This is a genomic window from Halomonas sp. AOP27-A1-41 (assembly GCF_052378605.1).
GTDB classification, from domain to species: domain Bacteria; phylum Pseudomonadota; class Gammaproteobacteria; order Pseudomonadales; family Halomonadaceae; genus Vreelandella; species Vreelandella citrativorans.
Genome location: NZ_JBQSXT010000013.1, coordinates 57064 through 114734, shown reverse-complemented (window position 1 = coordinate 114734; position 57671 = coordinate 57064). Strand labels below are relative to the sequence as shown.

The window sequence follows — 57671 nt, the reverse complement described above, 5'->3', positions numbered from 1 at the left end:
ATCCGAAATGAGCGAGCAGTCTGTGCGGCGCAAAGGACCTGCGACCGTCGGGTTGCGGTCTGAAACGGTGGCGCAGAAATCGACGCCGATATCTTTGCGCATTTGGGCATAGGGGTTAAACACGCCGTTGGCGTGGTTTTTGGCCGCGATCATGGCGAGTTCGTAGGAGCGATCCCCGTAGGTTTGGAAGTAACGTTCCGCAATTTCACCGAACACTCCCGCAAAGCCCCCCGCAATATGGGCTTCTTCATGGTGATAGCTGGCGCTTAGCAGAATGTTGCCCACTTCAGCGGTAGGCGTTGCCGTCATTTTTTCAGCGCCGATGACCAGGGCGATGCGTCCACGGCCAGACTCTATAAAGTCGAGCGCGCCATGCAGCGCTGCGCTGCCTGTCGCGCAGGCATTTTCGTAACGCGTGGCGGGCGTGTGCGCAAAGCGCTCGTCGCCCATCGCCACCAGGGCTGCCTGGAAGTCCTGAGCCGAGAAACCATTGTTATAGACACCGACAAAAATGCCGTCGATAGCCTCATGGTCGACGCCTGCATGAACGAGCGCATCCTGAACCACGCTTTGCATCAGCGCTTGGGTATCGGGTTCGGGCAATTTTCCAAAAGGGGAGTGGGCCCAACCGACGATCTGTGCTTTTGTCATTATTTGCTCCTGGCGAGGGGAGTGGGAGATGTTTGATGTCTTGTAAATTCAGCGGCTAACAGATGCTCAATCGCTAACGCTTCTTCTTTTAATCTCGGCACAAGCGTTTGGGAGCGGCGTGGTTCCTGCATGCGGCTCTCTATCGCTGCCAACGAAAGTGAGCCGGCCAGTACGCCATCAGGCCAACGTAGGGCAATGCCGATTCCCCATGAATCCGCAAACACCAGCCCAGGGTTAACGGCATAGCCCTGCAACCGCGTTTCGTTCACCAGGTTTACCATATGCTCTGGAGCCAGTTGGGGGTATTGCTGTTCAAGGAGCGAGCGTTGAGCATCTAATACGTGGGTAATTTCAGCGTCAGGCAGCGCTGCCAACATGGCGAGTGAGCCTGCGCCTACTCCCAGAGGATGATAGGCGCCTTGCACAAGGGCATGGGTCCGAATGGGGTAAACGCCGTCTTCACGATACAGACACAGCGAGAAGTGGCCTCGGCGGATAGAAAGGCAAGCGGCATCTTCCGTTCGCTGCGCTAAACGAGCGACATTGCACGTAGCCAGGCGCGTCAGGTTATGTTGCTCGGAAGCTCTGTGGCCCAGCAAATAGGCTTCTGGGCCTAATTGATAATGATGATTAGCGGGCGATTGCTCTACCATTCCTGCATTAATAAGTGCCAGCAGCAATCGTCTTACCGTGGGCTTGTTTAAACCACTGTGCCTGGTTAAATCGGCCAGTGAGCTGCCTTCGGCTTGTCGAGCAATCAGGCTTAATAACCCCAGTGCACGGTCGACGCTTTGTGCACCAGCGGTTGTGCTCTCCGTTATTAAGGCTTTATGTTCCATATTATGGACCGATTGTTGTTTTAATGGCGCGTGTATTGAGCTTGTTTTGCTGATACTTTGACTTTCTGGAATGCTTTTGGCAAATTTTTATTGTCGTATATATAACGAATGGTCCATATTGTGGATTATAACAATCAAGTGCGTTAGCACGGATACGCCACGAGGAATAGAACATAATGAAACGCCATGCTTTTTTAAAAACTGTCTGGGCCACCTCTGCTGCAAGCTTGCTTTTTGCCAGTGCGGCATCCGCTGAAACATTAAGGCTTTCTCATAACACCGGTGACACCACCACGTGGCATGAAGCCGCTGAACTCTTTAACGACTTGTTAAATGAAGCCTCAGAAGGCGAACTGTCGGTTCGTACGTTTCCTAACTCGCAGTTAGCGGGTGGCGACCAGATGCGCCAGTTTGAAATGGTGGGTAGGGGCGCTATTGATTTAGTGATGACCTCCGCCATTAATGTCACGCCGTTAATACCTGAAATGGCTGTTTTTTCACTGCCTTATCTCTACGACGGTTATGATCAGGTAGACGCCACCATGAACGGCGAGCCGGTTACGTTGCTTGAAGAGATCATGGATGAAAAGGGCGTTAAGGTGCTGGCCTGGGGTGAAAGCGGTTTTCGTGAACTGACCAATAGTAAACGGCCGATTCGTAGCCCTGACGATATGCGCGGGTTAAATATGCGTGTGGCAGGTCCTATGTATGTTGATGTTATGGATGCACTGGGCGCCAACCCGCAGCAAATGCAGTGGGTCGAGACGATCTCGGCATTGCAGCAAGGCGTTGTTGACGGCCAGGAGAACGGAATTGGTGCCGTTATCATTCCCCAGCGTATTTATGAAGTGCAAGACTATATAACGCTCTGGCACTACTCGTATGACCCTGTCTTTTTAGGCGTTTCCAAGCAGCGTTGGGAAAGCTTCGATGCTGAAACGCAGGAGATGGTTCAGCAAGCGGCTGACCAGGCCATGGCGCATCAGCTCGCCATCACTCGCGAAAATACGGCCAAGGGCGTCGACTTTCTTCGTGAGCAAGGCATGGATATTACCGAATTGACCCCGGAAGAGATTGAGGTATTTAGGCAAGCAACGGCACCTGCCTTTGATATCTGGGCTGAAAGAGTCGGTCCTGACATTGTTTCCAGCTTTGTCGAAACGATAGAAAGTTCCAAGCAGCAATAACGAATAGCATTTACTGACAATAACTCTGACTAACCTTAGTCAGAGTTATTGGTGTCAGTATAGGGTCAATGCCTTATGAAATTTATAATTAACGAATTTGAAAAAATAGTATGCACTGGCCTCTTCTTGAGTATGGCGCTACTTGGCTTCGCTAATGTCGTTGTTCGATACGGTACTAACTACTCGCTTGCCGCGACAGAAGAACTTCTTACCAATGGGTTTTTGATATTAACCATTTTTGGCGCGGCGATTGCGGCAAGGCGGGGTGAACACTTGGCGGTAACTGTTCTCTATAACGTATTGCCAAGGCACGCTAAAACAGTCGTCTTTATGTTGTCTGTGCTGCTGTCTGTAACGTTACTATGCATGTCAGCCTATTTCTCCTGGGAAGTATTAAGCAATCAGTTTAATAGTGGAACCCGCTCTTACGGACTAGGGTTACCCGCCTGGTACTATCATGTTGCTGTACCCTTTGGCTTTATTCTCATTGCTATCCGCTTTTTGCAGCGTGCATGGCAAGAAATGAACGGCAACGTGGAAGCCACGATCGGAGGCGCAGATGTTTGATATCTTCGGCACGCTTTCGACAGGTTCACAGATGATTACCGCCTTTTTCCTGCTGCTTTTGTTGAGAGTGCCCGTCGCATTCTCACTCGGCCTGTCCGCTATTTATGCCATGTGGCACATGGGGTTTGGATTAGATCTCGCCGGTGATTTGATTGCGACAGGTATTACCAAATTTTCATTATTAGCGATTCCCTTCTTTATTCTTGCTGGAACGTTGATGGGAAGGCTTGGAATTGCTGACCGGATGATCCGTTTTTTCAGAGTACTGGTGGGTGGTCTGCCCGGAGGAATGGGTATCGTCGGTACGGTCGTTTGTTTGTTTTGGGGGGCTGTTAGCGGTTCTGGCCCGGCATCGGTTGCCGCCATTGGGCCCATGATCATAAAAGGCATGGAAGAAGACGGCTACCGCAAGGCCTATGCTGCAGGTTTGGTGTGTACGGGCGCGGCCTTGTCGATCGTTATCCCGCCTTCTATCGGGTTAGTGATTTACGGCGTTATTGCTGAAACCTCAATATCGAAGCTGTTTATGGCTGCCATTTTACCTGGCCTGATGATGGGCGGTTTAATGATAGTGACCCTGCCGTGGGGGCGCGTGAAAAACGCAGGAGCTGCGGGATCATCTGGCCTGTCATCTGAACCTTCCGTTATGTCGATGGGCGATAACCCTTACCCGCAACTGGGCTATGCAGGTCGATTATGGGCTTCCTTTAAAGACTCTTTTTGGGGCCTGCTCACGCCGGTCGTTATTTTGGGAGGGATATACGCCGGTGTGTTTACCCCTACGGAAGCCGCATTAGTGGCCACTATCTATGCGTTACTGGTGGGCGCGGTCATCTATAAAACATTAAGCATCAAAAAATTGTATGAAGCCGTTAGTGATGCAGCGGCATCGTCTGCCGTCGTCATGCTGGTGGTTGCGTACGCAAGCCTGTTTGGTTGGGTGGTGACGGTTGATGACCTGGTAGGCACTTACTCTTCCATGCTGTTAGGCATGAGCAACAACGAGTGGGTTGTTTTATTGGTTATCATGCTGATCTTGCTGATTATTGGCATGTTTATGGATGCGGTGACGGTGATGTTTATTTCGTTACCGGTGTTTCTTCCTATTGTGCACCAGCTTGGCTGGGACCCTGTCTGGTTTGGTGTTTTGGTGATGATTAACCTCTCCATTGGCCTGATAACACCACCTGTGGGTATTAATCTTTATGTCGCTGCGAATGTGACAGGTCTTTCCATTGAAAAAATAGCGCGAGGCACCTTTATTTGTGTTGGCGCGTGTTTGGTAGGGCTCGCATTAGTGGCTTTTTTCCCGCAGATATCCATGCTTTTGGTCAGTCAATAATAACGAGAGAAGAGGTGCTTGATGGTCACTAAAAAAGTTGCCGTTGTAACCGGTGGTGCGCGGGGAATCGGGCTTGCTGCCGTAGAGATTTTTCTTGCAAAGGGTTATGACGTAGCCGTGGTGGATATGAGCTACACGGTTGCCAACGAATTGGCCGAGACGTACAGCGGCGTGCTGCCAATCGAATGTGATGTTTCTAATCCTGATGACGTTATCGCCATGGCTGCGGTCATCGAGCGCCAATATGGTCGTGTCGACGCGCTAGTCAATAACGCAGGAATAGCCGCTCTTCATCCGATAGAGGAGACTGGCTTTGATAGTTGGAAAAAAATCATGTCGGTGAACCTGGACGGCACCTTTCTTGTTACGCAGGCCCTTACGCCGCTGATGAAAAAGGTATCCGGAGCGATTGTTAACGTAGCTTCTATCGCGGGTTTGCGCGCCAGTACGTTAAGAACGGCTTATGGTACGTCCAAGGCGGCGGTTATTCATTTAACCAAGCAGCAGGCAATGGAGTTGGGCGAGTACGGTATAAGAGCCAACTGCGTGGCGCCTGGGCCCGTAGAGACGGAGCTATTGGCAAAGCTGGTGGAAGCCGCGCCGGAAATGAAAGCAAGCTACCTTGAGACGATTCCTCTTAACCGGTTTGGTCAGGAGAAAGAAATAGCCGAGGTGATTGCCTTTTTATGCTCCCCAGAGGGCGGGTATGTCACGGGGCAGACGATTGCGGTTGATGGTGGTTTTCAGTCAGCGGGAGTGGGGCTCACCGCCTTACGAAGTGCTAATAACCCGTAAGTAGCTGGCGCAAGCTCCACTACTTGGCAGCATGCGCCACTGCGTTTATCGGCCGTTATTAAATACTTTTATCCCCTCTTAAACGGATTCAACCCATTGGCCTGTTGCATCATCATGCGCTTGGCGAGTGGGAAGCGTTCGGCCAAATGCAGGCTTAGATCACCCAGCTGGCGCAGTGGTTTGGCGCCGGTGAACAAGTGGTGGAAGCTGTCGGTCGCGGCGATCATGGCCTGATTTGCCACGCGGCGCTGGCACTCGAAACGGTGCAGGTTAATGTGGTCGCCCGGGTCGCGGCCTTTAATAACCATCTCGGCCAATGTATCGGCATCGTGCAGGCCAATATTTAACCCTTGGCCTGCCAGCGGATGAACCACATGGGCAGCATCGCCAATTAACGCCAAGCGCTTGCCGATATAGCGGCGGGCGTGCTGGCGTTTAATCGGGAAGCTGGCGCGGGCGACAATGCGGGTCAGTTTACCCAGCCGTTTGGGGTACGCGTTTTCAATCGCCGCTTTAAGCGCATCGTCATCCAGCGCTTCGCGGGCTTTGGTCGTCTCATCATGGTCGTACCACACTAACGATGCCCGATGGCCGGGTAGCGGCAGCATGGCGATGGGCCCGGTCGGCGTAAAGTATTGCCAGCTCACATCCTGCTGAGGAAGCGCTGTTTCCACGTTCACAATCAGCGCCCGCTGATGGTAGTTATGGCTAGTGACCTCGATGCCCGCTAGCTGGCGTAGCGTTGAACGCGCGCCGTCGGCACCGACCACCAGGCGTGCGCTCAGCATCTTGCCGTTATCCAGTTCGACCACCCGCTTGTCGCCAGCAATCAGCGTATTGATAGGCGCGCAGTGGGTATAATAGGTAACGCTGGGCAGCTCTTTAAGGCGCTGCCAAAGGGCGTACTGAAGCGTTCGGTTTTCAATAAACAGGCCAAAATCGTCCATGCCGCTATCATTGGCAGAGAACACGCTATGCCCAGTGCCGTCCAGGTTGGAGACATCGATGTGGCGGAAGGGGCAGCAGCGTTCCTGGGGCAGTTCTGTACCGCTAAGCTTAACAAACGCCAGCGAGCGGGCGTTTAACGATGAAATACGCAGGTCATAATCGCCGCTCATGGGGGTAGGCGTGGCACCTCGCTCGATCAGTCCGATAGCGTAGCCCGCGTTACCCAACCGGGCCGCCAGCGCGGCTCCCACCATACCGCCGCCAACAATAATAATATCGTGATCGCTCTGCATGAGGCGCTCCTTCAATGCATGGTCAGGCATCGCTGCTCAGTACGTTAAGACCAGGTACGTTGCATGTGCCCATAATGTCCTACAGTATCGTCGAGATAGGGGAAACTTGCCTAGGGCATCAATTGACGCAGGCCGTGGAAATGGAAAAAAGTGTGGCCCAAGCGGGGTTTGAGCTTGCTCGCTTTATCGAGCAGCACCCCAGGTTGTGGGTAATTACCGGCGCAGGTGTGAGTACCGATAGCGGTATTCCCGACTACCGCGACGCTAACGGTCAGTGGAAGCGGCCACCTCCTGTTCAGCATGGTGACTTTATGGCATCGCTCAGCGTGCGTCAGCGCTATTGGGCGCGTGCGCTGGTCGGATTTAAAGCACTCCGCGAAGCCCAAATAAGTGGCGCTCACCAGGCGTTGGCCGCGCTAGAGGCGATGGGGTTTGTAGAGCTTTTGGTAACGCAGAATGTTGATCGCCTTCATCAGCGGGCAGGTTCAAAGCGTGTCATCGACCTGCACGGCCGAGCGGATCTGGTGAAGTGCATGACCTGCCATTACCAGATGATGCGCCACGCCATGCATAGCGAAATGGCGCGCATGAACCCTGCCTTTGCGGTACTTAATGCCACGCACGCGCCGGATGGCGACGCTGACCTGGAAACCGATTTCAGTACGTTTCGCGTGCTTGATTGCCCGCGTTGCGGCGGCATTTTAAAGCCGGACGTGGTTTATTATGGCGATGTGGTGCCTGCTGAGCGTCGCCAAGCGGCGCAGGCAGGCTTGAACAAGGCGGATGCGGTGCTGGCCGTAGGCACGTCGTTAATGGTGTTTTCGGGCTACCGCTTCTGTCGTGATGCTCATGCCATGGGCTTGCCCATTGCCTCGCTGTCGCTGGGTGTTACCCGGGCAGATACGCTACTCAGCCATCAATGGCGTGCCCCATTAACGCCGGTATTAACCCATGCCGTTAAGCGGTTGACGCTGGGTCAGCGCGCTTTGGATACCCACGGGTTGCCTTCCAGCCAAAACCGCCAGGGCGCATCACGATCATGAGGCTCGGCGTAGTCGATGCCGACACGCGGGCCGCTGGCAATGGGCGTCGAGTGGCTGCCTGCACATACCCACAACTGCTCGGCGCGCGTCATATCGTGGCCGTAAAGTGCTTTATCCACGCCAAGTGCCCGGGTGAGTTTGCCGGGCCCGTTACATAATTGCCTGCCCGGTATACTGCGCCGCTCGCGCATGGCTTGTTCGTTAAGCACGGGTTCAACAGCGCGGATCAGCACTGCACAAGGCGAGCCTTCAGGCTCGGTGACGATATTAAGCAGCCAGTGCATGCCATACACCAGGTACACGTAGGCGTGACCGGGCTGGCCGAACATCGCCGCCGTGCGAGGCGTTAATCCTCGGTGGGCATGGCAGGCTGAGTCGTGGGCGCCGCAATAAGCTTCTGTTTCGACAATACGCGCCGCCATCTGAACGCCGTCTATGACACGCACTAACCAGCAACCTAACAGGTCGTTGGCGACGGCGACGGTATCGCGTTGATAGAAGTCGCGTGACACCGGAGGCAAAGGTAGCCCATGAAGAGATGACATTATCTCACCGCCTGCTTGAGTGAACTGCTAGGGTATTAGGAGATAACGCCCAATGATAGAGGAGGTGACTGTGCTGACGTTTGAGCATTTTTACAAAACACTACCTGAACCGCTGTGGATGGCGTGCCAGCCCACGCCGGTAAAAGCGCCCAGCTTAATTGCCTTTAATCACTCCCTTGCCCAAACCCTGGGGGCGAGTGAGGTGCCTGATAACGCCACGCTGGCGCAGTGGTTTAGCGGCAATACGCTGCCCCCGGGCGCGGACCCTATTGCGCTTGGCTATGCGGGCCACCAGTTTGGTAATTTTGTCTCTCAGTTGGGGGATGGCCGGGCACTTTTGCTGGGCGAAGTGGTAGACGAGCAGGGCCAGCGGCGGGATATACAGCTGAAGGGCAGCGGGCGAACCCCTTTTTCACGCGGCGGTGATGGCCGCTCGCCCTTGGGGCCTGTGCTGCGTGAGTACCTGGTCAGTGAATTTATGGCGGCGATTGGCGTACCCACTACGCGGGCGCTGGCCGCGGTAGCCAGCGGAGAGGTGGTTAGACGCCAACTACCTGAGCCAGGGGCTGTTTTTACCCGGATGGCTCGCAGCCACGTGCGCGTTGGCACCTTTCAGTTTGCTGCGGTGCTGCGTAATGAACAGACCCTAAAAGCCCTGGCGGATTACGCGATTGAGCGCCACTACCCAGACGCGGCCCAAGCCGATGATCCTTACCTGGCACTGCTGGAGGCGGTTGTTGCCCGCCAAGCCGCGCTGGTGGCGCACTGGATGAGCGTAGGCTTTATCCACGGTGTGATGAATACTGATAACACCAGCATCACCGGGGAGACCATTGATTACGGCCCCTGTGCCTTTATGGAGCAGTTTGATCCGCAAAAGGTGTTTAGCTCTATCGACGAGGCCGGCCGCTACGCCTTTGGCAATCAGCCCGCGATTGCCCAATGGAACCTGGCCCGCCTGGCGGAAACGTTACTGCCGCTAATGCAGGCGCAGGGCGATGGGGCGGTGGAGCAGGCAACGCAAGCCATTCATCGTTTTACCGATATACATGCCGATGAGCAGCGCAAGCGTCAGGCGGATAAGCTAGGGCTTTCGTCTGATAGCGAGCAAGCCAATACGCTGATGGCGTCGCTTGAAATCCAAATGGCCCAAGGCAAGATGGATATGACGGCAACCTTTGACGCGTTGACCCAGTACGCCGCCTCACCAGGTGCCCAAACCCATGATGCCGTGCTTGCGTTAACCACTCAGCCTGACGCCTTGGGCGCGTGGATAGAAGCATGGCAGGCCGAATGTGTTGCCCATCAGGATGCAGCGCGTTGGGAGGCGATGCGGCACGCCAATCCGGTCGTTATTCCGCGTAATCACCGCGTTCAGGAAGTGATTAATGCCGCTTACGAGGGTGACTACGCACCTTTTCATACCTTGCTTGCAGCGGTGACCAAGCCCTTCGAGGATTCACCGGAAGCACGCCGCTTGGCCGTTCCTGCCACCAGCAGCGAACAAGTATTGAGAACATTTTGCGGAACCTGAACAGGAAAAACCTGTGATAAACTGTGTTTTTTTACAGGTGAGAAGGGTGGCCAGTGCGCAAAATTATCCACTGCGACTGTGACTGCTTTTACGCGGCGGTAGAAATGCGCGACAACCCGGCGCTCAAGGATATTCCCATTGCCATTGGGGGTAGCGTTGAGCAGCGCGGAGTAGTCGCGACCTGCAATTACCCCGCCCGCGAATACGGCATTCATTCCGCCATGCCGATGGCTCAGGCACTGAAACGCTGCCCACATTTAACGCTTATCCGTGGCGATATGGCCAAGTACAAGGAAGTGGCGCGCCAGGTCTTTGCGATTTATCGCGAGGTGACCGATTTAATCGAACCGCTGTCGTTGGACGAGGCGTTTTTGGATGTCTCCGAAGTGACGCTGCACCAGGGCAGTGCCACGCGCATGGCGCAGGCGATCCGCGAGCGGGTTCGGCGGGAGGTAGGCATCACCGTGTCGGCGGGAGTGGCGCCCAACAAGTTCCTCGCCAAAATCGCCAGCGACTGGAATAAACCGGACGGCCTGTGTGTAATTACGCCTGATGAAGTGGAGCACTTTGTGCAGGCGCTGCCGGTGAAAAAAATTCATGGGGTGGGCCCACGCACCGCTGAAAAGATGGCGCGGCTGGATATCCATACCTGCGCTGACCTGCGTGCTCGCCCACTTACTGAGCTGGTGGAACAGTTTGGCCGCTTTGGTAAACGCTTGCACGAGTTAAGCCTCGGCCATGACGAGCGGCCGGTTAAAACCCATCGTGAGCGTAAATCGGTAAGTACCGAGCAGACCTATGCCAAGGACCTGCCCACGCTTGCGGAGTGCCGCCAACAACTCCCCGTGCTGTTAGAAGATTTAGAGCGCCGCTATGCCCGCTTGGACCCACCGCCTGGCGTAAGAGGGTTAATGGTCAAGGTGAAGTTTAACGATTTTACCCAAACCACGGTGGAGCATGCCGACCCCGCGCCCAACCTTGAGCAGTTCGAGACGCTGTTGAACGTTGGTTGGGCACGCGGCGAGCGCCCGGTGCGTCTGCTGGGGGTGGGGTATCGCCTGGCAGAAGCCGCACCCGCTGAGCAGCTCTCTCTGTTTTAGAAATCAGCGCCTACCGATATTTTGTTAGCCTGTTAAACCTTATGTCGATTGACGCTCTTTAGTCCGCACGTTAAAACGCTTGTATGAGAACGATTGTATGAAAACGGTATTGCCACGTGTACTGGCGACCATAACGGCGGCGTTAAAGGCCCAAGAGTTTTTTTATGACAACAACCCCCGCACGGCCTCATTTGATGTTTGCCCATGCCAATGGGTTTCCTGGGCTGAGCTATAAAAGCCTGCTCGAACCCTTGGCCGATACCTTTGAGATCCACCCCGTGGATCGGCTAGGGCATCATCCGGACTACCCAGTGAACCACAACTGGACCAACCTGGTGGATGAGCTATTAAGCTATCTGCCGGATACCCAAGCGCCCTTGCTAGGCGTGGGGCATTCGCTGGGCGGCACGTTAATGGCGATGGCGGCCGACAAGCAGCCCGAGCGTTTTTGCGGGGTGATCCTGCTCGACCCGCCGTTGATGTTGGGAGCCGATGCCTGGGCCATGAAAGTGGCCAAGCGTTTTGGTTTTATAGATCGCATCACACCGGCAGGTAAGACCCAGGGCCGGCGCAGCGTATGGCCAAGCCGCGAGGTGATGGCTAAATCCTTAAGTCAGCGCGGCCTCTTTAGCCGCTTTACCCCGGCAGCGCTTAACGACTACATTGAAGCAGGTACCCGGCTTTTAGAGGATGGCAGCGCAGAATTGACGTTTGATCCGCGTGTCGAGGTGGAGATTTTTCGCCACTTGCCGGACCACCTTTCGCGCTTGCCGAGCCGGGTAGGCGTGCCGCTGGCGATTATTGCCGGTCAGGAGTCGGATTTGCTTACCGCAGCGCGTATCAAACGTTTGAAGCGGAAAGGCTTAACCGTGAGCGACACGCCAGGAACCCATATGTTTCCGATGGAGCACCCCGACGAAACACGGTTAGCCATTCTGGCCGCTTGGCAGCGCTTTTCGAGCGCAACTGGCAGGCCGTCACACACAACGTAAGGAGGCGTTATGTATCTTTCTGTACAGCTTAGCTACTACCCGCTGGGCAATGATGTTAAACCGCTAGTAAAAGACGTGGTCAAGCGCCTTGAGGCAACGGGGCTAGAGGTGTATCCCAACCGCATGAGCACTCAGATATTTGGTGAGTTCGATGCGGTGATGGCAGCCTTGAGCGAGGTGATGAAGTGGTCGTTTGAGACGTACGGCAAAGCGGTGTTTACGGCCAATTTCCTGGAGGGCGATCGACGACCCCGTGATTAAGTTACGGCCTATCTTCCCAGATCTGTTATCACTCAGTGTCGCTATCTGACGCTTTTATGTCGCTATAGGAAACAGTTGGCTGGCCAATGAATGTAGTTTAAGAAATACCTTCAATAATAAATAGTAGGATCATTGAATGATTTCTAAAGCTGCTGCGAAAAAAAATGGGCTTAAGCCGGTAATAAACACATCTCTTCTATTAGGTTCGTTACTGGTGAGCGGCTACGCTTTTGCTCAGTCAGCTAATATGGACTTTTCCAATGAATATAATGCGAACTCCATACACGCCCAAGGCGATGCCTATTTTATTGATAAAGTAGGCGAACTTACGGGTGGCGATATCAATATTACGCTACATACGGGTGGTGCTTTAGGCTTTAATTCAGGAGACCACTTTTATGCCGTTGCCGATGGCGCCGTTGATATAGCCGATACGCTTTCGGGCACCATGAGTGGAATTGACTCTATCTTCCTGCTCTCTTCCTTGCCCTTTATTGTTGAAAACGTCGCAGATGCGCGACGTTTATATGAAATAGCGAAACCTCATTACGAAGAAGTCTTTGAAGATAATGGCCAGATACTGCTTTATGCATCACCTTGGCCGCCGAGCGGCGTCTGGTCCAAGACGGCAATAGAGAGTCCGGATGACCTGGAAAACTTAAAAATCCGTACCTTTGATCGCAGTGGAACGGAAACTTTCCGAAATGTAGGCGCTTCACCCGTCAGCCTGTCCTGGGGAGATGTAGTGCCTCAGCTGGCTACCGGTGGAATCAGTGCTGTATTAACCTCGGCAGAGGCGGGCGCGAATGGCAGTTTCTGGGAGCATCAGAACCATTTTGCGGGAGTTCAATATGCTATCCCGCTCAATATGGTACATATGAATAAAGGTGTATTTGAGGCATTGAGCGCTGAGCAGCAAGATGCACTTCTTGAAGCCGCCAGCCTCACTGACCAGCACAATTGGGCGGCTGTTGAGACCCGCACCGAAGAAAACTATCAAACGCTTGGTGAGCATGATGTAACCATCAATGATCCGGTATCAGCTGAGTTGCTTAGTGCGCTTTCGGACGCATCAGCCAGCGTTATTGAGAATTGGCTACAAAACACTGGTGATGTGGGGCAATCAATCCTGGTTGAGTTTAGAGGCGAGCAATGATGTTTCTAAAGAGCATGGAGCGAGTCTCCATGCTGCTTAATAGAATCGGCGCTGTGATTGCCATCGTACTGATTATTTATATGCTGGCCCATATTCTTCTGGAGATAGCGCTGAGGTTTTTTGGCCAATCCACCTATATCCTCGATGAGTATATTGGCTATGCCGTTGCCACCATGTCGTTTCTAGGCCTTCCTTACGTACTTGAGAAAGGTGGGCTGATCAGAGTTTCCCTTCTGCTTGAACGTATCCCTGTGAATAAGCGATGGCCGCTTGAGCTCTTCAGTAGCCTGGTAGCCGCTGGCTGCTTTCTATGGATATCTACGTTCTGGCTGCAGAACGTTCAGCGGAGTTTTAGCCGAGGGGTGGTCAGTGAAACGCTCGCTGAAACGCCTATCTGGATACCCGAGGGCGCGATACTGATTGGTATGTGGCTGATCTCTTTTTCGCTTCTTGTCAGAGCCCTGAAAATACTGATGTTGCGCTCTCAGTATTTGCCTGTAGCTGAATAAGATTTAACTGATGGGAAGTCATGCATGGATATTTTTTGGACGGCTATAGGCGTTGCGGTTCTACTGCTTTTCTTTCTGACCATGGGCATGTGGATTTTTGCTGCCATGATGGCAGTGTCTATCGGCTCTCTTTGGCTGTTTGGAGATTTTAGTGCAGATCGCATTGGCCTGATTTTTTCTCGGATTTTATATCGGGCTAGCAACAGCTGGGAATTATCTGCCATTCCGCTGTTTATCCTGATGGGAGAGTTGATATTTCGCTCGAATATCTCGGAGCGTTTGTTCAAGGGACTTGTACCAATTACCAGCCATTTGCCCGGCGGAATACTCCATACCAACGTTTTGGGCTGCACATTATTTGCAGCCGTGAGTGGCTCCAGCGCGGCTACAACGGCCACCATCGGTAAAATTACTACTCAGGAGCTGAAAGAGAGAGGCTATGATAGAAACCTTTCGATTGGCTCTCTGGCAGGCGCCGGTAGTCTCGGCCTGTTAATTCCTCCATCAATCGTGATGATTGTCTATGGAGTGCAAGCGGAGGTATCGATCAGTCAGCTGTTTATGGCAGGCGTGGTGCCTGGGCTTTTGATCGCTTTTCTCTACAGCTGCTATATCTGTTTCAGGTCCTGGATGTCGCCATCCTTAACGCCTAAAGCCGTGGTGTCTGAACAGACTATCTGGCAATCCTTTGTGTTGCTGTTGCCCATATTATTGCTGATCTCCATTGTGATTGGATCAATCTATAGCGGCATTGCAACACCATCAGAAGCAGCAGCAGTGGGCGTGGCAGCTACTCTGATGCTATTGGGATTTGAAAGACAGCTAAACCTCAGGCTATTTGTTGAAGCATTTCGCGGGACGTTAATCACCACCATCATGGTGTGTAGTCTGCTAATCACAGCAACGCTTCTATCTACGGCGATGGGATATCTACATCTACCGCGCGAGTTGGCAGGTTGGATTGCTGAGCAGAACTTCAGTCCCATGGTATTGCTGTTTGCGCTAGCCATTTTCTATATCGTGCTGGGGCTCTTCCTGGACGGTATTTCGATTACCGTAATGAGTTTGCCGATTACGCTCCCCATCGTTTTGCTGGCAGGATTTGATCCAATCTGGTTTGGTATTTTTCTGATTATCATGATTGAGCTTGGTCAGATTACCCCGCCTGTTGGCTTCAATCTCTTTGTACTGCAAAGCCTGACAGGTGAAAGCATCAGCCGTGTTGCATGGGCATCACTGCCGTTTTTCCTGCTCATGTGTGTTGCTGCCATGCTGGTGAGCATCTGGCCACAAATTGCCCTTTGGCTGCCAAGATTTATGGCAGGGTGACGGCAGATAAACACCCAACGCGCCGCTCAATTTGAGCGGCGCGTTTGTTTTCGACACGTGGTCGTTCTAAACCAGCGATTCCAGGCATGACTCGATAATATCCAGCCCTTCGTTCAAAACGTCGTCTTCGATGGTAATGGGCATTAAAAAGCGGATGGTATTGCCGTACATCCCGCAGGAAAGCAGAATCAAACCCTCTTCGCGGGCTTTTTTGCATAATGCGCTGGCAAGCTCTGCATTGGGTGCTCGGGTAGTTTTATCGGCGACGAGTTCAAAGGCGGCCATAGCGCCCATGTGGCGAACATTAGCGACACTTTCGTAACGTGCCTGCCACTGATTAAAATGCTTGGCCAGCTTATCGCCGAGGGCTTGGCTTTTCTCCAGGATGTTCTCTTTCTCAAACACTTCCATAACGGCAAGTGCGGCAGCGCAGGCGGTTGGGCTGCCCGTGTAAGTGCCACCCAATGAGTTGGGGCCTGAGGCGTCCATTATTGTATCGGTGCCTACCACGGCTGAAATCGGCATGCCGTCGGCCATGCTTTTGGCCATGGTCATAATGTCGGGCTCAACACCGCTGTGCTCAATGGCAAACATCTTACCTGTGCGCCCGAAGCCAGACTGCACCTCGTCAATAATCATCAGAATGCCGTGCTCATCACAGATGTCGCGGATCTTTTTGAGGAACGAGGCCGGTGCCGGGTAAAAGCCGCCTTCGCCAAGCACGGGCTCCAGGATGATGGCGGCGGTATTGGACGGGCCCGCGTCGGTTTTAAGCGCCATCATCAGGCCGCGAAGGGCTTCATCTTCACTAACACCGTGATAATCGACCGGGTAGGGCGCCCGAAATACGGTGCCTGGCATGGGGCCAAAGTCGGTTTGGTAGGGCGCTACTTTGCCATTCATTGCCATGGTGAAGAAGGTGCGGCCGTGGTAGCCGCCATCAAAGCAGATGACGTTAGCGCGTCCGGTCGCTGCGCGGGCAATCTTGACGGCATTTTCCAGCGCTTCGGCGCCGGAGTTGGCCAGCATTACCTTGGCATGGCCACGAACCGGTACCAGGTGGCTAAGTTTTTCGGCTACACGAACGTAGCCTTCATAGGGCATGACCGTTTGGCAGGTATGCATTACCTTGTCGAGCTGTGCCTTCACCGCGGCAACCACTTTAGGGTGGCGGTGGCCGATGTTCAGGACGCCGATTCCGCCAGCAAAATCGATAAATCGGTTGCCATCAGCATCCCACACTTCAGCGTTTTCGGCATGGTCGGCAAACGCTGTGGCAGGGCTCGCTGCGCCGTTGGCAACGTATTTCCGCTTTAGTTCGTTTAGCTCAGCATTGCTCATGGCTCAACTCCTATCTAATAAGGGATAGGCTTTCAGCATAGTGCGTAATTAATAGGCGTAAACACCGTATACGCCGAGCAATCAAATAATACCTGCCTCACGCAGTGCCTGTTGTTGGGCCGGGCTAATGCCGATGTCGTTTAACACACGTTCAGTATGCTCACCCAAGCCTGGCGGTGCTGTGCTGGCGCTCATGGAGTGACCATTGACGCGAATAGGGTTAGCCACCAGATCCACCTGGCCCGACTGTGAGTGGGGCAGGGTCTGTTTTAAGCCGCGCGCTTTTACATGCGGGTCATCAAATACGCGGTCCAGCGTATTGATGGGGCCGCTGGGCACGCCTGCTGCTTCAAAAGCGGTCAGCCATGTATCCATGGTTCGCTGAGCAAGGGCCGCTTCGAGTAGGGGCACGAGCGTTTCACGGTGGTTAACGCGGGCGCCGTTGGTGGCGAAGCGCTCATCGAGTGGCAGATCGCTTAGCGAGAGCACCTCACAAAAGCGCGCAAACTGTGCGTCATTGCCTACGGCCACAATGATGTGTCCATCCGCGGTCGCAAACGTTTGATAGGGCACGATGTTAGGGTGCGCATTGCCCAAGCGTTGAGGCACGTTGCCGGAGGTTAAGTAGTTAAGCGCTTGGTTGGCCAACACGCCTACCTGGACATCCATCAGCGCCATATCAATATGGCAGCCGACGCCGCTGTCACGGCGTTGATAAAGCGCTGCCAGCACAGCGTTGGCGGCATACAGGCCAGTAAAAATATCGGTAAATGCCACGCCGCTCTTCATCGGGCCGCCACCGAGTTCACTGTCGGGTTTGCCGGTCAAACTCATGATGCCGCCCATGGCTTGAATCATAAAGTCGTAGCCTGCGCGGTGGGCGTAGGGACTTTGCTGGCCAAAACCGGTAATCGAGCAGTAGATCAGCGCCGGGTTAAGTTTTTTTAGGCTGGCGTAATCCAGGCCGTATTTCTTTAGGCCGCCGACTTTAAAGTTCTCAAGCAGCACGTCTGACTGGGCAACGAGCTGCTTGATCAGCGCCTGACCCTCTGGCCTGGCCATATCAATCGTCACCGAGCGTTTTCCCCGGTTGGCGCACAGGTAATAGGCTGACTCTGCGGTGTCTTCAAGCCAGGGAGGCCCCCAGTGGCGCGTGTCGTCACCGCTGCCTGGACGCTCGACCTTCACTACATCGGCCCCCATGTCCGCGAGCATTTGGCCACACCAGGGCCCGGCCAGTACGCGAGAAATATCGAGTACCTTAATGCCCGCCAGCGGTTTGGTTACGTTGCTCATGATGATTCCTGTGGCCTGTTGTGGTTTGTGCGCGGCAGCTTAGAAAAATGCCTGAATGCCGGTTTGAGAGCGGCCAAGAATCAACGCGTGAACATCGTGGGTACCTTCGTAGGTATTCACCGACTCCAGGTTCACCATATGGCGAATTACCCCATACTCGTCAGAAACGCCGTTACCGCCGTGCATATCCCGCGACATGCGCGCAATATCCAGCGCCTTGCCGCAGTTGTTGCGTTTGATCAGCGAAATCATTTCCGGCGCCCAGTTGCCGCTATCCATCAGGCGGCCCACCTGAAGCGCGGCCTGAAGGCCCAGGGTGATTTCCGTTTGCATATCGGCCAGCTTTTTCTGGATCAACTGGTTCGCCGCCAGCGGGCGGTTAAACTGCTTGCGGTCCAGGGTGTACTGGCGGGCGGCATGCCAGCAGAATTCAGCGGTGCCCATTACACCCCATGCAATGCCATAACGCGCTTTGTTCAAGCAGCCAAAAGGCCCTTTAAGGCCGCTGACGTTAGGCAGCAGGTTCTCTTCAGGGACAAAGGCGCCATCCAGTACGATTTCACCGGTAATCGAGGCGCGAAGCGACACCTTGCCTTCTATTTTCGGGGTAGAGAAACCTTCCGTGCCACGTTCGACGATAAAGCCCTTGATCTGGTTGTCGTGGGCAGCCGACTTGGCCCATACCACGGCGATATCGGCAATCGGGCTGTTGGTAATCCACATTTTGGCGCCGGTTAACCGGTAGCCGCCGTCGACTTTTTCCGCACGGGTAATCATCCCGCCTGGATCAGAGCCGTGGTCGGGTTCGGTAAGGCCAAAACAGCCGACCATTTCACCGCTGGCAAGCCTGGGCAGGTACTTTTGTTTTTGCTCTTTTGAGCCATACGCTTCAATGGGATACATCACCAGCGACGACTGTACGCTCATGGCCGAACGGTAGCCGGAATCGACACGCTCCACTTCTCGGGCTATCAAGCCGTACGCAACGTGGTTAACGCCTGCGCCGCCGTACTCCGGGGAAACGGTCGCGCCCAGCAGGCCCAGTTCTCCCATCTCCGTCATGATCTCGCGGTCAAAACGCTCTTCACGAAATGCACTTAATACACGGGGCTGCAGGTTGTTTTGGCAGTAGTCATGGGCGGCATCGCGAATCTGGCGCTCTTCCTCGGTGAGCTGGTGCTCCAGCAATAGCGGGTCGTCCCAATTGAAGTGTGTCATTACGTAGTCTCCTGAGGATTCTTGAGGGAAACAGGTTCGCGTCGACACATCCAGGCGCCCACGCCGATCCAGCGATCTACTTTGAAAGCTATTCCAATTTATCGCCGTTATTTAAAAATATCTACATTTTTTTAAAATGAAAAATTTATTGAATGCCGCGAGCCTTAAGCACTTGCGTAATGATGGGGACTGGTGTCATCAAGTGATCGCGCATTAACGTGTCAGCCTGCTCGGCATTGCGGGCCAAAATAACCTCAACAAGGGCGGCGTGCTCTTGGCGCTTTTGCGCTAGAGCAGTGGGCGACATAACGGTTTCCTGTAGCCACAAGTGGCGGTAACGTTCTACCTGATCAAACAGAGTGTGGCGCATTTGCAGCAGGTGAGGGGAGTTGCAGCCACTGGCAATCGCGGTATGGAACGCCTTGTGACGTGCATCCCAGCCATCAAGTAGTTCATCGGGCGAGCTGATATCGGTTACCCTGGAAAGCCGGTGTGCCGTGGCTACTACCGAAGCTTCCCACTCATCGTCGCCCCGCTCGATGGCCAAGCGCAAAATAAGCCCTTCCAGCTGGGCACGTGCGTCATAAATATCATTAAGCTCAGCAAGTGACATGGGCGCTACGCGGTATCCCCGCTGGCTAATAGCCACGACCAGGCGGTCGGCTACCAGTTGCGAAAGCGCCTCCCGCAGTGGCCCGGTACTAACGCCGTAATGCTCCTTTAAGCGGCTCATAAGGAGCTTCTCTTCAGGCGCATAGCGGCCTCGGATAATGTCGTGCTTGAGCGTTCGGTAAGCGTTAATCGCTAAATTTTGACGCGGCGCATCTGGCTCCATGGCAATCTCCATTGCTATAACGTCGGCTCGCTGGTGAAAGGGTGGCAAACCGGCGAAGATATAAGAATAGCGGCTATTATTACTAAAAATTAACACTTTGGCATAAGAGGCGTGATTGATGTGGGATTTCATCATTATTGGCGGCGGAATCCTTGGGATGTCTACCGCAATGCAACTGCAGCAGACCTACCCTGATAAGCGTCTGCTGGTGCTTGAAAAAGAGCACGGCCCCGCTCAGCACCAATCCGGCCATAACAGCGGTGTTATTCATGCCGGGGTGTACTACACACCGGGTAGTTTGAAGGCGCGATTTTGTCTTGAGGGCAACCGAGCAACGCGGGCGTTTTGTGATCAGCATGGGGTCGATTACGCCATTTGCGGCAAGCTGCTGGTGGCCACCGATGCCCTTGAGATCCAGCGCATGCAAGCGCTTTGGGAACGTACTGCGGCCAATGGTCTGGAGCGTGAGTGGCTTAGCGCGGAGGCGCTTAAAGAGCGTGAGCCGAATATCCGTGGCGAGGCCGCTATTTACGTCCCTTCAAGCGGTATCGTCGACTATGCCCAGGTGACTCGTGCCATGGCCGCTGAATTTGAACGCCTTGGCGGGAAAATTCGCTATGGCGTTGAGGTGAAAGGGTTGGAAGAGCGCCGTGCCGAGGTGGTGGTCACCACCTCCAGCGATACGTTGAGCAGCCGCTACCTGGTGACCTGTGCCGGGTTAATGGCTGACCGGGTGATCCGCATGCTGGGTCAGAAGCCAGGCTTTACCATCTGCCCGTTCCGGGGGGAGTACTATTTATTGCCCGAGCAGCATAATCATATCGTTAACCACTTGATTTACCCTATTCCGGACCCGGGCATGCCATTTTTGGGCGTGCATTTAACCCGAATGATCGATGGTCGCGTAACGGTCGGCCCCAACGCGGTATTAGCGTTAAAGCGTGAAGGCTATCGAAAACAGGATATGTCGCTACGCGATATAGCTCAGATGTTGTCCCATCCCGGTATTTTAAAGGTATTGGGCAAGCACCTTAAGCCAGGAATTGGGGAGATGAAAAACTCGTTCTATAAGCGTGGCTACCTGGAACTGGTCCGCAAATATTGCCCTGATATCACTATTGATGACCTTCAGCCTTACCCGGCAGGCGTTCGCGCCCAGGCCGTATCCCGTGACGGTAAGTTGGTCGATGACTTTTTATTCGTCAATACACGGCGGACGGTGAACGTCGGCAATGCTCCTTCGCCAGCGGCAACGTCAGCGCTTCCTATTGGGGCGCATATTACTCAGCAGGTCGTGGCACTATTGTCCCATTAACATCAACGCAACAGCCGTGCTAACGTCACGTGGCCGCCGCTGCGAATGCAGCGGCAAGCACAACAAATATTCTGATCGTCACGCATACTTATAAGTCCAAGCCGGACGGAGGCAACTCGCATGCAAACACTAAAATATGCAGCCGCAGCATCGCTGCTCGCCATAGCACTGCCCGCCAGCGCCCAACAGCTTTCTATCGCCACTGGCGGTACCGGGGGCGTTTACTATCCTATTGGCGGCGGCCTGGCTGAAATGATCAATAACCATATTGAAGGTGCTCAAGCGACGGCGGAAGTGACCGGCGCCTCGGTTGAAAATATGGGGCTCATCATGCGCGGCGATGCCGATCTTGCCACCGCACTGGCCGACACGGTGTACCAAGCCTATACCGGCACCGACGATTTTGAAGGCCGTCAGGTGGAAAACACTCGGGCGCTGGCATCCCTCTACCCCAATGCGGTGCAGTTGGTGACGCTTGCCGAATCCGATATTCAAAGCATCAATGACCTGGCGGGCAAGCGAGTTTCGGTTGGCGCACCGGGTAGCGGCACCGAGCTTAACGCCCGCGCCGTACTGGAATCCAACGGCATTAGCTACGAAGACTTCACTCCCCAGCGGCTCAATTTCAACGAAACGGCCGATGCCATCCGCGATGGCGATATTGATGCCGGTTTCTGGAGCGTAGGCCCGCCTACCAGCTCAATTCTTAACCTGGCCGCCACGCGCGACATTCGCTTGATCAACCTGTCCGATGAAGAAATTGCCAACGCGCAGGAAGAGGAAGCGGTGTTTGCTCCCTATGAGCTTGCCGCTGGCATGTACGACGGCATGGGCGAAGCCGTTCAGACTATCGGCATTCCCAATGTCCTGGTGGTTAACGCCGATATGGATGAAGAGCTTGCCTACCAGCTGACCCAACTGCTGTTTGAGCATACCGATGAGCTGATTGCCGTCCACCCCGCCGCCAACGACACCACGATTGAGTTCACCATGAATTCAACGCCCGTGCCGCTGCACCCGGGCGCAATTCGCTATTTTGAGGAAATGGATGTCGAAATTCCGGACCGTTTGCGTCCGTAACGACGCCTTCATCTAACGGAGCATTCGTCATGCAGTGGCAACAAAAACTGATGGCGCTCCTGTTGGTCTGCTTACCGTTTGCCGAGGCTGGGGCTTCCCCCGCCTCGGCGTCTGCGTACCTTACGGTTACCACTGAAGATGGCGAAACGCTGTTGGAGGAAGCCGCTCCTGAAGGCGTGCGCTGGTGCATTCAGTGGCAGCATTCGGTCGAACACTTCACGGTGCTGGATTGCTATCGCAACGCCAGCGGTGTCATGCAGCTTGAGCGCAGCCACCAGCCCGACTTTGCCGCAGGACTTGGGCACATTGTGGGTCGAGGCGAGCAAGTGTCTGATGGCCAGGGCGGCTACTGGATCAATGCGATTAATGAGCCTGTCATCAATAACCGGTATGTACTTCGAGTCGGTGCTAATGCGGTCAATCATCAAGTGGTGTGGCCCGATGGCGAGCACCCTGACATTAGCCTGAGCGAGCAAGCGGCAGGGCAGCGAGTCATCATCCAACTGGGTGAGCCAGAGCGCTTCTAAAAGAAACAAGCGAGACAACACTTCCGAGGACTTCATGAACGAATCCACTCCACCGCCGGTATTAATGCCGGGCGGTAATGCGATTCAACCCCGCCTGGTACTGCGGTGTATCACCATCGTGGCTGTCGGGCTTTCCCTGTTTCAGCTCTACTCCGCCGGTATTCAGCCGTTGGGGCTGTTTTACCAGCGCGGTATCCACCTAGCGCTGATTATGCTGTTAGCGTTTTTAATGTTCCCGGTTTTTGGGCCGAACCGTAAGCGAGGTGTACTTGGCTGGGGAATTGATCTTGTCTTTTTAGCGGGCGCGCTGATTACCGGCGGCTATCTTGTGCTGTTTTTAGACGAGATTATCAATCGTGCGGGTTTCTGGAGTGAAACCGATATTCTGGTGGCCTGCATTGCGACGGTCACGGTACTGGAAGCCAGCCGTCGTGCCGTGGGCTTCGGGATGACGATTATTGGCGTGCTGGCCATCATATACGCCTTTGCCGGGCCACGCGGTGAGCTGCCTTGGCTTGGCGAGTGGCTGCCCGGTATTTTAAATCATCGCGGCTATTCTCTGGACCGAGTAGCAGGCCAGCTATACTTGGGTCAGGAAGGTATCTTTGGTTTGCCGTTAGGGGTTGCCGCGACCTACATTTTTATATTTGTGCTGTTTGGGGCGTTTTTAGAGAGCACCGGGGCGGGAAAATTCTTTATTGATATGGCCTACGCAGCCACAGGGCGCCAGCGCGGCGGCCCGGCGAAGGCGGCTGTGCTGGCGTCGGCGGGCATGGGGTCTATCTCGGGTAGCGCGATTGCCAACGTGGTCACCACGGGCGCGTTTACTATCCCGCTGATGAAAAAACTGGGCTATCAGCCTAGGCAGGCGGGAGGAATTGAAGCCGCTGCCTCCACTGGTGGGCAAATTATGCCGCCGCTGATGGGCGCAGGCGCCTTTTTGATAGCCGAGTACACCAATACGCCGTACCTGGATATTGTCAAAGTCAGTATTTTACCGGCGATCATGTACTTCGCGACGGTGTATCTGTTTGTACATATTATTGCCCTTAAACAGGGAATGCAGGGCATGCCGAGAAGCGAGCTGCCGAAAATGCGCCAGGTCATGAAGGATGGTTGGCATTTTCTGCTGCCGCTGGCCGTGCTGGTGTGGCTACTGGTAATGAACCTTTCGCCCATGCGGGTCGGCTACTACGCGGTAATTACCATGATTGCCGTGGCGGTTTTACGTTACGCGTTATGGTACTTCTTTGTCGCGCCTGGCCAAGGCCAGCCGGTGACAGTCAGGCGGACCCAAGAGGTGGTTTGGATCGGCCTGGTGAAGCTGGTGCAGGGCCTTGAACTGGGCGCACGCAATGCCGTGGCGGTTTCCATGGCGTGTGCGGTGGCAGGCATTATCGTGGGTGTAGTTGGGTTAACCGGCCTTGGGCTTAAGTTCTCCTCCATGATGCTCGCTTTCTCGGGCGGCAATCTGGTGCTTGCCCTGGTCATGGTGTTGTTGGCAAGCCTGATTCTGGGTATGGGCCTGCCGGTTACCGCAAGCTATATCGTGCTGATTGTTCTGGTGGGCCCGGCGCTAACGGCGGAGTTTGGCGTGCCGCTACTGGTCGCTCACCTGGTAGTATTCTGGTACTCCCAGGACTCTAACGTGACGCCGCCCATCGCCTTGGCAGGGTTTGCCGGGGCTGCAATCGCGGGCAGTAAACCGATGGAAACCGGCTTTCAGGCGTGGAAGTTTGCCAAAGGGCTTTATCTCATTCCGTTGTTTATGGTGTTCAATCCGGAGATTATTGTCGGCGGCCCGGTGCCGGTGGTGATCTGGAATGCCGTTATTGCTATTTTTGCCCTGTGCGCCTTTGCCGCCGCCCTTGAAGGATATTTGTTTACCCGTATGGGCTGGTTGTCGCGCCTTGCCATTGGCGCCGCTATCGTAGGGGTTTTCTACCCTAGCCTGATCACCGAGATTGCCGGTGTTGCCGTCATGATCGTTGCGATTGGTACAAATTGGCGAGCCAGTAAGCATGAAGCGCCGAGTATTGCATAGCGCTTAAAACGATGGCGAAAGCTGGATGTAAAAAAAGCCCGGAGACCATTAGGTTTCCGGGCTTTTGCGTTTCTTGCCTTAGCGGTTACATGGCTTCAGGCTTGCTTAGAAGATGGACTCTGCTGTGCCCGAGCCTTGTGAGCCGCTGGCCTCTTCCAGCTCTCGGCTAATCCCGCGCGGCTGGTAGGCGGGCAAGTGGTCGCGGTGGAAGAACTCGCTGATGCCTCCCGGCTGATTGTCATGTAAGCGTCGGCCTGAGTTAGGGTCTACCCGCGCAGTCACCACCGTATCAGGACGCTCAGGCACGGCGGAGGGTGTGCCTTCAAGCGCCTTGCCCATAAAGGCGTTCCAAATAGGCAGTGCAGCGTTGGCGCCATACTCGGCAATGGTTTCGTTGCTGTCTTTGCCCACCCAAACGGTTGTCACCAGGTCGGTGTTAAAGCCTGCAAACCATGCGTCACGCTGGCTGTTGGTGGTGCCGGTTTTACCGACGATATCTTCACGGTTAAGGCTCAGTGCCCCACGGCCAGTACCCGAGGTAATAACATCACGCAGCATATCGCGCAGAATGTAGGTGGCCGCTGCGTTGGCAACGCGTTTGGCAACCGGGTATTCACGGCCATCAATCTCAACGGTTTCCTGACCCTCTGCACAGCTGGGGCAAGCCACCTGGGGTGTCGCTTCATCAATGAGCTCATGATCATCATTGCGAGTTACACGTTCAATAAACCACGGCGCCACTTGAAAGCCGCCATTGGCAATCACGGAGTAGGCGTTGGTCATTTCCATAGGCGTTAGGCTTGCGCTGCCCAAGGCCAAAGAGAGGCCATGAGGCAGGCGGCCTGGCGCGAAGCCAAAACCTTCCAGATAGTTGATCGTATGATCAAGCCCCATCGCCTGTAGAACGCGAATAGTGACCAGGTTGCGCGAACGAGCAAGCGCCGGGCGTAAGCGCATTGGCCCTGCGAAGTCACGGCTGGAGTTAACAGGGCGCCAGAGCGAGTTACTGCCGTCATCCAATACAACAGGCGCGTCATTGATCACGGTGGAAGCGTTCATTTCGCCATCTTCAAGTGCCGCAAGGTAAATGAAGGGCTTGAAAATAGAACCCGACTGGCGCTGTGCCTGAACCGCGCGATTAAACTTGCTGGCGTTAAAATCAAACCCGCCCTGCAAGGCGAGAATCGCGCCGGTACGTGGGTCCTGAGCAACGAGAGAGCCTTCTGCATCTGGCCGCTGAGAAAGGCGTACGGTGCCATCCTGGGTTTCGAGAATGCGAACCAGGTCACCGCGTACGGCAATCTGGTCGGCAGAGCTTGGCTCAGCACCACGACTGCGTGGGCTGTTATAGGTACGTGCCCAGCTTAGGCCGTCCCAGTTAATGGTTTTCAGCTCGCCGCCACGGGTAAGTACCTGCATTTCACGACCACCGCTTTCCACGACGATGGCGGGTTTTAACAGGCCATACTCGGGGGTACGCTCAAGTACTTGCAGCCAGTTACTAACATCGCCTTCAACACCGGCGATTTCCGTTTGGCTACGCTCGGCGGCCTGGCGGGCTGTCTGACGAATTTCAGGCGACTCGGCAAGCTCTTCTTCCAATCCTTGGGTTGCCGTACGCTCTTGGGCTTCAACCAGACTGGGGGCGATATCGTGCTGTTCAGCACCCCGCCAGCCGTGGCGTAAATCATACTCAAGCAGGCCAGTTGCCAGGGCCTCGCGGGCAAACGGCTGAAGCTCACTGTCCAGCGTCGTATAAATGCGGTAGCCGCCGGTGTACGCCGCATCGCCAAAGCGCTCAATCGCATATTGACGCGCCATTTCTGCCACGTAAGAAGCATCTACTTCGGTTTGGGTGAAGTGGCGACGTGCAGTAACCGGCTCCTGTACGGCAGCCTGATAAGTGGTGTCATCAATAAAGCCCAGCTCGCGCATACGGAACAGAATCCAGTTGCGACGAATCAGTGAGCGCTCGGAGTTGGCCAGCGGGTTAAACGCGGAAGGCGCTTTAGGCAACCCGGCAATCATGGCCGTTTCTGCAAGCGTCAGTTCGGAAAGCGGCTTGTCGTAATAGGTATCGGCAGCGGCTGCAATGCCATATGCTCGATTTCCTAAGAAAATTTTGTTAACGTAAAGTTCGAATATCTCATGCTTGCTGAGCAGTTTTTCCATCTGCAGAGCCAGCAGAATTTCACGCAGCTTACGAGTAAAGGTTTGGTCAAGCGTCAGCATGTAGTTACGCGCGACCTGCATGCTGATGGTGGAGCCGCCTGATTGAATACTGCCACTTCGGGCCAGCTCTACTGCGGCACGGGCAAGCCCTCGAGGGTCAACCCCCGAGTGCTCAAAGTAATTGGTGTCCTCGGCGGCCACCAGAGCGTTGACCATGTTCTGAGGTATTTCGTCGAAATCAACGACGATGCGCCGTTCCTCACCAAACTCACCGATTAACTTACCGTCATTGGTGAAAATTCGCAGAGGTGAGTGAAGCTCGAAGTCTTGCAACTGACGAACATCAGGTAAGCCAGGCGAAAAATAGATAGCCGCTCCCACCATGGCTAATACGGCGGCCCCGACTAACGACACGATAAGAAAGAACAGCGACAGAATGAGGGTTCGCAAAAACGTCATGAACAGAGGGCACCCATGAAAAGGAGAATAGGATCGGCATCCAAGCGGCCGTATCGCGCAATTGGCTGCCATTATAGGAAGGCGAGGCAGCGGCCACCAGTGTTGATATGCCGTAAATATAACGGCGCGTTACCTGACTAGCGCGTTATGCCACTACTTCTTGGGCATATCAGATGGCAGGAATAAACTCATAATGCGCCTGTTTAAAGCCAGTAAGGGATTGATCGGCATCGATATTACATCGACCGCCATCAAACTGTTGGAGCTTAAAAAGAGTCACGACACCTACCAAGTGGAAAGCCATGCGGTTTGCTCACTTCGTGACGGTGCAGTGGCTGAACGGCGTATTCAGGACATTAATTACGTCACAGATAGTTTAAAACGTGCCATTGACCACGCCAAGCCCTCTACGCGTAATGCCGTGGTAGCACTTCCTGCCTGCATGGCGATTACTAAAATGCTCACGTTTGCTGCTGAGTTGAACGAGCAGGAAATCGAGGAGCGTTTGATGATCGAATCAGACCGTCATCTGCCTTTTCCGTTCAATGACGTGGCGTTTGATTTTGCATGCATGGGGCCTGCTCCCTTGGCTGCGCATTTACAACAAGTAATGTTGGTGGCTTGTCGTCAACAGGATGTTTGGCAACTGACAGAACCCTTGGTGCGTGCAGGACTGGAACCCGTTGCGGTGGATGTCGAAACCTTTGCGATTGAACGTGCCTTTGCTGCGCTGCGCCCTCCGCTATCAGCGGCGTCTGACCCTGCCGCAAGCGTTGCGTTGGTCGATATCGGGGCGCAGACAAGTACGTTTCGCGTTTTTCATAATGCACGCACCGTTTACGTTCGCGAAAACCTGCAGGGCAGCGAACCGTTAACCGCCGCGACTCAAGAGCGATACGCGCTCAGTCGAGAAGATGCCTTGTGGGCTCGTCAGCATGGCGGCTTGCCAGATGATTTTCAGGACGTGGTCCTGAAACCTTTTCTGGGTGCATTCGCACAAAGCATTGCGCGAGCCTTGCAGCTTTATATCGCCACCAGCCGCCAATCGCCTGTGGGTCATATCGTGCTAGCCGGTGATATAAATGCGCTGCCGGGGTTAGCGACCTTTATGGCTGATACTTGTCAGTTACCGGTGACGCCGCTAAATCCGTTGCAGACGATGCCGGTCAACAAACGCGTGGATAGGCAGGCGCTTACTCTGAATCTCCCCGGCTTGCTGACCGCAAGCGGCCTTGCGATGCGGGCACCTTTATGAGCATTACGATCAACCTGCTGGCCTGGCGGGAAGAGCGCCGAGAACAGCACACGCGACGCTTTTATACGGTCATGCTGTTGTTACTGATCGCCGGTATCGCGCTGGGTAGTGGGGTTTCGCATGTCTATCAGAGGATGCTGGGCGCTCAGGAGCAGCGCAATGCGTATATCGCTGCTCATATAGAGCGTTATACACATGAAATTAGTGAAGCTGAACGCACTGTTCTGCAGGGAGAACAGCTGCGCCAGCAGTTAACCCGCTTCCAGCGCCTGCTTCAACAGCGAACACAGACGGCTCAGCTGTTTAACGACCTTGCCGCAAGTCTTGGCGAGGGCGTGGTCTTTCAGCACCTTGAACAGCGCCATAATCGGCTAAGCGTATCCGCGGCCGCAGAAGATGAGCGTCAGATAACCGAGCAGTTACGTCGTCTTGCTGAAATGCCGGGGTTTGATATTCCGGTACTCTCCGAAATGGTCAGTGATCCGCAGGGCAGTGGGAGAACCTTCCATTTTGAAGTAACCCTCACTCAGCCGAGCGTTTCTTTGGTCGATTCTGGAGTATCGCCATGAAATCAGGGGCGCCGCTATACCTGCTGCGATGGGGAAAGGTGTGGCAGCAAGAGTGGCAGCGTTTGCGTGCGCTTGACTGGCAGACGCTTGATCTACGTGATGCAGGCGCATGGCCCAGGTTATTAAAAGTGCTGAGCGGCGGGATGGTGTTTCTAATGGCGTTAGTGGTGACCTGCGCATGGCTGGTGAGTGAGCATCGTGCGTCGCTGGCACAGGCACAGCAACAAGAGATAAGGCTGTTAAGCGATTACCGCAGCAGTGTTCACGCCGCTGGTTTGCTGAACGGTGCGCGTACCCAACTGGCTGGCCTGGAGGAGCAAATGACTCGGATGCGTGCCCTGTTAACACTCCAGGCGGCGCTTCCAGCGTTACGGGATAGCATTAGAGACGCTGCTGATGAGAACCAGCTCACCATCGATGATATTTATCTGCGTCCTGTCGTTAGCCAAGTGTCAGAACATCCTATTGATATTCAGGTAGTAGGCGATTATCACCAGTTGGCGCAGTTTGTTACTGATATTAGTCGGTTGGAACACCTTGTCACGCAGCATGACATTACGCTTGCGCCGATTGATCAAGCTGCGAGCAGATTGTCTCTGTCGTTTGTGGCTAAGGCCTATAGCGACGCTGATGCTGTCAGCCAGGATGAAAGCGAAGAGGCTGAAGGCGAAAAGGGTGGCGGCGAAAATAGCTTAAATCGGCGGGAGGAAGATCAGTGAAGTGGCTTGCCCGCGTGATGAGCTGCCTGGTCAGCGTCGTTTTGCTTTCTGGTTGTCATGGGCCTGAGCTTGATCAACTGGATGACACGCTCTCAAGGATTCGCCAAACCCCAGGCACTCCCTCCGCTTCGCGTATTGAGCCACTGGTTGTATATCCCGTAGAGGCGTATGGCTACTCAGACACGCGCAGTCCTTTTCAAGCAGTGCAGTCGCCTTTGCAGATAGCTGACGTAAACCAGGATGCCCCGCTGGTGCCTGACGCACAGCGAACCCCCGAGCCGCTTGAGCGTTTCTCTATTTCGGAGCTTCGCCTGGTGGGCACGCTGGTTATGGGAAAGCGCCATGTCGCGTTGATAGAAACGCCAGATGGGCATGTAACCAGTGCCCGTGCGGGAGACCATGCGGGCAGCAATGGCGGGCGTATCACGCATATTGAGGCGCACAAAGTCCGTATTACCGAGCGCATTACTACTCAGCAGGGGTGGCAAGAGCAGCAGGTTCTCCTTTCGCTGACATCGCCGCCATGATCAACCCAGGCAACTCGGTGAGCTTACCGAAAGCCTCTTTTTTTCTTATCGGAGCACGCCATGGCCGTGGTTAGTCGAATCATTATGCTTGTGTGGGTGGTACTGCCTTGGCAGGCAGTGGCGTCGGTGTTAACCGATATTGAGGTGCATCCTGTAAGTGCTGGCGCCGTGGATATTGATCTGCACTTCAGCGGTGGCGTCGCCAACGTTCAGGGTTATCGCCTGGAGGCTCCGCCACGCCTGGCGCTGGACCTGGTCGATACACAAAATGGCTTGGGTCATCGCCACATTGAGGTAGCGCGTGCGGGTGTAGAGCACATTAAGGTATTGGAAGGCAGTGGCCGTACGCGGTTAGTTATCGGCCTGGCCAACTCGTCGAATTACACCTCCCGGGTAATGGGGGATCGGCTACGAATTTCCTTGCGTGAATCGACAACGCTTGAATCGCCAATAGAGGGCTCCCTTGACGCCCTCCAGGGCCCGCAGATTAGCGCTATTGATTTTGAGCGTGGGGCTGATCAGGCAGGTCGCTTGCTGGTGACGTTTGACCGCGAAGGCGTCGTCGCAAGCGTTCAGGAAAGCGGCCATGCGAATGTATCGGGCGGCGAGGTAATTGCCACATTGCCTAACGTAACGCTGCCGGATGCGCTTAGCCAGATTTATGACGTCACCGATTTTGCGACACCGGTGATGCGGATCACCCCTCACGTTGATGCGCAGGGAGCGCGTTTGGCACTTACCATCGACGGCCCCTATACCATGCTCTCTTCACAACATGGCCGTGTGCTGAGTATCGAAGTGCAGCCTGCTGACCAGCAACGCTTGGCCGATCATGAGCTCCCGCAAGATAGTTTTAGTGGTGAGCGGATAAGCCTGAACGTCCAGGATATGGAGGTACGTGCGGTGCTGGTAACGCTTGCTGAATTTACGGGGCTAAACCTGATTGCCAGCGAAAGTGTGACCGGACGTATCACGCTGAACCTTAATGAGGTGCCCTGGGATCAAGCGCTTGCCTTGATGTTAAAAAGCCAAGGACTTGCAAGTCGTGAGCATGGCAACGTTATCCTGGTGGCGCCTGTCGCCGAGCTTGCTGAGCTTGAACGCCAGGAAATTGAGGCTCACCGCTATCATGAAGCACTGTCACCAACCATTGATGAATTTATCGAGGTTAAGTACGCGCGTGCTGAAGATCTTGCTCAGTTGCTGCAGGGTGAGGATGGCTTTGGGCTTCTGACCGAGAAAGGGCGGATCAGTGTCGACCCAAGAACCAATGCCTTATTGGTTCAGGACACGGCGAACCAGGTAAGTATTATCAAGCGTACTCTGGAGCGCCTGGATGTGCCGGTGCGTCAGGTGCAAATTGAAGCGCGCATCGTTATCGCCCGGGACACCGCCTCTCGAGCGCTAGGCGTTAATTGGGGCGCTTCGACGACGCGAGGTTTTCAGGCGTTGGATGACGGCAATGTTGCCCCGCGCAATATCAATCCGGATGGCTTGAACCGTGCCCGCAGCGGTTTAGCGGTAGACCTGGGCGCGCCTTCAGGGCCAGGTACAGGATTTAGCTTTGGTTACTTGTCTGGCGACATTTTGCTGGACCTGGAACTTCGTGCGCTGGAAAGTGAAGGCAAAAGCCAAACCATCTCGCAGCCAAGGGTCATCACGGCCAATCAGCGTACGGCAATTATTCGCCAAGGCGAGGAGCGCGCATTTCAGAGTGTCGATGCGCAGGGAAACCCCGATACTGAATTTAAAGAGGCCGAGCTTTCGTTGGAAGTGACACCGCAGATTACGCCGGATAATCGTATTATCATGGACCTGGTGGTGAAAAATGATAGTTTCAGGGAGTCGGGATTTGGCGGAGAACCGCCCATCGATACCAATCAAATTGAAACGCAGGTGCTGGTCGATAATGGCCAAACGGTTGTATTGGGCGGCATTTTGACCACGGAACAATTAAACCAAATGACCAAAACACCGCTTTTGGGTGATATTCCTTTGCTCGGACACCTGTTTCGCTATACCGAAGAGAGCAATGAAAAGGTAGAGTTGTTAGTCTTTATTACTCCACGACTACTTGACGATGGCTTGGCGGTTCGCTGATGCAGGATTTACCCAACCTTTTTTTGATCGGCCCCATGGGGGCTGGTAAAAGCACAATAGGTCGCTTGTTGGCGGCAGAGCTTACGCGCACGTTTTATGATAGTGACCACGCCATACAGGATCGCTGCGGTGCGGATATCCCGTGGATCTTTGATGTAGAGGGTGAACCCGGTTTTCGCCAGCGTGAGCTGCAGATGATCGATGAGCTGACAAGGCTCTCCTGCGTGGTGATGGCAACCGGCGGCGGCGCCGTGCTGCACCAGGATAATCGCCGGATGCTGCGTGAGCGCGGAACGGTGATCTACCTGATGACCACGGTTGAACAGCAGCTTAAACGCACGGCGAAAGACCGTAATCGCCCGCTTCTTCAGTGCGCAAACCGGGAGCAGGTGCTCAACGATATGTTTGCTGCCCGCGACCCGCTTTATCGCGCCACCTCGGATATTTCAGTGCGCACGGATCGGCGTAGCCCGCGCGCCGTAGTCAATGAGATATTGCGCCGAGTGCGGCGTTTGACCGACCCGCTGGAAAATAGCGCCACGCTTAACTCAAAGGTATCCCAATGACACAGCCCGCCAGTGCTCAGCGTACACTTCATGTTGCGTTGGGTGATCGCAGTTATCCGATCCATATTGGCGCCGGCCTGCTGAGCGACCCAGAGGCGATAACGCCCTATCTGGCCGGTAAGCAGGTGATGGTGGTGACGAATGAAACCATCGCGCCCCTTTATCTGGAGGCACTGTGCGCCAATCTTCCTGACGATGTGGAGGTGCGTACCGTCGTTCTACCTGACGGGGAACAGTACAAGAGCATTGAGCAGGTTAGCCGCATTTGGGACGCGCTGTTGGAGGCAGGGTTTAACCGCCGCTGTACGCTGATTGCGTTAGGCGGCGGCGTAATTGGTGACATGGCTGGGTATGCCGCCGCGTCGTACCAGCGCGGCGTGGCCTTCATTCAGGTGCCCACCACGCTGCTTTCCCAGGTGGACTCTTCTGTCGGAGGGAAAACGGGCGTTAATCACCCGCTTGGCAAAAACATGATTGGTGCTTTCTGGCAGCCGAAAGCGGTACTGATCGACATTGCAACGCTTGCGACACTGCCCGAGCGAGAGCTTTCTGCCGGGCTTGCTGAAGTTATCAAGTATGGCTTTATTCGTGATGAAGCGTTTCTTGGCTGGCTTGAGGCCAATATGGCCGCGCTGCGTCATATTAGCCCCGACGCCATTGTCGAAGCCATCGCACGCAGTTGCCAGATTAAAGCCGACATTGTGGCCGATGACGAAACGGAGCAGGGCGTGCGCGCATTGCTCAATCTTGGTCATACCTTTGGTCACGCGATTGAGGCCCACCAGGGGTATGGCAACTGGCTGCACGGCGAAGCAGTCGGTGCAGGCATGGCCATGGCGGCTGCCCTTTCTCAGCAACTGGGGCGTATCAGTAGTGCTGATTTAACGCGTATCCAGGCGGTGATTGAAAGCGCTGGCCTTCCTCTTCATGCCCCAGCGGATATGCTAAGTGACGACTTTTTAGCCCGGATGCGTCTGGATAAGAAAAACGTGGATACCAGACTTCGGCTGGTGCTGCTAAACGCTACCGGCGATGCATGTGTTGATGACACGACGCCAGAGGCGTTAGTGCGTGCTTTGTTGGATAACTACCCACGGCTGTAACCCGCCTGTAAACGTATTTTGTGCTCACTAAGCCCACCGACAAGGTGGGTTTTTTTATGGCCCGATGTTACCAGGTGATGCGCCGAATAATGTTATTAGCATGCCGTATGCACTATCGGCATGGCTATATTAGGGGTGTTTAGACTAAAGTTTAACGCTCGACACCCTTCGTTGAAATAGCGTTATATGGCTTTTTAAGTGTTTGAAGTGTATGCATTTTTCGTTGAAGGGTGGTTTGCAACTATAGGATTTGAAAAGACTTTTCGGGGTTTTGATGTTGGCGGTGATTGCGCTGGCGGGGAGCAAGTCGCTATGCTGAGCGACCATTTTCTTGCGGCAGTGAATCGGGGAAACACCCAGTTATAGGCGGGTAGAGGTTTGTGTGTGAAAAGAAAAACCGTCTATTAAATCATAATAACGCTGCTAATAAAACACCTTTGACTAGAGGCACGCCCATGAATAAAGGTCTTCACCAGCCCGGCGAGTTTCGCGATAACTGCGGCTTTGGCCTTATTGCCCATATGGAAGGGCAGGCCAGTCACGATTTGCTGAAAACCGCTATCGAATCACTCACCTGTATGACGCATCGGGGCGGGATTGCCGCTGACGGTAAAACCGGTGATGGCTGTGGGTTGCTGCTTAAAATGCCGACCCGTTTTATGCGCGAAGCCGCACAAGACGCGCTGGAGATTACGCTGGGCGACCAGTTCGCCGTGGGCGTTGTTTTTCTACCCAACGATGATGCCCGTGCCGAGGCTGCGCGCGAGACGTTTGCGCGCGAGCTGAGTGTTCGTGGCCTAAATGTCGTCGGCTGGCGCGTTGTGCCCACTGATTCAAGCGTTTGTGGCCCCATGGCGCTTGACTGCCTGCCGCGTATCGAGCAGGTCTTTATCGAGCCCGGTGAGAGCGAGCAGTTCACTGTTGATCTGTTTATGGCGCGCCGTTATACCGAGCAGGCTTTACGGGCCGAAGAAGACTTTTATGTCGCATCGCTCTCCTCTGACGTGGTGTCGTATAAAGGCCTGGTCATGCCGGAAGATCTTCCGGCGTTTTATAAAGACTTAAACGACCCGCGTCTGGAAACTGCTATCTGTGTTTTCCACCAGCGCTTTTCAACCAATACGGCGCCGCGCTGGCCGTTGGCACAGCCGTTTCGTCTGCTGGCTCACAACGGTGAAATCAATACGATTGAGGCTAACCGCGGTTGGGCGAACTCACGCAAAGCCAACTTCGTTAACGAGCGCCTGCCCGATATCGCCCAGTTGGATGAAATCGTTAATACCACGGGGTCCGACTCTTCCAGCATGGACAATATGCTGGAAGTGCTGCTGACGGGGGGGATGGAGCTGCACCGTGCGGTACGCATGATGGTACCGCCTGCCTGGCAAAACGTTGAAACCATGGATGCTGAGCTGCGCGCCTTCTACGAGTACAACTCCATGCACATGGAACCGTGGGATGGTCCGGCGGGTGTGGTCATGACCGATGGCCGCCAAGCGGTGTGTATGCTGGACCGTAACGGCCTGCGTCCCGCTCGCTGGGTCATCACCAAAAACGGCTATATCACCCTGGCATCTGAAATTGGTACTTACGGTTACAAGCCTGAGGACGTGGTCGCCAAAGGCCGCGTAGGCCCTGGTCAAATGCTGGCGGTTGATACCCAAACCGGCGAAGTGCTGCATACCCGGGATATTGATGACCGCCTGAAGTCTGCTTATCCCTATAAGCGCTGGCTCAAGCAGGAAGCCAACTATCTGGAATCCGCGCTCACCGAGCTTGCACGCTTCCAGACCATGGAGGCTGATGCGCTGAACGTGCACCAGAAGATGTTCCAGGTGACGTTTGAAGAGCGTGACCAGGTGCTGCGTCCGCTGGCCGAAAGTGGCCAGGAAGCCGTGGGTTCCATGGGTGATGACACCCCCATGGCGGTGCTTTCTAGCCGTCCGCGCCTGTTAACCGACTTCTTCCGCCAGAAGTTTGCTCAGGTAACCAACCCGCCGATTGATCCGCTGCGTGAAGCCATCGTGATGTCGCTGGAAACCTGCTGCGGTGCTGAGCTTAACGTTTTCAAGGCAACGCCTGAGCACGCGCATCGGTTGATCCTGACTACACCGGTACTTTCACCACGTAAATTTACCGCGCTGGTTAGCCAGGACGACCCGGCCTTTGCAAGCCACACGCTGTCAATGGGCTACGACCCGGAACAGCAGAGCTTAAAGCAGGCGCTGAATGCGCTCTGCCAAGAGGCCGAAGCCCAGGTGAAAGCGGGCAAGGTGATCCTGGTACTTACCGATGCGGAGCTGCCCAAGGGCATTATTCCTATTCAGGCGCCGCTCGCCGTTGGCGCGGTGCATACGCACCTGGGCCGCCTGGCATTGCGTCCCAACGCCAATATTATCGTTGAGACTGGCTACGCCCGGGATGCCCACCAGATGGCCGTGCTGTTTGGTATCGGTGCGACCGCCGTGTATCCGTGGCTTGCCTATCAGATTATGGCCGATATGCACCGTACGGGTGAGCTTACCGGCAACCCGGCCGACGACCGTGAGAACTATCGCAAAGGCTTGCAAAAAGGCCTGTTCAAGATTCTCTCTAAAATGGGCATCTCAACGCTGGCCTCCTATCGTGGCTCCATGCTGTTTGAAGCCGTCGGGCTTTCAGATGAAGTGATGAACACCTGCTTTGTGGGTATGGCCTCGCGTATACAGGGCGCAGGCTTCGCTGAACTACAGATGCAGCAAGAGCTGTTGGCCAAGGACGCCTGGATTACCCGTAAAGGTATCTCCCAGGGCGGTATGTTCAAGTATGTGCATGGTCATGAGTACCATGCGTACAACCCTGATGTAGTAAAGTCGCTGCAGGCAGCCGTTCAGGAAGGCAGTTACGCCAAGTGGAAAAAATTCGCGCAGCTGGTGAACGAGCGTCCTGTCGCGACCATTCGTGATCTGCTCACGCTTAAAGCCGCTGAAACGCCAATTCCGCTGGATGACGTTGAGCCGGTTGATGCGCTGCTGCCACGTTTTGATAGCGCGGGCATGTCCCTGGGCGCACTCTCACCAGAAGCCCACGAAGCCCTGGCCCAGGCCATGAACGAAGCCGGCGGACGCTCCAACTCCGGCGAAGGCGGCGAAGACCCCGCACGTTACGGCACCATTCGCAGCTCCAAGATCAAGCAGATTGCCTCGGGCCGCTTTGGGGTCACGCCGGCTTATCTGGTCAATGCCGAAGTGCTGCAGATCAAGGTGGCCCAAGGCGCCAAGCCGGGCGAGGGCGGTCAGTTGCCGGGTGGCAAGGTCAACGCGCTTATCGCTCGCCTGCGCCATGCGGTGCCCGGCGTCACGCTGATTTCACCGCCGCCGCACCACGATATCTATTCAATCGAAGACCTGGCACAGCTGATTTTTGACCTCAAGCAGGTTAATCCAGAGGCGCAGGTATCGGTGAAGCTGGTATCCGAGCCGGGTATTGGCACTATCGCCACGGGCGTTGCCAAGGCTTACGCCGACCTCATCACAGTATCTGGATACGATGGCGGCACCGCTGCAAGCCCGCTCACCTCGATCAAGCATGCTGGTTCCCCCTGGGAGCTGGGCTTGCCTGAGGTGCATCAGGCGCTGCGTATCAATGGCCTGCGCGACAAGATTCGTCTGCAGACCGATGGTGGCCTTAAAACCGGCTTAGACGTGGTCAAGGCGGCCATCCTGGGGGCGGAGAGCTTTGGTTTTGGTACCGCGCCAATGGTAGCGCTGGGCTGCAAGTTCCTGCGTATCTGCCACCTGAACAACTGCGCTACTGGGGTTGCCACCCAGGACGACTTCCTGCGCGGCGAGCATTTCCGCGGCACGGTGGATATGGTCAAAAACTACTTCCGCTTTATCGCTGAAGAAGTGCGTGAGCTGATGGCCATGCTAGGCGTGCGCCAGTTGACCGACCTGATCGGGCGTACCGACCTGCTGGAAGTGTTGGAAGGCAATACGGCAAGCCAGCGCAAGCTCGATTTAATGCCGCTGCTGACGAACGATTTTGTACCTGCTGATGCGCCGCAGTTCTGCAAGGTGGGCCGCAACGTACCTCACGACCCGGGTGCTAAAAACCAGGAAGTATTGGCAGCGCTTAAAGAGGCTATCGAGAGCCAGTCGGGCGGTGAGTTCAGCTTCAACATCACTAACTGTGATCGCAGTGTGGGTGCGCTTAGCTCAGGCGCTATCGCCAAGCGTTATGGGGAAGAAGGCCTGGAAAACGCGCCCGTTACCGCACGCTTTACCGGGGTGGCAGGGCAGAGCTTCGGCGTCTGGAATGCCCGCGGCCTGAATCTGTACCTGGAAGGCGATGCCAACGACTACGTGGGCAAGGGCATGAACGGCGGCAAGATCGTGATCGTGCCACCTAAGGTTAGCCAGTTCGAAAGCCATAAAACCGCGATTATCGGTAACACCTGCCTGTATGGCGCAACCGGCGGCACGTTGATGGCCGCGGGCACCGCAGGCGAGCGTTTTGCGGTGCGTAACTCAGGCGCCACGGCGGTGATTGAAGGCGCTGGCGACCACTGCTGCGAATACATGACCGGTGGTCTGGTATGCGTGCTGGGTGAAACGGGCGTTAACTTTGGTGCAGGTATGACCGGTGGATTTGCCTACGTGCTGGATGAAGACCGTACCTTCGTGGACAAGTACAACCACGAGCTGGTCGAAATTCATCGCATTAGTACGGAAGCCATGGAGGCGTATCGCCGCCATCTTCGCGAGCTGATTACCACCTATGTCGAAGAGACGGGTTCCAGCCGTGGGGCCGCGATTTTAGAAGACTTTAGCGACTACCTGCGTCATTTCTGGCTGGTGAAGCCAAAAGCGGCAAGCCTGGGCAGTCTGCTGGATCAATCTCGGCGTCAGCCGCAATAAACCGCCTGTGTCTACGCTTCGAGGAGAGAAATCATGGCTAACCGTTTAAACAACGATTTCCAGTTTGTTGATGTGGGTCGTCAAGACCCACAGAAAAAAGCCGCCCATACGCGTGCCAAAGAATTCGCTGAGATTTACGAACCGTTCAAACCCACTGATGCGGCAAGCCAGGCGCATCGCTGCCTGCATTGCGGCAACCCTTACTGTGAGTGGAAATGCCCGGTTCACAATTACATTCCCAACTGGCTACAGCTGGTCGTGGAAGGCAACATCATCGAAGCCGCTGAGCTTTCGCATAAAACCAACTCGCTGCCCGAAGTATGTGGCCGCGTATGCCCGCAAGATCGGCTGTGTGAAGGCGACTGCACGCTCAATGACGGCTTTGGCGCGGTCACCATCGGTTCTGTCGAGAAGTACATTACCGATACTGCGTTTGCCATGGGCTGGCGCCCGGACATGTCCAAGGTCGTGTGGACGGATAAAAAAGTCGCGATTGTCGGCGCCGGGCCTGCCGGGCTTGGCTGTGCCGATATTCTGGCGCGCAACGGCGTCAAGCCCGTGGTATTTGATAAGTACCCGGAAATCGGTGGCCTGTTAACCTTCGGCATTCCTGAGTTCAAGCTTGAAAAGAACGTGATGGAGCGTCGTCGGGCGGTATTCGAGGAAATGGGTATCGAGTTTCGCCTGAATACCGAAATCGGTACGGATATCGAGTTCGATACGCTGCTCCAGGAGTACGACGCGGTTTTCCTGGGCATGGGGACGTATAAATACATGGAAGGCGGCTTCCCCGGTGAAGACCTGCCCGGCGTGTACAAGGCGCTCGATTTCCTGATCGCTAACGTCAACCGCTGCCTGGGATTCGAAAAAGATCCCAACGATTACATCTCGATGGAAGGCAAGCGCGTCGTTGTTCTCGGCGGTGGCGATACCGCCATGGACTGTAACCGCACCTCGATCCGCCAGGGTGCTGCGAGCGTTACCTGTGCTTATCGCCGTGACGAAGAGAACATGCCCGGCTCTCGCCGTGAAGTAACCAACGCGCGCGAAGAGGGCGTCGAGTTCCTGTTCAACCGCCAGCCGGTGGCGGTGGTGGGCGAAGAGAAGGTTGAAGGCGTGAAGGTTGTGCGCACTCGACTCGGCGAGCCTGACGAAAACGGTCGCCGCCGCCCTGAGGTGGTACCAGGTTCTGAAGAGATTATTGCCGCCGATGCCGTGGTCGTAGCGTTTGGTTTCCAGGCAAGCCCTGCGCCCTGGTTTGAGGGCTCGCGCATTGATCTGAACGAGCGTGACCTGGTAAAAGCCCCAGAGCACGGCCAGTTCGCCTTTCAGACCAGCAATGAAAAAATCTTTGCCGGCGGCGATATGGTGCGCGGCTCTGACCTGGTGGTCACGGCTATTTATGAAGGCCGCCAGGCCGCAGAAGGCATCATGAACTACCTGGGCGTGTAATTCACCTTTACTCCAGCTGTCCGGGGCCTTAATTGGCTCCGCGACTACCCCGGCATCAGGCAAACGCGAGACTCCCCAGCCTTTGATTCGACATACTGCTAGTGTGCTCCTCGCACCGATTTCGGCGTACAGCCGAAAAACTTTGTGAAGGCGGCAGTGAAATTATTTGGGTGCTGGTAGCCGACCTGATAGGCCGATTCCGATACCCGATATCCTGCGGCCAGTAATTCTTGCGCTCGCTGCATGCGCATTGCTAGCAGGTGTTGGGCAGGGCTTGTGTCATAGGCTTGGCGAAAGCACCCCTTGAGTTTGTATTCACTGATACCAAGTTTGGCGCACAAGTAGGCATTGTTTAGAGGCTGATCCAAGTGCGCACGCATATAGGCTTCGATTCTTTCAAGCAAGTCCACGTCTCGCCCGATAATTCGTTCTTTCTGCCCCTCCGCAGGGGTTAGCAGGTTGAGTTGTTCGCCGAGTAAGCTGAGGGCATGGATACGCTGGCGTAATCCGTCCTGCTCACCTACCCACGGGTGCTTGTAAAAGCTTAGATGTTGACTGGCGCGGCTGTTAACGTGAGATAGTTGGCGAAAGCTTTCATTGTGACGCAAGGGCTTACCGAGCAGTTGGTCACAGCGCTGTGGTCCGATATAACGCCTTAATGCCGATTCCGATACCACTAATCGTAACTGCTGAGTCTGCTTGTCGGCGGCGTAGCGGCGCTCACCACCCCCTTCCTGAAATACAGACACTGTCGTTTGGTTAGCCGAGAAGTGCAGACGATTGCCTGTACGGTCAAGAAACTCTGATTGACCAGATAAGCCGAAAGTAATCACCAGGGTGCGCTCATTGCCTTCGTGTTGACAGACTTCACGTAATACACGTCCAGACGAGATTTTGGAACGAACAACGGAAAAGCCTGCTTCGCAATCCAGCCGCTCAATCAGGGTATGGCGATGGGGTAAATCGCACTTATGGGAAACCCATTCAGTTAGATGTTGAGCAGTGGTCAACGTTGGGCGTGACAAATTATTCACAGCAAAGCCTTCCTTATTTCCATCCTACTGAGTGCTCTCTATTGCAGAGCATCCAATCATTGCAGAACCAGTCGCCTTGTGATTGAGCTCATAAGAGCACAAGCCCCATAGGCATAAAAACAGCCTAGTCGGAATAGGATATGAATAACGCTGGATGCAATATTAAATGAGAATGATGTGTATTTATTTTGAAAGTATCATTCGTTGACTGCTCAGCCAAGTGGAAGTTGCCGCTTACACACCGTCTGAGTTGGTGTTGAGCGGGGAGTGTGTTTTTAGGGCATATCCGTTTCAGTGTATGTGGTCAAAAGAGGAGGAACTGATGATTTCGATCCTTGTAATATCATCGCTGACAGGCAAATACCCATCATTAGTCTCTGCGCTGACTAACGCGAAGGAGAATTCATGAACCCGGTTCTCTGGCGCTTGTCGCGGCCTTTGCGTCCTTCGATTTTACTGGCTGCGTTCGGCCAAGTGGTTGTCACCGCCTGTCATGTTGGTCAGGCGCTATGCTTAGCCAGTGCTTTGGCCGGGCTATTCGCTGACCAGCCATTGTCCGAACTATGGTGGCCGCTGTCGGTTTTTTTTGTTTTTACTTGGCTACGCATCGTGCTGATGGGGTTGTCTGAAGCACTCGCTATGCGTGTGGCAGGGCTTGCCCGGCACTACTTGCGTCAGCGCCTGATTGGTCAGGTATTACGTGTGGCGGCTGATCCGGCCAGCGACCGAGATAGCGGGGAACTGAGTACCACCTTGGTGCAGTCGGTGGAAGCCTTGCAAGCCTATTACAGCCGTTATGTGCCTGCAGTGCTGGGTGCGGTGTTTGGTGGCGGGGGTGTGCTACTGCTAATGGCGTATTTCGATAGCCGTTCTGCCCTTGTGGCTGCTCTTGCTGCGCTGGCGCTACCCTTTACTGATCGCCTCTGGTTGCGTTGGCGGCGCGCTTCTGCAGGTGGGTTGTTCGCGAGTATGGGGCGTTTTTCCGCGTATTTGCTCGACAGCTTGCGCGGCGTCACCACGCTCAAGGCCTTCAATGCTCAGACCCGGCGCCGTCAGGTACTCAGTCAACAGGCACGGGATCTGCGTGAGCAGGCCATGGGTGTGCTTTACGCCATTCTCATGCGTAACGGCGCAACAGGGCTGCTTAGCTTGGGTGGTTTAGCGTTGGTGACTGCGCTTAGCGCTCAGCGCGCCGTTGCCGGTGAGCTATCGCCGTTTGCGTTGTTGGCCGTTGTGCTGCTGGCCCGCGAGGCCTTCGGTACGCTGGAAAAGCTTGATAAGACCTTCCACATTGCATGGTCGGGTAATGCGGCGGCGGCCCCCGTCATTCGTTTACTTGACGCTATACCTGGGGTGCCAGAGCCGATTGAGGCCCGGGCTTTACCGACCCATCATGGAGTGGCCTTTGATAGCGTTAGTTATACCTGGCCGGGTGGCTGCGAACCTGCGTTGCACAATGTGAATTTTACGCTTGAGCCTGGTGAGTTCGTGGCTGTGGTAGGGCCCTCTGGCGCAGGAAAATCGACCCTGGCAGCTCTATTGATGCGCTTTGTTGCACCTGACTGCGGCCGCGTCAGCCTGGGCGGCGTTGATCTTCGCGATTTGCGCGTCAATGACGTATACGAAAACGTCAGTGGCGTGTTCCAACATAGTGTGCTGCTGCATGGCAGCATCGAAGAGAACTTGAGGATGGGGGCTCCTCAAGCCAGTGATGAGGATCTGGCTGAGGCATGCCGGGTAGCGTCACTGGAATCGTGGATTTCAAGTCTTGAAAAAGGCGTTGCCACTGCCGTGGGAGAAGGCGGCGCGCGACTTTCTGGCGGTCAGCGACAGCGCATAGCTATCGCACGTGCTTGGCTAAAAAATACACCGGTCATGGTGTTGGACGAGGCGACCGCGAACGTGGACGTTGCCAGCGAAACCCACATTGGAGAGGCCATCGAGCGGCTTCGCGGTCAGCGTTCGCTACTGGTGATTGCACATCGTCTAGCCAACGTTCGGAATGCCGACCGCATTCTGGTGCTTGATCGTGGTCGTTTAGTTGAGATCGGTGATCACCACAACCTACTGACCCGAAATGGCCTCTATGCGCGCCTCTGGAACCGGCAGCACGCCCACGAAGCGTCGCCCCAAACCGAGGAAGAACTAATATGAAAGTCAATGCCCACGAAATTCCCCAGGGGCCGCGTAGCACATGGGGTGACCTGTTACGCCTTTCCGCTGGCCAGCCGCGCCTGCTAGCACTCACTATCGCTGCTACGCTCATTGCCCAGGCTGGCATGGTGACAAGCCTTGCGTTGGGTGCCTGGCTAGCAGGTTTGGCGCTGACGGGTGCACCGGAGAGCCTCTGGCAACCCGTGCTTTGGGGCATGCTTGTCAGCGCCGTTGCTGGGGCCGGTGGTCGCTGGTGGCAGGCACATATCTCCCATGCCTTTGCTTTTGCTCTGATCGAAACGCTGCAGGTGGGCATTTACGACGGTCTAGAGCGTGCCGCCCCAGGTGGTTTGTCCGACACCCGCAGCGGCGAGCAGGCCAACGTGGCGCTGAACGATGCTCAGGCGCTGGAACACTTTTTTGCCCACACCCTGGCCGATACCATCGCTGCAGTTGTGGTACCGCTGTTGGCACTGCTGGCGCTGGCCTGGATACAGCCTTGGCTTACTTTAGTGTTACTGCCATTTCTGCCGACTCTGACCAGCGTGCCATTCTGGCTGGGGGAGCGTGCTTTTCGCCAGGGGCGCGAGATGAATGCCGCGCTAGCGGGACTAAACGCTGAAGTGATTGAGGGCATTGAGGCGCGTCGAGAGATCCTCTTGTTCAATCAGGAGGCGGCTTGGCGCGCTCGGCTGGGGCAGTATCTGGCGCGGCTGAAGAGCGAGCAGCGTCGTTACGCCTTGCGAACAGGCGCGGAGCAAGGCGGTATAGAGCTGATCCAGTCCTTAGCATTGATCACCGCGCTGGTGGCCAGCGCAGTGTTGCTTGAATATCAAGCCCTAGCGTTGGCTCAAGTTCCGCTATCGGTCGTGCTGGTAGGCGCGGCACTGCTACCTTTGGCAGAGGTAGCGCGCAGTGCCAGCCAACTGGGTGCAGTGCGCGCCAGTGCGGCACGGGTGTTGGCGTTGCTGCATCAGCGTTCGCCGATTCAGGACAATGGCCAGCGATTGCCTAAGGATGCCAGCATCGAATTCAACCAAGTGGTGTTCGCCCATTCCGAGCGCCCTGTGCTGCAGGGTGTCAACTTCCGGGTAGAAACGGGTGAGATGGTCGCACTGGTTGGCCCCTCTGGATCTGGCAAGACCACCTGCGCCAACTTACTAATGCGCTTCTATGAGGTGCAGAGCGGCACAGTGAAGCTGGGCAGCGAAGATCTGCGTGATATTCCCCTATCCGAGCTGCGCCACTGGATCGCCTGGGTTGGTCAGGAGGCCTACTTGTTTGACGACAGTATCGAGGGCAACTTGCGCTTGGGCAAACCAGAGGCGACGCAGCAGGAAATCGAAATCGCTGCGCATCAGGCCCAGGCCCACGATTTCATTCAGGCCCTACCTGAGGGCTACCAAACGCGTTGCGGCGCGAATGGTGCGCGGCTTTCAGGTGGTCAGCGTCAGCGTATCGCCATCGCCCGGGCACTGCTGTCTCAAGCGCCCGTGCTGGTAATGGATGAAGCTTCATCCAGCCTCGATGCTGACAGTGAACATGCCCTGCAGCAGGCCTTGTTGGCGCTTCGTGGGCAGTACACGCTACTGGTGGTAGCACATCGTCCAAGCACCATTGCTCAGGCTGACAGGGTCGTACTCCTGCAGGATGGCTGCATTCTCGATCAGGGCTCTCATGAGCAGTTGCTGCACCGTTGCGAGCAATATGTCCAGTTGCTCGCGCAGCCAGCCAGCGCTTAAAAACACATGCTTAGCAACGAGTACCTTAAGCGTTTAGCTCCAGAAACTTAAAACCTGGGAATACCGACATGAAAGCCCCCGCCATTTCGTACTGGTCGTTGCAGTTGCTGCTCGGCTGGATCAACTTCGCTATGACCGCACCAATGATCTATCTCTACCTAGGGTTACCGCTGGTGATGCGCCAGCAGGGGTGGTCCGGCACCGCCATCGGCCTCTTCCAATTGGCAGGGTTGCCGGCCGTGCTCAAGTTCGTATTGGCTGCTCCGGTAGATCGCTGGGCGCGAGATACCGCCGGTTATCGGCGCTGGAGCTTAGTACTGTTGGTCGGTTATGCCGCAAGCCTTGTAGCGCTGGCGGGGCTCGACATAGGAAAAACGGGCTTCACGACGTTATTCGCCCTGGCGATGCTGGCTAGCTTATTCGGCACTTGGGCCGACGCGCCGGTCAATGCCTTGGCTATTCGCTGTTTACCCGAGACTGAACGTATGCGCGCAGGCACTATCCGTTCAGCCGCCAGTTCATTGGGGGCAGTGTTCGGGGGTGGTGCGATGCTCATTTTGCATGATCGTGTTGGCTGGTCTTGGCCGTTCTTTGTGCTGGGGGTTGGACTGTTGTTGGCCCTTGTCGGACTTTATCTCATACGCCCAGTGCATCTTGATACGATAGCGACACCCAAACGCTCAGAGGTGGGGGTGCGCCAATGGGTTGGCTATTTCGCTTCTGCTCAGCGTCGCCGTTGGGTGGTCGTGTTGATGCTCTATTTCCCCTTTATTGGCACTGCCTGGGTATACCTTAAACCGTTACTGCTCGATCAAGGACTGCCGTCCGGTCAGGTGGCCGTGGTAGCTGGTTTGCTGGGTGGCGTGGTCGGTGCTTTGGGCAGTCTGCTAGGCGGTTATGTCACTTACCGTCGTGGTTTGCACTATGCCCTGCCTGGCTTTGCAATGCTCGCCCTCGTTGCCTTGGCTGCATTATCGGCGGCGTTGGCCAGCCATGCGAGCTTGCCGTTGCTAACTGCCTGCACCGTGCTTCTGGCGCTGGCCATGGGCGCCTCGGCTGGATTAGTGTTTGGCATGATGATGTACTACACCCGTGAAGGTTTGACGGCTGTGGACTATGGTCTGCAATCGAGTCTATTCGTGCTCACGCGTACGGTTGTGCCCATGCTCGCAGGGCTGCTGCTTGACCATTTCGGGTATCTGGGCATGTTAAGCGCTCTGATGGCTGGCATGCTGGGAATAGGTTACTGGAGCCTGCGATTTGTGCGGGGCATGGGCGAGATGCCACCAAAGATGGGGCGTGTCGCCTGATTCCCGAACCGTTGTGGTCACTATAGTGGGGTACTGCGGAGCTAGGTCGGTTGTGCTGAGAACATCGTGATGTTAGCCGTGTCCGGTGTCGACTTCCGGCACCACTGACATGCCGACTTTTAACTGTTGGGCTTGAGGTTGACCTGGATCGATGGCGATGCGCACCGGTAGACGTTGGACGATCTTGGTGAAATTACCTGTGGCGTTGTGGGGTTGAATGGCTGAAAAGCTCACCGAGCTGGCTGGGCCTAGGCTATCCACTCTGCCGGTTAGGGTGATGTTGGGGAGAGCATCGATGGTGAAACTTACCGGTTGGCTGGGCCGCATACGGGCGATTTGTGTTTCACGGAAATTGGCGGTGATATAGAGATTGTCCAGAGGAACTAAGGTCAGCAGCGTTTCACCGATTTTCATATAGCCGCCGAGGCGCACCACTTTCTGAGCGACGATACCTTTCACCGGTGCTGTAATGTGGGTGTAGGATAATGCCAATTCCGCTGCGTCCAGTTTGGCCTGAGCGATGTTTTGCGCCGCTTGGGCTTTCTCTAGGTCGGCCTGCAACACTTCCAACGCCTGTTGGGTAGCGGTATAGGCGGCCTGGTCGCCGATCAGGGTGGCCCTTGATGCAGCTAACTCTGCCTCTGCCCTTTGCAGCGACTGAACGGTACCGGCACCGCGGGCGCGCAGGTTGAGGTAGCGTTCTCGCTCCTGTCGAGCCAGTGTCACTGCGGCCTGATCGACGTCAAGTTTTGCCTGTGCTTGATGAATGCGACTTTCCTGACGCACGATTTGCGCTTGTAGACTGACGATTTCCGCAGCTGCCTGGGCCAGTCCAGCACTTGCTTCTTCCACCTTAGCTCGTGTATCGCTGTCATCGATCTCTACTAGCAGGTCGCCGACGCTCACCGTCTGGTTTTCTTCCACCAGTACCCGCTGTACACGACCGGCAACCTGCGACGCCACCCGTGTTAGATCTGCCTGTATATAAGCATCGTTGGTGGATTGATATCTGGCGGCGCTTTCCGGGCGGTTCAGCGCATAGACACCCGTAATTGCCAGGGCCAGGAGTATCAGAATGAAAGGAGTTCGCAAGCGACGTAATGAGGTCATGGCTATTATTCCGGTGAACGAGAGGGAGGTGACGGTGGCGTTACGGGCGTGAGACAGAGCGTCAGCGGAATCAGCATCAGGGCAAGCACGCTAAGTGCCCGGTAAGCGTCGGCGGTGGCCAGCGTGACGGCTTGGGTAGTGACGGCGTCGGACAACGTCATCAGTTGGTCTTCATGCATTCCTAGGGCGGCGCCAGCTCGAGCCATGCTGTCCAGCAACATGTCGCTGTGAAAATGGCTTTGAATCAGTATCAACTGAGTGACCAGCGCGCTGCCCAGGGCGGTGCCGAAGGCGCGCAGCATATTCACCAGCCCGGATACGAAGGGGCCTTCCATTGGCTGTACCACACTGGTAGCCAGAAATAGCAGTGAGACCACCGCCATTGGCTGGCCGATCGCTTGCAGTGCTTGTACAGCGACGAACTGGTGCCACATCCATTCACTGGTGATTTGGGCGCCTAGCCAGCAGGCTATCGCCACAATCAGCAGGCCAGTGGCAAATACCTTGCGTGCATCCATCCAAGGCTGGTATAGAAGCAGAGCCACCAGGGAGCCGAGCACCAACTGTGGTAGCCCGATGGTGAGCCCAACGGCACTGGATTGCAGTGGTCTATAACCTTGCACTTGGGCGAGAAAATTAAGCGGCAGTAGAGCGCCGGACATCAGCACAACCAACAGCCCAACAAACAGGGTGAAGCCCAGCCCAAGGTTGCGCCGGGAAAGCAGTTGAAGGCGGATAAAAGGGCTGGGATGATGCCACTCGCTGAGCAGACCGGCGAAGGTGGCGATTAGGCCGCCAGCAAGTGCACTGCAGATCAGTGTTGAATGAAACCAGCCAAGACGTACACCCTGACTGAGAACTATCGCAAGCAGCGCTAATCCGGTAACCAGACAAATATGGCCGATCCAGTTGCCCTGACCGAAGCGCTCATGGCGTGGTGGATCCTGAGGGAGGCCCCATGCACATAGCGCTAAGCTGAACATACCCAGCGGAACGATTTGCCAGTAGACCCACCGCCAGTCGAACAACTGATCTGTCCACACGCCAGCCAGCCACACCGCCAGATTGGGTGCTAGGGTGGCAGTCATGGCGAATAGCGCCAAACCGTGCAGGCGAATATGAAACGGCAGAAAACGCAGCGCTGCCATCATCAGTGTCGGGATCAGACCGCCAGCGACGGCACCTTGCAGACCGCGCAGTAGGAGCATGGACGGTAGCGACTGGGCAAAGGGCAGTAGTAATCCGAGCAGCGTGGCAGCGGAGATTAACACCAGTTGATAACGGCGCAGTGATAGGGTGATGGCGAACCAGGCGGCAAACGGTTGTACCGTGATTTCGCCAACGAGATAGACGGTATCCAGCCAGGAGGCAGCGTCGGCACCCAAACCATGGGCGCCGCGAATATCTGGCAATGATAAGGCAGGAACCCGGTTGTTAAATCCTGCCATGATGGCTGCGATGAATACGCCGGTCAGCCCGGCGATAAGCCGAGGGCCAAAAACAGGCTGGGCTGGGGTGGCGGTGCGGGTATTAGGCATGGAGAGCGCTCCGGCGATCACAATCGCCAAGTGAAGCGCATTCCTACCTCCCGGGGCGGGCTGTAGATGGTGACGAAGCCGTTCTGGTAGCCCACGGCGTCATAGCGCTTATCGCCGATGTTGTCGGCGTAGGCGGCGAGCTCCCAATCACCTAACTGATAGCCAGCGACCAAGTTGAGCAGTGCATAGTCGTTACGCTCGTATTGGTTGGCGGCGTCTAGGTAGACTTTGCTGCTACCGACCAGGCTGCCCTGGGTGTACCAGCCTTCTGGATCGTCGTAGCGTAGGCTCAAATAACCGGTAAAATCGGGAGCGAAAGGATTGTGATTACCAGCGTAGTCGGCTGAGCCATCTTGGAATTGATCAAATCGGGTATGGTTCCAGGCTAACCCCCCTTTAATTTGCCACCCATCGCCAAGCAGATAGTCAAGGTCGAGTTCTACCCCTTTAGAGGTGGCTGTGGCAGCATTGGTGATGTACATCATGCCGGCGGTGGGCATTTGCATGACTTGCATGTTGTCGATGTCCATCAGATAGGCGGCGAGAGAGTAACGCAGGCGCCCTTCGGCTAGCCAACCCTTAGCGCCGGTCTCGTAGGACCAAGTTTTCTCTGGACCGAAGGACTGATAGTTCGTTGCGGGGGATAATATATTGAACCCACCGCTACGCACGCCTCGCGAGATACTGGCGTACCACTGATTGCGTGGGCTGATTTCATATTGCAACGCGATCTTGGGCGAAAAGTGCGACCATGATTCCGACCGGCTTGCCGCACCACGTGGGTGTAGTTCCACCTGATTGTGCTCAATGCGCCCACCGGTAGAAAGGCGCCAGTGTTGTGCCAAGGGTAGGTTCCAATGGGTAAACAGGGCTGTCGTTTGGCTTTCCTGATTGGCATGAAGATCCACAGAGCCCATCATATTTTTGCTGATACTATGCAGCCGGTTATCACTGCTATCGCCGTAGACGCCGAGCAACCACTCTGTCTCGCCAAGAGCACCCTCTAAGCGAAGCTCCTGGGATAGCGTGCGTAGCCGGTTGTCACGACCTACGTGCAAGATATCCTCGGCCCTGAAATCGGTATCCTGCTGTATATGATCCCGGAAATCATTCCAGGCAGTGACGGAATGGAGACTCAAGTCCGAGGCGAATTCATGTTCCGCGGTTAGTGCTAGGGTTTGCCCCCAGGATCGGTTCCAACTTGGGGTGCCTGAGGCAACAGTGGCACGATGCGCGCTAGGTGCCCCCCAGCGGGATGCACCATCATCATACTCTTGGCGCGTATAGCGCAGTGCCAAATCAGTCGCATCACCAGGCGTCCAGCGCAGCCCTAGGTTGAGATCGTGCCGATTGCGGTCATCTTCATTACTGCCGGTGTGGATGTTGTCGATAAAACCATCCTCACTCGACGTGCTACCCGCAATACTGGCATAGAGATTGTCCTGAACGATGGGGTGACTGACGGCGAAGCGAACGGCTCGATGGCCATGGTTGCCGGCTTCACCGCTAACAGTGGCGCGAGGTTGGTTGTCCATCGGCTGGGTGTGGATAGCAATGACGCCAGCTTCGGCATTACTGCCATAGAGTGTGGACTGAGGGCCGCGTAGTATCTCGATTCGGTCGACGTTAAGTAGGCTGCTCTCGAATCCCTGAGCAGACAGTGTTGGTACACCATCCACCAGAAGCAACGTTGAGGTGGAAAAGGTGTTGAAGTTAGCCGTTAGTCCCCTCATTACGGGAGAATTCATGCCGGCCTGTCCGAATGGCTGAAACGATAACCCAGGAACCCGTCCCTCTAACTGTTCGAGGCTGGTCAGGCCCGCTGCTTCAATTTCAGAACCATCAATCACCGCGACACTGGCAGCCACATTTTCCAGTGGCTGCTCGGTTTTTTCCGCGGTCACCGTTATCGGTGTGAGGGTGGCGGGGGCTTCACCCTCTGTCGTTATTGCTGAGTTTGTCGTATTCGCCCACCCGGGGACGGCTTGCAGGCAACTCATCATGGCTGCCAAATGGAAAATTCGACGTCGCTTGTGCTGCATCTTTCGTTTCCCCTTATTCCCTTATGTTATTTCATTACGTGCTAATTTCCCCGCTACAATCTCATCGGTACGGGGAATACGCTGAGAACAAGGATACTCTTAAGGCAAATAGTAATCATTGCTATTAAGTATGGTGGTTGGCGGTTTACCTATGAATGTATGCAAGCGCAGGGCTGGGGCAGCTGCCCATTCTGGTTCGGCCGAGCTGATTTTGACTGCTCAGTTCAAATTGAGCCTTGGGGCGTAGTCTGCTATTCTGTCGTCCCATCCTGGTGTGGCTTTCTGTTACGCCTTTTGATCACGTTTCGACAGGTTTTCCATGACACGATATATCTTCGTGACCGGCGGCGTTGTGTCCTCTCTTGGCAAGGGCATCGCGTCGGCCTCGCTGGCGGCGATTTTAGAGGCCCGCGGCCTTAAGGTCACCATGCTCAAGCTCGACCCGTACATCAACGTGGACCCGGGCACCATGAGCCCGTTCCAGCACGGCGAGGTGTTCGTCACTGAGGATGGCGCCGAAACCGATCTGGACCTTGGCCACTACGAACGCTTTATTCGTACCAAGATGACCCAGCGTAATAATTTCACCACTGGCCGTGTTTACGAGCACGTGCTGCGCAAAGAGCGCCGTGGTGATTACCTGGGTGGCACGGTGCAGGTAATTCCGCACATCACTGATGAAATCAAGCAGCGCGTTTATGCCGGCGGCGAAGGCTTTGACGTGGCGCTGGTGGAAATTGGTGGCACAGTCGGCGATATCGAATCGCTGCCGTTTTTGGAATCCATCCGTCAGATTCGCAGCGAGCAGGGTGCTAATCGCGCGCTGTTTATGCACCTGACGCTGGTGCCGTATATCAAGACGGCGGGCGAGACGAAAACCAAGCCTACCCAGCACAGCGTTAAAGAGCTGCGCTCGATTGGTATTCAGCCGGATATTCTGATTTGCCGCAGCGAAGTCGAGCTTGAAGAGAGCGAACGCCGCAAAATCGCGTTGTTTACCAACGTTGAAGAGCGTGCGGTCGTACCGCTTCAGGACGCAGATACCATCTACCGTATCCCGCTGATGCTTCATGAACACGGCCTGGACGATATCGTCTGCGATAAGCTGCGCCTTGATGCCGAGCCCGCCGATCTTTCCGAGTGGGTGAAAGTGCTGGACTCCAAGCTTAATCCGCTCAAGTCCGTAAGTATCGCCATGGTCGGTAAGTACATGGAACTGCTGGACGCGTACAAGTCGCTTAATGAAGCCTTGATTCATGCAGGCATTCAAGGGCGCATCAAAGTCAATGTCGACTATATCGACGCTGAGGACATCGAACGTCACGGCACCGAGCGCCTAGCGGGTAAAGACGCTATTCTGGTGCCCGGCGGCTTTGGTGAGCGAGGCGTGGAAGGCAAAATTATGACCGCCCAGTTTGCCCGCGAAAATAACGTGCCTTACCTGGGGATCTGCTTAGGGATGCAGGTAGCGGTTATTGAATTTGCGCGTAACGTGGCGGGCTGGAAAGATGCCAACTCCACTGAGTTTACCCATGACACTCAGCACCCGGTGGTCGGCCTGATTACCGAATGGCTGAATGCGGAAGGTAAAATTGAGCTGCGCGATGCGGCGTCTGATTTAGGCGGCACCATGCGTCTGGGCGGCCAGATATGTCATCTGACCTCCGGCAGCAAAGCGCGTGAAGCTTACGGCTCTGATGAAATCGTTGAACGTCACCGCCACCGCTTCGAAGTTAATAACCAGTTTATTGACGAGCTGGAAAAAGCCGGCCTGGTAATTTCAGGTAAAAGCGTTGATCAGTCGCTGGTTGAAATGATCGAGTTGGCCGATCACCCTTGGTACGTGGCGTGTCAGTTCCACCCGGAATTTACCTCCACACCGCGTGACGGGCACCCGCTGTTCTCGGGCTTTGTGAATGCAGCGCTGGAGCACAAAACGGCGCGTACCCGATCTCACGCGACACCTCAGGAATAAGGGGGGAAGCCAATGTCTTCTCAAGCACCTTTTCAAGAGCGTCACATCAACATTGCCGGCCTAACCGCCGGCAATTCTTTGCCCTTAATGCTGCTTGGCGGCATGAACGTGCTAGAGTCGGCAGAGCTTGCCGACGAGGTAGCCCAAGCCTACGTCAGCGTGACGCAAAAGCTCGGTATGCCGTATGTATTCAAGGCGAGCTTTGACAAGGCCAACCGCAGCTCGATTCACTCGTACCGTGGTCCGGGTATTGAAAAAGGCTTGCAGATTCTCGCTGATATCAAGTCGCGTTATGGCGTGCCGATCATCACCGATGTTCACGAGCCCTGGCAGGCGGCCCAGGCGGCAGACGTCGCGGATATCATCCAGTTGCCCGCTTTCCTGGCGCGCCAGACGGATCTGGTGGTGGCGATGGCCAAAACCGGTGCCGCGATCAATATCAAAAAGCCCCAGTTTTTAGCACCTCATGAGATGCGCCATATTCTCAGCAAGTTTCAGGAAGCCGGTAATGATCGCCTGATGCTGTGCGAGCGCGGTTCAAGCTTTGGCTATAACAACCTGATTGTCGATATGCTTGGGTTTGGCGATATGAAGCAGACTGGCTACCCAGTGTTCTTCGACGTTACCCATGCGCTGCAACGCCCCGGCGGGCGTGCTGATAGTGCGGATGGGCGGCGTGCCCAGGTCGCCGAACTTGCCCGTGCAGGCGTTGGCGTCGGGCTTGCGGGGCTGTTTTTAGAAGCGCATCCTGATCCGGATAACGCCAAGTGCGATGGTCCCTGTGCGTTGCCGCTTGACCAGCTTGAGCCATTTTTAACGCAGCTATCTCAGCTTGATTCATTGGTGAAAAATTTTGCGCCGTTGACCATTCGCTGATCGCGGCCATCATGCGATACATAACCTTCTAATAGACCGCCAACCAAGGAGACTGTCATGACCAAAATTGTAGATATCAGTGCACTGGAAGTACTCGATTCACGCGGTAACCCGACGGTGCTAGCGCGTGTGCGCCTTGAAAGTGGGGCAACGGGCGAAGCCTGCGCACCCAGCGGTGCTTCTACCGGTTCGCGTGAAGCGCTTGAGCTACGTGATGGCGACAAAGCACGCTATCTCGGCAAAGGTGTACTGACAGCTGTCGATGCGGTCAATGGCAAAATCCGAGAGGCGCTGCTTGGTATGGACGCACGCGATCAGCGCGGTCTGGACGATGCCATGCTGGCGCTGGATGGCACTGACAACAAAGCCACTCTGGGTGCGAATGCAATTCTCGCGGTATCGCTGGCGGCCGCTAAAGCCGCGGCTAACGCCAAGGGCGTGCCGCTTTATGCACACATTGCCGAGCTTTACGGTCAGCCAGGTCAGTACAGCATGCCCGTGCCGATGATGAACATCATCAACGGCGGCGAGCATGCGGATAACAACGTGGATATTCAGGAGTTTATGGTGCAGCCGGTCGGCGCCAAAAACTTCCGTGAAGGCCTGCGTATGGGCGCTGAAATTTTCCACGCGCTGAAGAAGGTGCTGTCTGCCAAAGGCCTGTCTACCTCTGTGGGCGATGAGGGTGGCTTTGCCCCTGACCTGGCGTCCAATGCGGATGCCTTGGCTGTCATCAAACAGGCGGTGGCGGATGCTGGTTATTCGCTAGGCAGTGATGTCACGCTGGCACTCGACTGCGCGTCGTCTGAGTTCTACAAGGATGGCCAGTACAATCTTTCCGGTGAAGGTAAAAGCTACGATGCACAAGGCTTTACTGACTACCTGGCAGGCTTGTGTGAAGACTATCCGATTGTCTCTATTGAAGACGGTATGGATGAGTCGGATTGGGATGGCTGGAAAGCCCTCACCGACAAGCTGGGCGATAAAGTGCAGCTGGTGGGCGACGATCTGTTCGTTACCAATACCAAAATTCTTAAGCGCGGTATCGACGAGCAGATTGGTAACTCGATTTTGATCAAGTTTAACCAAATCGGTTCACTGTCTGAAACGCTGGACGCCATCAAGATGGCTCAGGATGCAGGCTTTACTGCGGTTATTTCGCACCGCTCCGGTGAAACAGAAGACACCACCATTGCTGATTTAGCGGTGGGCACCTGTGCAGGCCAGATTAAAACCGGCTCCTTATGCCGCTCTGACCGGGTTGCCAAATATAACCGCTTGTTGGTGATTGAGTCAGAACTTGGCGATGTCGCTTATCCCGGCTTGAAGGCTATCAAGGGCCAATAACGGGATTTGTTAGCTGTCTTGTAAGAAATGTCTCAAGATTTTGTAAGACATGTCCTACAAAAGCCGACGAAAATCGCTCGACGTGGGTAGGAAAAGTAGAAAATTTTCGTCTAATTTAAGTTTATCTAATTGATTTTAAGTTGTTTTTTATTGAAGGGCAGGCCACTTAGGCTTGCCCTTTTTGTTATAGGCCGCCTTGAGATGACATTGTTATCTGCCACAATGCATTCAGGACAGGGGAGGCAGGGATGCTTTAGACAGAATGCAACGCAATGGGGTGTAAACAGGCCCACCGAATGACACACTGAGGTGAATTTCGGTAGGGAAGCGGCCTGAGGAAGTTGACACATGGAGCGGTCAGAGGAAGTGTTTGGAGCGGGCGACCTAAGGGTCGCCTTTTTTTGTGCTTACGTTTTATACCTACGTACGTTGAATACCTGGCAAGAGGGTTGTTCCCGGTGTTTCTTACAACCGGCCGACGCAACCAGCCAAATGATTCCTAGGTTATAAGTAAAATCCATTTTTATTCTTCTTCGCTATTACTTACCATGGCCCGCAGAATTAGCAGGCTATGCTTCTGCTGCTGCGCTTGTCACACGGTACATCGTTGATGTGCCGTTTTTTGTTATTCAGGAGGTGCGTTACATGCATGGGTTGATTGCGATCAACGTGTTGGTCTTTATACTGGCGATTGCACTGCTGGCGCGCTGGCAGCGGCGCGGTGCCAGCCTGTCTCGCGTGGTGCTTGCAGGCCTGGTCATTGGGGTGGTGCTTGGCGCGCTATTGCAATGGGGATACGCCGGATCAGAGGTGCTTGAGGGCACCATCGACTGGGTAAACCTGGTAGGCGGTGGCTATGTCCAACTGTTAAAAATGATCATTATGCCGTTGGTGCTGGTGACCATTTTATCTGCTGTTACGCGCTTACATGATGCCAGTGCGCTGGGCAAGATTAGCCTGGGTGTACTTGGCATGCTCATGCTGACAACGGCGATTTCTGCCGTTATCGGCATTAGCATGACCCAGCTGTTTGGATTGTCTGCCGAGGGGCTGGTACAAGGTGCTCGCGAGCTGGAGCGCGGCCAGGCGATTGTCGAGCGCAGTGTTCAGGTGGCAGACCTGACCATCCCACAGCTTCTGCTCTCGTTTATTCCCAGCAATCCGTTCCAGGATTTAGCGGGCGCACGACCCACCTCCATTATCAGTGTGGTGATCTTTGCGACGTTTCTCGGCTTGGCCGCTCTGGGCATCAAGCGTGAAAATGCCGCGATTGGCGACAAGCTTATCGAAGGCATCGATATTGTGCAGAAGTGGATCATGCGTTTGGTGCGCATGGTGATCCGCCTTACGCCCTACGGGGTACTGGCGTTAATGGCCAAAGTGGTTTCTACGTCGAATCTCAACGATATCTTTAATCTGCTCGGATTCGTCGTTGCCTCCTACGTTGGCTTGGCACTTATTCTGGTCATGCATGCGCTATTTTTGATGGGCGTTGGGGTTAACCCCAAACGCTATTTTCAGAAGGTCTGGCCGGTACTCACCTTTGCCTTTACCTCACGTTCAAGCGCGGCCACGATTCCTTTGAATATCGAGGCGCAGGTAGACCGCATTGGCGTACCCCCTGCGATTGCCAACTTTTCAGCCTCCTTCGGAGCGACCATCGGCCAAAACGGCTGCGCGGGGCTTTATCCGGCCATGCTGGCCATGATGATTGCGCCCACGGTGGGGATTGATCCGTTTTCACTGGAGTTTCTGGCAACGCTGGTACTGGTCGTGACGCTGGCCTCTTTCGGCATTGCCGGTGTTGGCGGCGGGGCAACCTTTGCCGCGATCATCGTGCTCTCAACGCTTGACCTACCGATTGCTTTGGCGGGGCTTCTCATCTCGATTGAGCCGTTGATTGATATGGGCCGCACCGCCATCAACGTCAACGGTTCAATGACGGCGGGTACGGTGACCAGTCGTTTGCTCAAGCA

The 57671-nt window shown here is 55.1% G+C and carries 45 protein-coding genes (2 of these 45 only partly in view); 32 read left to right on the top strand and 13 right to left on the bottom strand.

Translation table 11 applies throughout. From position 1 onward, the window contains the following. Positions 1-651 carry the 5' portion of an acetyl-CoA acetyltransferase gene (locus ACT3TC_RS10545; protein ID WP_444639998.1) on the bottom strand. The gene continues 519 nt to the left of window position 1, outside the view, so only the first 651 of its 1170 coding nucleotides appear in the window; the start codon lies at positions 649-651; its stop codon lies beyond the left edge, outside the window. Next, positions 651-1490, bottom strand: coding sequence for an IclR family transcriptional regulator (locus ACT3TC_RS10540; protein ID WP_087107836.1), 840 nt, complete (start codon positions 1488-1490; stop codon positions 651-653). Before ACT3TC_RS10540 ends, ACT3TC_RS10545 begins: the two co-directional genes overlap by 1 nt. Before the next feature lie 176 nt (positions 1491-1666). On the opposite strand from ACT3TC_RS10540, the gene ACT3TC_RS10535 reads away from it, so the two are divergent. The 4 genes from ACT3TC_RS10535 (at position 1667) to ACT3TC_RS10520 (ending at position 5381) form a co-directional block, all read left to right on the top strand. Next, positions 1667-2677: a DctP family TRAP transporter solute-binding subunit gene (locus tag ACT3TC_RS10535; protein ID WP_444639996.1), complete on the top strand. Its 1011-nt coding sequence runs from the start codon at positions 1667-1669 to the stop codon at positions 2675-2677. A 75-nt stretch (positions 2678-2752) separates the two neighbouring features. Further along, positions 2753-3244: a TRAP transporter small permease gene (locus ACT3TC_RS10530; protein WP_444639994.1), complete on the top strand. Its 492-nt coding sequence runs from the start codon at positions 2753-2755 to the stop codon at positions 3242-3244. Then, positions 3237-4586 (top strand): TRAP transporter large permease, encoded by a 1350-nt coding sequence (locus tag ACT3TC_RS10525; RefSeq protein WP_444639993.1) that lies wholly within the window; start codon positions 3237-3239, stop codon positions 4584-4586. Before ACT3TC_RS10530 ends, ACT3TC_RS10525 begins: the two co-directional genes overlap by 8 nt. A gap of 21 nt (positions 4587-4607) precedes the next feature. Further along, on the top strand, positions 4608-5381 hold the full coding sequence (locus ACT3TC_RS10520) for an SDR family NAD(P)-dependent oxidoreductase (RefSeq protein WP_444639991.1): 774 nt from the start codon (positions 4608-4610) through the stop codon (positions 5379-5381). 68 nt (positions 5382-5449) lie between these two features. On the opposite strand, the gene ACT3TC_RS10515 is transcribed toward ACT3TC_RS10520, so the two are convergent. Next, positions 5450-6622 carry a UbiH/UbiF/VisC/COQ6 family ubiquinone biosynthesis hydroxylase gene (locus tag ACT3TC_RS10515; protein WP_444639989.1) on the bottom strand — a complete coding sequence of 391 codons (1173 nt, stop codon included), beginning with the start codon at positions 6620-6622 and terminating at the stop codon, positions 5450-5452. A 140-nt stretch (positions 6623-6762) separates the two neighbouring features. Between ACT3TC_RS10515 and ACT3TC_RS10510 the strand changes: the two genes are divergently transcribed. Next, entirely contained in the window at positions 6763-7665 is a 903-nt protein-coding gene (locus ACT3TC_RS10510; RefSeq protein ID WP_087107848.1) for an NAD-dependent protein deacetylase, read from the top strand. Here the strand turns inward: ACT3TC_RS10510 and ACT3TC_RS10505 are convergent. After that, a complete protein-coding gene (locus ACT3TC_RS10505; RefSeq protein ID WP_444639987.1) occupies positions 7599-8210 on the bottom strand; it encodes a DNA-3-methyladenine glycosylase in 612 nt (203 codons plus the stop codon). The genes ACT3TC_RS10510 and ACT3TC_RS10505 overlap by 67 nt on opposite strands. 52 nt (positions 8211-8262) lie before the next feature. On the opposite strand from ACT3TC_RS10505, the gene ACT3TC_RS10500 reads away from it, so the two are divergent. The 7 genes from ACT3TC_RS10500 to ACT3TC_RS10470 all read left to right on the top strand — a co-directional run bounded on the left by ACT3TC_RS10500 (position 8263) and on the right by ACT3TC_RS10470 (position 15091). Continuing rightward, positions 8263-9744 carry a protein adenylyltransferase SelO gene (locus tag ACT3TC_RS10500; RefSeq protein ID WP_444639985.1) on the top strand — a complete coding sequence of 494 codons (1482 nt, stop codon included), beginning with the start codon at positions 8263-8265 and terminating at the stop codon, positions 9742-9744. A 53-nt stretch (positions 9745-9797) separates the two neighbouring features. Continuing rightward, the gene (gene dinB, locus ACT3TC_RS10495; RefSeq protein WP_444631108.1) at positions 9798-10844 is read left to right on the top strand and encodes a DNA polymerase IV; all 1047 of its coding nucleotides are present in this window, start codon (positions 9798-9800) and stop codon (positions 10842-10844) included. Between the two features lie 164 nt (positions 10845-11008). Then, positions 11009-11836, top strand: a complete 828-nt coding sequence (locus ACT3TC_RS10490) for an alpha/beta fold hydrolase (protein WP_444639983.1) — start codon at positions 11009-11011, stop codon at positions 11834-11836. 9 nt (positions 11837-11845) lie between these two features. Then, positions 11846-12097, top strand: a complete 252-nt coding sequence (locus ACT3TC_RS10485; RefSeq protein WP_172118653.1) for a thiamine-binding protein — start codon at positions 11846-11848, stop codon at positions 12095-12097. 136 nt (positions 12098-12233) lie between these two features. Continuing rightward, positions 12234-13253 carry a TRAP transporter substrate-binding protein gene (locus tag ACT3TC_RS10480; RefSeq protein ID WP_444639981.1) on the top strand — a complete coding sequence of 340 codons (1020 nt, stop codon included), beginning with the start codon at positions 12234-12236 and terminating at the stop codon, positions 13251-13253. A gap of 29 nt (positions 13254-13282) precedes the next feature. After that, entirely contained in the window at positions 13283-13762 is a 480-nt protein-coding gene (locus tag ACT3TC_RS10475) for a TRAP transporter small permease (protein ID WP_444639980.1), read from the top strand. 24 nt (positions 13763-13786) lie between these two features. Next, positions 13787-15091, top strand: coding sequence for a TRAP transporter large permease (locus tag ACT3TC_RS10470; protein ID WP_444639978.1), 1305 nt, complete (start codon positions 13787-13789; stop codon positions 15089-15091). 66 nt (positions 15092-15157) lie between these two features. Here the strand turns inward: ACT3TC_RS10470 and gabT are convergent, their stop codons facing one another. The 4 genes from gabT to csiR form a co-directional block, all read right to left on the bottom strand. Further along, the gene (gabT, locus tag ACT3TC_RS10465) at positions 15158-16432 is read right to left on the bottom strand and encodes a 4-aminobutyrate--2-oxoglutarate transaminase (RefSeq protein WP_444639977.1); all 1275 of its coding nucleotides are present in this window, start codon (positions 16430-16432) and stop codon (positions 15158-15160) included. A gap of 81 nt (positions 16433-16513) precedes the next feature. Beyond that, positions 16514-17728 carry a CaiB/BaiF CoA transferase family protein gene (locus ACT3TC_RS10460; protein WP_444639975.1) on the bottom strand — a complete coding sequence of 405 codons (1215 nt, stop codon included), beginning with the start codon at positions 17726-17728 and terminating at the stop codon, positions 16514-16516. A 39-nt stretch (positions 17729-17767) separates the two neighbouring features. Then, positions 17768-18946 carry an acyl-CoA dehydrogenase gene (locus ACT3TC_RS10455; protein WP_444639973.1) on the bottom strand — a complete coding sequence of 393 codons (1179 nt, stop codon included), beginning with the start codon at positions 18944-18946 and terminating at the stop codon, positions 17768-17770. A 145-nt stretch (positions 18947-19091) separates the two neighbouring features. Further along, positions 19092-19781: a DNA-binding transcriptional regulator CsiR gene (gene csiR, locus ACT3TC_RS10450; protein WP_444631101.1), complete on the bottom strand. Its 690-nt coding sequence runs from the start codon at positions 19779-19781 to the stop codon at positions 19092-19094. A 118-nt stretch (positions 19782-19899) separates the two neighbouring features. Between csiR and lhgO the strand changes: the two genes are divergently transcribed. The 4 genes from lhgO (at position 19900) to ACT3TC_RS10430 (ending at position 24747) form a co-directional block, all read left to right on the top strand. After that, positions 19900-21096 carry an L-2-hydroxyglutarate oxidase gene (lhgO, locus tag ACT3TC_RS10445; protein WP_444639972.1) on the top strand — a complete coding sequence of 399 codons (1197 nt, stop codon included), beginning with the start codon at positions 19900-19902 and terminating at the stop codon, positions 21094-21096. A 120-nt stretch (positions 21097-21216) separates the two neighbouring features. After that, entirely contained in the window at positions 21217-22176 is a 960-nt protein-coding gene (locus tag ACT3TC_RS10440) for a TAXI family TRAP transporter solute-binding subunit (protein WP_193056478.1), read from the top strand. Between the two features lie 29 nt (positions 22177-22205). Further along, a complete protein-coding gene (locus ACT3TC_RS10435) occupies positions 22206-22703 on the top strand; it encodes a DUF1850 domain-containing protein (protein ID WP_193056479.1) in 498 nt (165 codons plus the stop codon). A gap of 34 nt (positions 22704-22737) precedes the next feature. Beyond that, complete coding sequence (locus ACT3TC_RS10430) at positions 22738-24747, top strand: TRAP transporter permease (RefSeq protein ID WP_193056480.1); 2010 nt, start codon at positions 22738-22740, stop codon at positions 24745-24747. A gap of 105 nt (positions 24748-24852) precedes the next feature. Here the strand turns inward: ACT3TC_RS10430 and ACT3TC_RS10425 are convergent, their stop codons facing one another. Continuing rightward, the gene (locus ACT3TC_RS10425) at positions 24853-27378 is read right to left on the bottom strand and encodes a penicillin-binding protein 1A (RefSeq protein WP_444622323.1); all 2526 of its coding nucleotides are present in this window, start codon (positions 27376-27378) and stop codon (positions 24853-24855) included. A 193-nt stretch (positions 27379-27571) separates the two neighbouring features. Between ACT3TC_RS10425 and pilM the strand changes: the two genes are divergently transcribed. From pilM to ACT3TC_RS10380, 9 genes are all read left to right on the top strand, one after another. Then, on the top strand, positions 27572-28633 hold the full coding sequence (gene pilM, locus ACT3TC_RS10420; protein WP_444622324.1) for a type IV pilus assembly protein PilM: 1062 nt from the start codon (positions 27572-27574) through the stop codon (positions 28631-28633). Beyond that, positions 28630-29202 carry a PilN domain-containing protein gene (locus tag ACT3TC_RS10415; protein WP_193056483.1) on the top strand — a complete coding sequence of 191 codons (573 nt, stop codon included), beginning with the start codon at positions 28630-28632 and terminating at the stop codon, positions 29200-29202. Before pilM ends, ACT3TC_RS10415 begins: the two co-directional genes overlap by 4 nt. Continuing rightward, positions 29199-29921, top strand: coding sequence for a type 4a pilus biogenesis protein PilO (locus ACT3TC_RS10410; protein WP_193056484.1), 723 nt, complete (start codon positions 29199-29201; stop codon positions 29919-29921). The genes ACT3TC_RS10415 and ACT3TC_RS10410 overlap by 4 nt, the downstream gene beginning before the upstream one ends. Next, a complete protein-coding gene (locus ACT3TC_RS10405; protein WP_319643842.1) occupies positions 29918-30448 on the top strand; it encodes a pilus assembly protein PilP in 531 nt (176 codons plus the stop codon). Before ACT3TC_RS10410 ends, ACT3TC_RS10405 begins: the two co-directional genes overlap by 4 nt. 60 nt (positions 30449-30508) lie before the next feature. Continuing rightward, on the top strand, positions 30509-32548 hold the full coding sequence (gene pilQ / locus ACT3TC_RS10400; protein ID WP_444639970.1) for a type IV pilus secretin PilQ: 2040 nt from the start codon (positions 30509-30511) through the stop codon (positions 32546-32548). Next, positions 32548-33114 carry a shikimate kinase AroK gene (gene aroK / locus ACT3TC_RS10395; RefSeq protein WP_192526567.1) on the top strand — a complete coding sequence of 189 codons (567 nt, stop codon included), beginning with the start codon at positions 32548-32550 and terminating at the stop codon, positions 33112-33114. Before pilQ ends, aroK begins: the two co-directional genes overlap by 1 nt. Further along, a complete protein-coding gene (aroB, locus tag ACT3TC_RS10390; RefSeq protein ID WP_172118668.1) occupies positions 33111-34217 on the top strand; it encodes a 3-dehydroquinate synthase in 1107 nt (368 codons plus the stop codon). Before aroK ends, aroB begins: the two co-directional genes overlap by 4 nt. A 455-nt stretch (positions 34218-34672) precedes the next feature. Continuing rightward, entirely contained in the window at positions 34673-39115 is a 4443-nt protein-coding gene (gene gltB / locus ACT3TC_RS10385) for a glutamate synthase large subunit (protein WP_444622325.1), read from the top strand. A gap of 33 nt (positions 39116-39148) precedes the next feature. After that, complete coding sequence (locus ACT3TC_RS10380) at positions 39149-40567, top strand: FAD-dependent oxidoreductase (protein ID WP_192537407.1); 1419 nt, start codon at positions 39149-39151, stop codon at positions 40565-40567. Positions 40568-40665: 98 nt separating this feature from the next. Here the strand turns inward: ACT3TC_RS10380 and ACT3TC_RS10375 are convergent, their stop codons facing one another. Continuing rightward, positions 40666-41601, bottom strand: a complete 936-nt coding sequence (locus tag ACT3TC_RS10375) for a helix-turn-helix transcriptional regulator (RefSeq protein ID WP_192537406.1) — start codon at positions 41599-41601, stop codon at positions 40666-40668. A gap of 405 nt (positions 41602-42006) precedes the next feature. Between ACT3TC_RS10375 and ACT3TC_RS10370 the strand changes: the two genes are divergently transcribed. The 3 genes from ACT3TC_RS10370 (at position 42007) to ACT3TC_RS10360 (ending at position 46807) form a co-directional block, all read left to right on the top strand. After that, the gene (locus ACT3TC_RS10370; protein WP_192537405.1) at positions 42007-43755 is read left to right on the top strand and encodes an ABC transporter ATP-binding protein; all 1749 of its coding nucleotides are present in this window, start codon (positions 42007-42009) and stop codon (positions 43753-43755) included. Next, a complete protein-coding gene (locus ACT3TC_RS10365) occupies positions 43752-45497 on the top strand; it encodes an ABC transporter ATP-binding protein (protein ID WP_192537404.1) in 1746 nt (581 codons plus the stop codon). The genes ACT3TC_RS10370 and ACT3TC_RS10365 overlap by 4 nt, the downstream gene beginning before the upstream one ends. A 68-nt stretch (positions 45498-45565) precedes the next feature. Continuing rightward, positions 45566-46807 carry an MFS transporter gene (locus ACT3TC_RS10360; RefSeq protein ID WP_087107926.1) on the top strand — a complete coding sequence of 414 codons (1242 nt, stop codon included), beginning with the start codon at positions 45566-45568 and terminating at the stop codon, positions 46805-46807. Between the two features lie 72 nt (positions 46808-46879). Here ACT3TC_RS10360 and ACT3TC_RS10355 read toward each other — a convergent pair whose 3' ends face one another. The 3 genes from ACT3TC_RS10355 to ACT3TC_RS10345 are packed head-to-tail and all read right to left on the bottom strand — an operon-like array spanning position 46880 to position 51497. Beyond that, positions 46880-47917, bottom strand: a complete 1038-nt coding sequence (locus ACT3TC_RS10355; protein WP_087107928.1) for an HlyD family secretion protein — start codon at positions 47915-47917, stop codon at positions 46880-46882. A 5-nt stretch (positions 47918-47922) separates the two neighbouring features. Further along, positions 47923-49455, bottom strand: coding sequence for an MFS transporter (locus ACT3TC_RS10350; RefSeq protein WP_087107930.1), 1533 nt, complete (start codon positions 49453-49455; stop codon positions 47923-47925). Between the two features lie 17 nt (positions 49456-49472). Then, positions 49473-51497 carry a TonB-dependent receptor gene (locus ACT3TC_RS10345; RefSeq protein ID WP_225736081.1) on the bottom strand — a complete coding sequence of 675 codons (2025 nt, stop codon included), beginning with the start codon at positions 51495-51497 and terminating at the stop codon, positions 49473-49475. A 319-nt stretch (positions 51498-51816) separates the two neighbouring features. Between ACT3TC_RS10345 and ACT3TC_RS10340 the strand changes: the two genes are divergently transcribed. The 4 genes from ACT3TC_RS10340 to ACT3TC_RS10325 form a co-directional block, all read left to right on the top strand. Then, entirely contained in the window at positions 51817-53472 is a 1656-nt protein-coding gene (locus ACT3TC_RS10340) for a CTP synthase (protein WP_192537403.1), read from the top strand. A 12-nt stretch (positions 53473-53484) separates the two neighbouring features. Next, positions 53485-54348 carry a 3-deoxy-8-phosphooctulonate synthase gene (kdsA, locus tag ACT3TC_RS10335; RefSeq protein WP_444639969.1) on the top strand — a complete coding sequence of 288 codons (864 nt, stop codon included), beginning with the start codon at positions 53485-53487 and terminating at the stop codon, positions 54346-54348. Positions 54349-54405: 57 nt separating this feature from the next. Next, complete coding sequence (gene eno, locus ACT3TC_RS10330) at positions 54406-55695, top strand: phosphopyruvate hydratase (protein WP_087107936.1); 1290 nt, start codon at positions 54406-54408, stop codon at positions 55693-55695. 645 nt (positions 55696-56340) lie between these two features. Then, positions 56341-57671: the 5' portion of an L-cystine transporter gene (locus ACT3TC_RS10325; RefSeq protein WP_087107938.1), read on the top strand. 61 nt of this gene lie beyond the right edge of the window; only the first 1331 of its 1392 coding nucleotides appear in the window; the start codon lies at positions 56341-56343; its stop codon lies beyond the right edge, outside the window.

What these genes read in the sequence shown, in the direction of transcription:
- gltB (WP_444622325.1), top strand. Translation starts at nt 34,673, where the DNA reads ATGAATAAAGGTCTTCACCAGCCCGGCGAGTTTCGCGATAACTGCGGC.
- ACT3TC_RS10505 (WP_444639987.1), bottom strand. Translation starts at nt 8,210, where the DNA reads ATGTCATCTCTTCATGGGCTACCTTTGCCTCCGGTGTCACGCGACTTC.
- ACT3TC_RS10490 (WP_444639983.1), top strand. Translation starts at nt 11,009, where the DNA reads ATGACAACAACCCCCGCACGGCCTCATTTGATGTTTGCCCATGCCAAT.
- ACT3TC_RS10435 (WP_193056479.1), top strand. Translation starts at nt 22,206, where the DNA reads ATGCAGTGGCAACAAAAACTGATGGCGCTCCTGTTGGTCTGCTTACCG.
- ACT3TC_RS10425 (WP_444622323.1), bottom strand. Translation starts at nt 27,378, where the DNA reads ATGACGTTTTTGCGAACCCTCATTCTGTCGCTGTTCTTTCTTATCGTG.
- ACT3TC_RS10360 (WP_087107926.1), top strand. Translation starts at nt 45,566, where the DNA reads ATGAAAGCCCCCGCCATTTCGTACTGGTCGTTGCAGTTGCTGCTCGGC.
- csiR (WP_444631101.1), bottom strand. Translation starts at nt 19,781, where the DNA reads ATGGAGCCAGATGCGCCGCGTCAAAATTTAGCGATTAACGCTTACCGA.
- eno (WP_087107936.1), top strand. Translation starts at nt 54,406, where the DNA reads ATGACCAAAATTGTAGATATCAGTGCACTGGAAGTACTCGATTCACGC.
- ACT3TC_RS10535 (WP_444639996.1), top strand. Translation starts at nt 1,667, where the DNA reads ATGAAACGCCATGCTTTTTTAAAAACTGTCTGGGCCACCTCTGCTGCA.
- ACT3TC_RS10525 (WP_444639993.1), top strand. Translation starts at nt 3,237, where the DNA reads ATGTTTGATATCTTCGGCACGCTTTCGACAGGTTCACAGATGATTACC.
- ACT3TC_RS10515 (WP_444639989.1), bottom strand. Translation starts at nt 6,622, where the DNA reads ATGCAGAGCGATCACGATATTATTATTGTTGGCGGCGGTATGGTGGGA.
- ACT3TC_RS10520 (WP_444639991.1), top strand. Translation starts at nt 4,608, where the DNA reads ATGGTCACTAAAAAAGTTGCCGTTGTAACCGGTGGTGCGCGGGGAATC.
- ACT3TC_RS10500 (WP_444639985.1), top strand. Translation starts at nt 8,263, where the DNA reads ATGATAGAGGAGGTGACTGTGCTGACGTTTGAGCATTTTTACAAAACA.
- ACT3TC_RS10485 (WP_172118653.1), top strand. Translation starts at nt 11,846, where the DNA reads ATGTATCTTTCTGTACAGCTTAGCTACTACCCGCTGGGCAATGATGTT.
- ACT3TC_RS10340 (WP_192537403.1), top strand. Translation starts at nt 51,817, where the DNA reads ATGACACGATATATCTTCGTGACCGGCGGCGTTGTGTCCTCTCTTGGC.
- ACT3TC_RS10350 (WP_087107930.1), bottom strand. Translation starts at nt 49,455, where the DNA reads ATGCCTAATACCCGCACCGCCACCCCAGCCCAGCCTGTTTTTGGCCCT.
- aroK (WP_192526567.1), top strand. Translation starts at nt 32,548, where the DNA reads ATGCAGGATTTACCCAACCTTTTTTTGATCGGCCCCATGGGGGCTGGT.
- gabT (WP_444639977.1), bottom strand. Translation starts at nt 16,432, where the DNA reads ATGAGCAATGCTGAGCTAAACGAACTAAAGCGGAAATACGTTGCCAAC.
- ACT3TC_RS10370 (WP_192537405.1), top strand. Translation starts at nt 42,007, where the DNA reads ATGAACCCGGTTCTCTGGCGCTTGTCGCGGCCTTTGCGTCCTTCGATT.
- lhgO (WP_444639972.1), top strand. Translation starts at nt 19,900, where the DNA reads ATGTGGGATTTCATCATTATTGGCGGCGGAATCCTTGGGATGTCTACC.
- ACT3TC_RS10470 (WP_444639978.1), top strand. Translation starts at nt 13,787, where the DNA reads ATGGATATTTTTTGGACGGCTATAGGCGTTGCGGTTCTACTGCTTTTC.
- aroB (WP_172118668.1), top strand. Translation starts at nt 33,111, where the DNA reads ATGACACAGCCCGCCAGTGCTCAGCGTACACTTCATGTTGCGTTGGGT.
- ACT3TC_RS10510 (WP_087107848.1), top strand. Translation starts at nt 6,763, where the DNA reads ATGGAAAAAAGTGTGGCCCAAGCGGGGTTTGAGCTTGCTCGCTTTATC.
- ACT3TC_RS10415 (WP_193056483.1), top strand. Translation starts at nt 28,630, where the DNA reads ATGAGCATTACGATCAACCTGCTGGCCTGGCGGGAAGAGCGCCGAGAA.
- ACT3TC_RS10380 (WP_192537407.1), top strand. Translation starts at nt 39,149, where the DNA reads ATGGCTAACCGTTTAAACAACGATTTCCAGTTTGTTGATGTGGGTCGT.
- ACT3TC_RS10460 (WP_444639975.1), bottom strand. Translation starts at nt 17,728, where the DNA reads ATGAGCAACGTAACCAAACCGCTGGCGGGCATTAAGGTACTCGATATT.
- ACT3TC_RS10410 (WP_193056484.1), top strand. Translation starts at nt 29,199, where the DNA reads ATGAAATCAGGGGCGCCGCTATACCTGCTGCGATGGGGAAAGGTGTGG.
- kdsA (WP_444639969.1), top strand. Translation starts at nt 53,485, where the DNA reads ATGTCTTCTCAAGCACCTTTTCAAGAGCGTCACATCAACATTGCCGGC.
- ACT3TC_RS10440 (WP_193056478.1), top strand. Translation starts at nt 21,217, where the DNA reads ATGCAAACACTAAAATATGCAGCCGCAGCATCGCTGCTCGCCATAGCA.
- pilM (WP_444622324.1), top strand. Translation starts at nt 27,572, where the DNA reads ATGCGCCTGTTTAAAGCCAGTAAGGGATTGATCGGCATCGATATTACA.
- ACT3TC_RS10455 (WP_444639973.1), bottom strand. Translation starts at nt 18,946, where the DNA reads ATGACACACTTCAATTGGGACGACCCGCTATTGCTGGAGCACCAGCTC.
- ACT3TC_RS10345 (WP_225736081.1), bottom strand. Translation starts at nt 51,497, where the DNA reads ATGCAGCACAAGCGACGTCGAATTTTCCATTTGGCAGCCATGATGAGT.
- pilQ (WP_444639970.1), top strand. Translation starts at nt 30,509, where the DNA reads ATGGCCGTGGTTAGTCGAATCATTATGCTTGTGTGGGTGGTACTGCCT.
- ACT3TC_RS10480 (WP_444639981.1), top strand. Translation starts at nt 12,234, where the DNA reads ATGATTTCTAAAGCTGCTGCGAAAAAAAATGGGCTTAAGCCGGTAATA.
- ACT3TC_RS10540 (WP_087107836.1), bottom strand. Translation starts at nt 1,490, where the DNA reads ATGGAACATAAAGCCTTAATAACGGAGAGCACAACCGCTGGTGCACAA.
- ACT3TC_RS10475 (WP_444639980.1), top strand. Translation starts at nt 13,283, where the DNA reads ATGCTGCTTAATAGAATCGGCGCTGTGATTGCCATCGTACTGATTATT.
- ACT3TC_RS10365 (WP_192537404.1), top strand. Translation starts at nt 43,752, where the DNA reads ATGAAAGTCAATGCCCACGAAATTCCCCAGGGGCCGCGTAGCACATGG.
- ACT3TC_RS10430 (WP_193056480.1), top strand. Translation starts at nt 22,738, where the DNA reads ATGAACGAATCCACTCCACCGCCGGTATTAATGCCGGGCGGTAATGCG.
- ACT3TC_RS10355 (WP_087107928.1), bottom strand. Translation starts at nt 47,917, where the DNA reads ATGACCTCATTACGTCGCTTGCGAACTCCTTTCATTCTGATACTCCTG.
- ACT3TC_RS10530 (WP_444639994.1), top strand. Translation starts at nt 2,753, where the DNA reads ATGAAATTTATAATTAACGAATTTGAAAAAATAGTATGCACTGGCCTC.